The 56052-nt window shown below is 60.2% G+C and carries 58 protein-coding genes and 2 pseudogenes (2 of these 60 running past the window's edge); 34 read left to right on the top strand and 26 right to left on the bottom strand.

Going from position 1 to position 56052, the window contains the following annotated elements; all coding sequences use genetic code 11:
• The 4 genes from CAF92_RS13670 to dadA form a co-directional block, all read right to left on the bottom strand.
• Positions 1-34, bottom strand: partial view of a cytochrome c5 family protein gene (locus tag CAF92_RS13670; protein WP_085601149.1) — the 5' end (the start) only. The gene continues 371 nt to the left of window position 1, outside the view; the window shows 34 of its 405 coding nt (coding positions 1-34); it begins with the start codon at positions 32-34; its stop codon lies beyond the left edge, outside the window.
• Between the two features lie 154 nt (positions 35-188).
• Positions 189-737, bottom strand: a complete 549-nt coding sequence (locus tag CAF92_RS13665) for a cupin domain-containing protein (RefSeq protein WP_013974777.1) — start codon at positions 735-737, stop codon at positions 189-191.
• Between the two features lie 109 nt (positions 738-846).
• A complete protein-coding gene (alr, locus tag CAF92_RS13660; protein WP_046613682.1) occupies positions 847-1920 on the bottom strand; it encodes an alanine racemase in 1074 nt (357 codons plus the stop codon).
• Between the two features lie 146 nt (positions 1921-2066).
• Positions 2067-3371 (bottom strand): D-amino acid dehydrogenase, encoded by a 1305-nt coding sequence (gene dadA / locus CAF92_RS13655; RefSeq protein ID WP_046613683.1) that lies wholly within the window; start codon positions 3369-3371, stop codon positions 2067-2069.
• A gap of 156 nt (positions 3372-3527) precedes the next feature.
• Between dadA and dadR the strand changes: the two genes are divergently transcribed.
• The gene (dadR, locus tag CAF92_RS13650; RefSeq protein WP_003258963.1) at positions 3528-4016 is read left to right on the top strand and encodes a transcriptional regulator DadR; all 489 of its coding nucleotides are present in this window, start codon (positions 3528-3530) and stop codon (positions 4014-4016) included.
• A gap of 1 nt (position 4017) precedes the next feature.
• On the opposite strand, the gene CAF92_RS13645 is transcribed toward dadR, so the two are convergent.
• Positions 4018-4371, bottom strand: coding sequence for a YkgJ family cysteine cluster protein (locus CAF92_RS13645; RefSeq protein ID WP_013974780.1), 354 nt, complete (start codon positions 4369-4371; stop codon positions 4018-4020).
• Positions 4372-4570: 199 nt separating this feature from the next.
• Here CAF92_RS13645 and CAF92_RS13640 point away from each other — a divergent pair, with 199 nt between their 5' ends.
• Positions 4571-5863, top strand: a complete 1293-nt coding sequence (locus CAF92_RS13640; RefSeq protein ID WP_085601131.1) for an FAD-binding oxidoreductase — start codon at positions 4571-4573, stop codon at positions 5861-5863.
• A 144-nt stretch (positions 5864-6007) separates the two neighbouring features.
• Here CAF92_RS13640 and CAF92_RS13635 read toward each other — a convergent pair whose 3' ends face one another.
• Positions 6008-6238: a DUF1127 domain-containing protein gene (locus CAF92_RS13635; RefSeq protein WP_039612328.1), complete on the bottom strand. Its 231-nt coding sequence runs from the start codon at positions 6236-6238 to the stop codon at positions 6008-6010.
• Positions 6239-6416: 178 nt separating this feature from the next.
• Here CAF92_RS13635 and CAF92_RS13630 point away from each other — a divergent pair, with 178 nt between their 5' ends.
• Both CAF92_RS13630 and CAF92_RS13625 read left to right on the top strand, forming a co-directional pair.
• Entirely contained in the window at positions 6417-7847 is a 1431-nt protein-coding gene (locus CAF92_RS13630) for a PLP-dependent aminotransferase family protein (protein ID WP_178081790.1), read from the top strand.
• A gap of 60 nt (positions 7848-7907) precedes the next feature.
• Positions 7908-9464, top strand: a complete 1557-nt coding sequence (locus tag CAF92_RS13625) for a phospholipase D family protein (RefSeq protein ID WP_085601129.1) — start codon at positions 7908-7910, stop codon at positions 9462-9464.
• Between the two features lie 131 nt (positions 9465-9595).
• On the opposite strand, the gene CAF92_RS13620 is transcribed toward CAF92_RS13625, so the two are convergent.
• Positions 9596-10735 (bottom strand): MFS transporter, encoded by a 1140-nt coding sequence (locus tag CAF92_RS13620; RefSeq protein ID WP_085601128.1) that lies wholly within the window; start codon positions 10733-10735, stop codon positions 9596-9598.
• A gap of 201 nt (positions 10736-10936) precedes the next feature.
• The gene (locus CAF92_RS13615; RefSeq protein ID WP_046613689.1) at positions 10937-12430 is read right to left on the bottom strand and encodes an aldehyde dehydrogenase; all 1494 of its coding nucleotides are present in this window, start codon (positions 12428-12430) and stop codon (positions 10937-10939) included.
• 196 nt (positions 12431-12626) lie between these two features.
• Between CAF92_RS13615 and CAF92_RS13610 the strand changes: the two genes are divergently transcribed.
• The gene (locus CAF92_RS13610; RefSeq protein WP_003258971.1) at positions 12627-12986 is read left to right on the top strand and encodes a cupin domain-containing protein; all 360 of its coding nucleotides are present in this window, start codon (positions 12627-12629) and stop codon (positions 12984-12986) included.
• Positions 12987-13056: 70 nt separating this feature from the next.
• On the opposite strand, the gene rpmG is transcribed toward CAF92_RS13610, so the two are convergent.
• Together rpmG and rpmB are read right to left on the bottom strand one after the other, a co-directional pair.
• The gene (gene rpmG / locus CAF92_RS13605; protein ID WP_003253507.1) at positions 13057-13212 is read right to left on the bottom strand and encodes a 50S ribosomal protein L33; all 156 of its coding nucleotides are present in this window, start codon (positions 13210-13212) and stop codon (positions 13057-13059) included.
• 10 nt (positions 13213-13222) lie between these two features.
• Complete coding sequence (gene rpmB, locus CAF92_RS13600) at positions 13223-13459, bottom strand: 50S ribosomal protein L28 (RefSeq protein ID WP_003258972.1); 237 nt, start codon at positions 13457-13459, stop codon at positions 13223-13225.
• Between the two features lie 361 nt (positions 13460-13820).
• Between rpmB and CAF92_RS13595 the strand changes: the two genes are divergently transcribed.
• Positions 13821-15428 (top strand): ABC transporter substrate-binding protein, encoded by a 1608-nt coding sequence (locus CAF92_RS13595; protein ID WP_085601127.1) that lies wholly within the window; start codon positions 13821-13823, stop codon positions 15426-15428.
• A 104-nt stretch (positions 15429-15532) separates the two neighbouring features.
• Here CAF92_RS13595 and CAF92_RS13590 read toward each other — a convergent pair.
• Positions 15533-15700, bottom strand: a pseudogene (locus CAF92_RS13590) (JAB domain-containing protein); the annotation flags it as partial.
• 43 nt (positions 15701-15743) lie between these two features.
• Here CAF92_RS13590 and CAF92_RS13585 point away from each other — a divergent pair.
• From CAF92_RS13585 to CAF92_RS13560, 5 genes are all read left to right on the top strand, one after another.
• Positions 15744-16940, top strand: a complete 1197-nt coding sequence (locus CAF92_RS13585; protein WP_085601126.1) for a tyrosine-type recombinase/integrase — start codon at positions 15744-15746, stop codon at positions 16938-16940.
• Complete coding sequence (locus tag CAF92_RS13580) at positions 16843-18540, top strand: site-specific integrase (RefSeq protein ID WP_256573747.1); 1698 nt, start codon at positions 16843-16845, stop codon at positions 18538-18540. Before CAF92_RS13585 ends, CAF92_RS13580 begins: the two co-directional genes overlap by 98 nt.
• Complete coding sequence (locus tag CAF92_RS13575) at positions 18537-20939, top strand: hypothetical protein (protein ID WP_085601124.1); 2403 nt, start codon at positions 18537-18539, stop codon at positions 20937-20939. Before CAF92_RS13580 ends, CAF92_RS13575 begins: the two co-directional genes overlap by 4 nt.
• A complete protein-coding gene (locus tag CAF92_RS13570; protein WP_085601123.1) occupies positions 20936-21328 on the top strand; it encodes a hypothetical protein in 393 nt (130 codons plus the stop codon). Before CAF92_RS13575 ends, CAF92_RS13570 begins: the two co-directional genes overlap by 4 nt.
• 478 nt (positions 21329-21806) lie before the next feature.
• Positions 21807-22121, top strand: a complete 315-nt coding sequence (locus tag CAF92_RS13560) for a helix-turn-helix domain-containing protein (protein ID WP_085601121.1) — start codon at positions 21807-21809, stop codon at positions 22119-22121.
• 561 nt (positions 22122-22682) lie between these two features.
• Here the strand turns inward: CAF92_RS13560 and CAF92_RS13555 are convergent.
• Positions 22683-23054, bottom strand: coding sequence for an amidase family protein (locus tag CAF92_RS13555; RefSeq protein ID WP_256573746.1), 372 nt, complete (start codon positions 23052-23054; stop codon positions 22683-22685).
• Between the two features lie 746 nt (positions 23055-23800).
• On the opposite strand from CAF92_RS13555, the gene CAF92_RS13550 reads away from it, so the two are divergent.
• From CAF92_RS13550 to CAF92_RS13540, 3 genes are read left to right on the top strand one after another with little or no spacing between them, the layout of a single operon-like run.
• Entirely contained in the window at positions 23801-25012 is a 1212-nt protein-coding gene (locus tag CAF92_RS13550; RefSeq protein WP_085601119.1) for a PfkB family carbohydrate kinase, read from the top strand.
• The gene (locus CAF92_RS13545) at positions 25009-25614 is read left to right on the top strand and encodes a 7-cyano-7-deazaguanine synthase (RefSeq protein WP_085601118.1); all 606 of its coding nucleotides are present in this window, start codon (positions 25009-25011) and stop codon (positions 25612-25614) included. The genes CAF92_RS13550 and CAF92_RS13545 overlap by 4 nt, the downstream gene beginning before the upstream one ends.
• Complete coding sequence (locus CAF92_RS13540) at positions 25592-26272, top strand: nitroreductase family protein (RefSeq protein WP_158090602.1); 681 nt, start codon at positions 25592-25594, stop codon at positions 26270-26272. Before CAF92_RS13545 ends, CAF92_RS13540 begins: the two co-directional genes overlap by 23 nt.
• On the opposite strand, the gene CAF92_RS13535 is transcribed toward CAF92_RS13540, so the two are convergent.
• Entirely contained in the window at positions 26207-27040 is an 834-nt protein-coding gene (locus CAF92_RS13535) for an 8-oxoguanine DNA glycosylase (RefSeq protein ID WP_085601116.1), read from the bottom strand. The two genes, CAF92_RS13540 and CAF92_RS13535, sit on opposite strands and share 66 nt — an antisense overlap.
• Positions 27040-27678, bottom strand: a complete 639-nt coding sequence (locus CAF92_RS13530) for a DNA adenine methylase (RefSeq protein ID WP_256573745.1) — start codon at positions 27676-27678, stop codon at positions 27040-27042. Before CAF92_RS13530 ends, CAF92_RS13535 begins: the two co-directional genes overlap by 1 nt.
• A gap of 799 nt (positions 27679-28477) precedes the next feature.
• On the opposite strand from CAF92_RS13530, the gene CAF92_RS13525 reads away from it, so the two are divergent.
• The 3 genes from CAF92_RS13525 to CAF92_RS13515 all read left to right on the top strand — a co-directional run bounded on the left by CAF92_RS13525 (position 28478) and on the right by CAF92_RS13515 (position 30203).
• The gene (locus CAF92_RS13525; protein ID WP_085601114.1) at positions 28478-28696 is read left to right on the top strand and encodes a hypothetical protein; all 219 of its coding nucleotides are present in this window, start codon (positions 28478-28480) and stop codon (positions 28694-28696) included.
• A 110-nt stretch (positions 28697-28806) separates the two neighbouring features.
• The gene (locus tag CAF92_RS13520; protein WP_143516122.1) at positions 28807-29466 is read left to right on the top strand and encodes a hypothetical protein; all 660 of its coding nucleotides are present in this window, start codon (positions 28807-28809) and stop codon (positions 29464-29466) included.
• Between the two features lie 185 nt (positions 29467-29651).
• Positions 29652-30203, top strand: coding sequence for a helix-turn-helix transcriptional regulator (locus CAF92_RS13515; protein ID WP_085601112.1), 552 nt, complete (start codon positions 29652-29654; stop codon positions 30201-30203).
• 59 nt (positions 30204-30262) lie between these two features.
• On the opposite strand, the gene CAF92_RS13510 is transcribed toward CAF92_RS13515, so the two are convergent.
• Both CAF92_RS13510 and CAF92_RS27455 read right to left on the bottom strand, forming a co-directional pair.
• On the bottom strand, positions 30263-30874 hold the full coding sequence (locus CAF92_RS13510) for a hypothetical protein (RefSeq protein ID WP_085601111.1): 612 nt from the start codon (positions 30872-30874) through the stop codon (positions 30263-30265).
• Between the two features lie 64 nt (positions 30875-30938).
• The gene (locus CAF92_RS27455; RefSeq protein ID WP_178081788.1) at positions 30939-31076 is read right to left on the bottom strand and encodes a hypothetical protein; all 138 of its coding nucleotides are present in this window, start codon (positions 31074-31076) and stop codon (positions 30939-30941) included.
• A gap of 49 nt (positions 31077-31125) precedes the next feature.
• Between CAF92_RS27455 and CAF92_RS13505 the strand changes: the two genes are divergently transcribed.
• The gene (locus CAF92_RS13505; protein ID WP_218191747.1) at positions 31126-31218 is read left to right on the top strand and encodes an Lrp/AsnC ligand binding domain-containing protein; all 93 of its coding nucleotides are present in this window, start codon (positions 31126-31128) and stop codon (positions 31216-31218) included.
• Between the two features lie 3 nt (positions 31219-31221).
• Here CAF92_RS13505 and CAF92_RS13500 read toward each other — a convergent pair whose 3' ends face one another.
• The 3 genes from CAF92_RS13500 to CAF92_RS13490 all read right to left on the bottom strand — a co-directional run bounded on the left by CAF92_RS13500 (position 31222) and on the right by CAF92_RS13490 (position 34536).
• Positions 31222-32070 carry a DUF3800 domain-containing protein gene (locus CAF92_RS13500; RefSeq protein ID WP_085601110.1) on the bottom strand — a complete coding sequence of 283 codons (849 nt, stop codon included), beginning with the start codon at positions 32068-32070 and terminating at the stop codon, positions 31222-31224.
• An 875-nt stretch (positions 32071-32945) separates the two neighbouring features.
• Positions 32946-33740, bottom strand: a complete 795-nt coding sequence (locus CAF92_RS13495; RefSeq protein WP_085601109.1) for a hypothetical protein — start codon at positions 33738-33740, stop codon at positions 32946-32948.
• A 106-nt stretch (positions 33741-33846) separates the two neighbouring features.
• The gene (locus CAF92_RS13490; RefSeq protein WP_371916242.1) at positions 33847-34536 is read right to left on the bottom strand and encodes a JAB domain-containing protein; all 690 of its coding nucleotides are present in this window, start codon (positions 34534-34536) and stop codon (positions 33847-33849) included.
• A 128-nt stretch (positions 34537-34664) separates the two neighbouring features.
• Here CAF92_RS13490 and coaBC point away from each other — a divergent pair, with 128 nt between their 5' ends.
• The 4 genes and pseudogenes from coaBC to argB all read left to right on the top strand — a co-directional run bounded on the left by coaBC (position 34665) and on the right by argB (position 38785).
• Positions 34665-35876, top strand: a complete 1212-nt coding sequence (gene coaBC, locus CAF92_RS13485; protein WP_085601108.1) for a bifunctional phosphopantothenoylcysteine decarboxylase/phosphopantothenate--cysteine ligase CoaBC — start codon at positions 34665-34667, stop codon at positions 35874-35876.
• Between the two features lie 5 nt (positions 35877-35881).
• The gene (gene dut, locus CAF92_RS13480) at positions 35882-36337 is read left to right on the top strand and encodes a dUTP diphosphatase (protein WP_015272329.1); all 456 of its coding nucleotides are present in this window, start codon (positions 35882-35884) and stop codon (positions 36335-36337) included.
• Positions 36338-36481: 144 nt separating this feature from the next.
• Positions 36482-37849: pseudogene (locus tag CAF92_RS13475) on the top strand (phosphomannomutase/phosphoglucomutase); the annotation flags it as partial.
• 30 nt (positions 37850-37879) lie between these two features.
• On the top strand, positions 37880-38785 hold the full coding sequence (gene argB / locus CAF92_RS13470) for an acetylglutamate kinase (RefSeq protein ID WP_003258198.1): 906 nt from the start codon (positions 37880-37882) through the stop codon (positions 38783-38785).
• A 174-nt stretch (positions 38786-38959) separates the two neighbouring features.
• Here the strand turns inward: argB and pyrE are convergent, their stop codons facing one another.
• Entirely contained in the window at positions 38960-39601 is a 642-nt protein-coding gene (pyrE, locus tag CAF92_RS13465; RefSeq protein WP_003253405.1) for an orotate phosphoribosyltransferase, read from the bottom strand.
• Between the two features lie 80 nt (positions 39602-39681).
• Here pyrE and CAF92_RS13460 point away from each other — a divergent pair, with 80 nt between their 5' ends.
• Positions 39682-40461, top strand: coding sequence for an exodeoxyribonuclease III (locus CAF92_RS13460; RefSeq protein ID WP_003253401.1), 780 nt, complete (start codon positions 39682-39684; stop codon positions 40459-40461).
• 116 nt (positions 40462-40577) lie between these two features.
• Here CAF92_RS13460 and CAF92_RS13455 read toward each other — a convergent pair whose 3' ends face one another.
• Together CAF92_RS13455 and rph are read right to left on the bottom strand one after the other, a co-directional pair.
• Positions 40578-40946: a DUF4870 domain-containing protein gene (locus tag CAF92_RS13455; protein ID WP_085601107.1), complete on the bottom strand. Its 369-nt coding sequence runs from the start codon at positions 40944-40946 to the stop codon at positions 40578-40580.
• A 22-nt stretch (positions 40947-40968) separates the two neighbouring features.
• A complete protein-coding gene (gene rph, locus CAF92_RS13450) occupies positions 40969-41691 on the bottom strand; it encodes a ribonuclease PH (protein WP_046613695.1) in 723 nt (240 codons plus the stop codon).
• 228 nt (positions 41692-41919) lie between these two features.
• Here rph and CAF92_RS13445 point away from each other — a divergent pair, with 228 nt between their 5' ends.
• On the top strand, positions 41920-42783 hold the full coding sequence (locus CAF92_RS13445; protein ID WP_085601106.1) for a YicC/YloC family endoribonuclease: 864 nt from the start codon (positions 41920-41922) through the stop codon (positions 42781-42783).
• A 13-nt stretch (positions 42784-42796) separates the two neighbouring features.
• Positions 42797-43417 (top strand): guanylate kinase, encoded by a 621-nt coding sequence (gene gmk, locus CAF92_RS13440; RefSeq protein WP_085601105.1) that lies wholly within the window; start codon positions 42797-42799, stop codon positions 43415-43417.
• 123 nt (positions 43418-43540) lie between these two features.
• Here the strand turns inward: gmk and CAF92_RS13435 are convergent, their stop codons facing one another.
• The 3 genes from CAF92_RS13435 to CAF92_RS13425 all read right to left on the bottom strand — a co-directional run bounded on the left by CAF92_RS13435 (position 43541) and on the right by CAF92_RS13425 (position 47356).
• On the bottom strand, positions 43541-45082 hold the full coding sequence (locus CAF92_RS13435; RefSeq protein ID WP_013974795.1) for an APC family permease: 1542 nt from the start codon (positions 45080-45082) through the stop codon (positions 43541-43543).
• Between the two features lie 113 nt (positions 45083-45195).
• On the bottom strand, positions 45196-45969 hold the full coding sequence (locus CAF92_RS13430) for a gamma-glutamyl-gamma-aminobutyrate hydrolase family protein (RefSeq protein ID WP_046613698.1): 774 nt from the start codon (positions 45967-45969) through the stop codon (positions 45196-45198).
• A 4-nt stretch (positions 45970-45973) separates the two neighbouring features.
• Positions 45974-47356, bottom strand: coding sequence for a glutamine synthetase family protein (locus CAF92_RS13425; protein ID WP_046613699.1), 1383 nt, complete (start codon positions 47354-47356; stop codon positions 45974-45976).
• A gap of 207 nt (positions 47357-47563) precedes the next feature.
• On the opposite strand from CAF92_RS13425, the gene CAF92_RS13420 reads away from it, so the two are divergent.
• The 5 genes from CAF92_RS13420 (at position 47564) to CAF92_RS13400 (ending at position 52325) form a co-directional block, all read left to right on the top strand.
• Positions 47564-48436 (top strand): LysR family transcriptional regulator, encoded by an 873-nt coding sequence (locus tag CAF92_RS13420; RefSeq protein ID WP_013974798.1) that lies wholly within the window; start codon positions 47564-47566, stop codon positions 48434-48436.
• Between the two features lie 262 nt (positions 48437-48698).
• Positions 48699-48962: a DNA-directed RNA polymerase subunit omega gene (rpoZ, locus tag CAF92_RS13415; RefSeq protein ID WP_003253383.1), complete on the top strand. Its 264-nt coding sequence runs from the start codon at positions 48699-48701 to the stop codon at positions 48960-48962.
• A 59-nt stretch (positions 48963-49021) separates the two neighbouring features.
• The gene (spoT, locus tag CAF92_RS13410) at positions 49022-51130 is read left to right on the top strand and encodes a bifunctional GTP diphosphokinase/guanosine-3',5'-bis pyrophosphate 3'-pyrophosphohydrolase (protein ID WP_013974799.1); all 2109 of its coding nucleotides are present in this window, start codon (positions 49022-49024) and stop codon (positions 51128-51130) included.
• A 23-nt stretch (positions 51131-51153) separates the two neighbouring features.
• Positions 51154-51534 (top strand): RidA family protein, encoded by a 381-nt coding sequence (locus CAF92_RS13405; protein ID WP_009684531.1) that lies wholly within the window; start codon positions 51154-51156, stop codon positions 51532-51534.
• Between the two features lie 59 nt (positions 51535-51593).
• Entirely contained in the window at positions 51594-52325 is a 732-nt protein-coding gene (locus CAF92_RS13400; protein WP_085601104.1) for a hypothetical protein, read from the top strand.
• A 130-nt stretch (positions 52326-52455) separates the two neighbouring features.
• Here the strand turns inward: CAF92_RS13400 and CAF92_RS13395 are convergent, their stop codons facing one another.
• Positions 52456-53313 (bottom strand): SDR family oxidoreductase, encoded by an 858-nt coding sequence (locus CAF92_RS13395; protein ID WP_085601103.1) that lies wholly within the window; start codon positions 53311-53313, stop codon positions 52456-52458.
• Positions 53314-53503: 190 nt separating this feature from the next.
• Here CAF92_RS13395 and exbB point away from each other — a divergent pair, with 190 nt between their 5' ends.
• The 4 genes from exbB to CAF92_RS13375 all read left to right on the top strand — a co-directional run.
• A complete protein-coding gene (gene exbB / locus CAF92_RS13390; protein ID WP_085601102.1) occupies positions 53504-54463 on the top strand; it encodes a tonB-system energizer ExbB in 960 nt (319 codons plus the stop codon).
• Positions 54464-54466: 3 nt separating this feature from the next.
• Positions 54467-54895: a TonB system transport protein ExbD gene (exbD, locus tag CAF92_RS13385; RefSeq protein ID WP_013974803.1), complete on the top strand. Its 429-nt coding sequence runs from the start codon at positions 54467-54469 to the stop codon at positions 54893-54895.
• Positions 54892-55623, top strand: coding sequence for an energy transducer TonB (locus CAF92_RS13380; protein ID WP_046613703.1), 732 nt, complete (start codon positions 54892-54894; stop codon positions 55621-55623). Before exbD ends, CAF92_RS13380 begins: the two co-directional genes overlap by 4 nt.
• 94 nt (positions 55624-55717) lie before the next feature.
• On the top strand, positions 55718-56052 hold the 5' portion of the coding sequence (locus tag CAF92_RS13375; RefSeq protein ID WP_051096444.1) for a hydrogen peroxide-inducible genes activator. Its footprint extends 592 nt past the window's final position; 335 of the gene's 927 nt are visible here — the first part of the coding sequence; the start codon lies at positions 55718-55720; the stop codon falls past the right edge of the window.

Genomic DNA, 56052 nt, shown 5'->3' with positions numbered 1-56052 from the left:
AGAGGGCGAATACGGCTGCTGGTACGGCCAGCATCTTCTTGATTTGGTTCACGCGAACACCCTCATGGTGGCTAATCACGCTCGCGGCCACGGATCGGCGAGCGTTGAAAAGTATAGCGGGAACCCAGAGGCCGTGAAACGACCCCACACAGGAAAGGGGTATTGCCGAATCAATGCACTGCGCTGGATCAAAAGTTTGAAGGCGTCGCCGCACTGATCAGCCGCGCCGGCCGGTCGAACGGGTTGCGAAAGCGGTGCGGGCGGGTGCTTTCGAAGTAGTAGCTGTCACCCTCTTCAAGGATGAAGATCTCGTTGCCGACCACCAGCTCAAGGCGGCCTTCAAGCAGGATGCCGGTTTCTTCGCCGTCGTGGGTAAGCATTTCGGCCCCCGTATCGGCACCCGGTGGATACACCTCGGTGAGAAAGGCGATGGCACGGTTGGGGTGCGACTTGCCGACCAGCTTCATGGTCACCGCACCGTCGGAGATGTCGATCAGCTCATGGGCCTTGTAAACGATCTGCGTGGGGCTTTCAGGTTCCAGTTCGACCGAAAAGAACTCGACCATGGACATGGGAATGCCGCTCAGCACCTTGCGCAGCGAGCTGATCGACGGGCTCACGCTGTTCTTCTCGATCATCGAGATGGTGCTGTTGGTCACGCCGGCACGCTTGGCGAGTTCACGCTGGGACAGGCCCTTGAGCTTGCGGATGGCTTGCAGTCGTTCGCCGACGTCCAAAGCTGGAGCCTCCTGAAACGGTGGAAAGGGGGGTGGATGTGAACGATATCATGGCAATGCCGTTCAGTATTTACAACACACCGCCCCTCAACCTGTCCGCTTCAGCGTGTCATTCGCCGACGTAGTCCCGAGGTACCCGCTTCAGGTTGCAGAAAATCTGGTACGGAATGGTACCCGCGTGCGCCGCCACTTCACTGGCCAGCACATGCTTGCCCCACAGTTCGACCGGACTGCCTACGGTGGCTTCCGGCACATCGGTCAGGTCGATACTGAGCATGTCCATCGACACTCGGCCGATCAGTTGGGCGCGCTTGCCGGCGACCAGTACCGGGGTACCGTTGGGCGCCTGGCGTGGGTAGCCATCGGCATAGCCCATGGCAACGACGCCAACGCGGGTTGGCCTTGGGCTGACGAACTTGGCGCCATAGCCCACCGGCTCGCCGGCAGGCAGCTCGCGCACGCTGATCACCCGCGATTGCAGGGTCATCACCGGTTGCAAGCGCTCGGCCTCGGCCTGGGCCACTTCGAACGGAGTGGCGCCGTACAGCATCAGGCCCGGGCGCACCCAGTCGCTGGGGGCCTGCGGCCAGCCCAGCACACCGGGGGAGTTGCGCAGGCTGCACTCGGCGGCCAGGCCCTGGCGAGCGGCCTCGAACACGGCAATCTGCTGGGCGGTAGCGTCGGCCTCCAGTTCGTCGGCGCGAGCGAAGTGGCTCATCAGCACGATGCGCGCGACCTTGCCGCTGGCCAGCAGGCGCTGGTAGGCCTCGTGGTAATCCTTGGGGTGCAGGCCGACGCGGTGCATGCCGCTGTCGAGCTTGAGCCAGACGGTGAGCGGCTTGTGCAGCTGGGTCTTTTCGATCGCTTCCAGTTGCCACAGCGAGTGCACCACGCACCACAGGTCGTGCTCGGCGATCAGGGCCAGTTCGCTGGCTTCGAAGAAGCCTTCCAGCAGCAGTACCGGGGCCTTGATACCGGCGGCGCGCAGCTCCAACGCTTCTTCGATGCAGGCCACGGCAAAGCCGTCGGCTTCGGCCTCCAGGGCCAGGGCGCAGCGCACGGCGCCGTGACCGTAGGCGTCGGCCTTGATCACGGCGAGGGCTTTGGCACCGGTCAGTTCACGGGCCAGACGGTAGTTGTGGCGCAGGGCCTGGAGGTCGATCAGAGCGCGGGCGGGACGCATGGCGGCTGCCTTATGGTGGTTCACAGGTTGAAAACGGTGTTGGGTTCTTCGCGGCTAAAGCCGCCCCCACAGGGGACCGCACAATGCCCAAGCACATGCGATCCCTGTGAGAGCGGCTTTAGCCGCGAAGAGGCCGGTGCAGGCTATTACTGCTGGTGAGCCGGCGCAGTCTGCCCGTGCTTGGCAACTTCCGGGCTGTTGCCATAACGGGAAATGTCCAGGCCTTCGGCACTGATCTGCGGCTTCTTGCGCGCAATCAGGTCGGCCAGCAGGCGACCGGAGCCGCACGCCATGGTCCAGCCCAAAGTACCGTGACCGGTGTTCAGGAACAGGTTGCGGAACGCCGTGGCACCAACGATCGGCGTGCCATCCGGGGTAGCCGGGCGCAGGCCGGTCCAGAAGCTGGCCTGGCTCAGGTCACCGCCGCGAGGATAAAGGTCGTTGACGATCATCTCCAGCGTTTCGCGCCGACGCGGGTTCAGCGACAGGTCAAAACCGGCGATTTCAGCCATGCCGCCGACGCGGATGCGGTTGTCGAAACGGGTGATGGCGACCTTGTAGGTCTCGTCGAGAATGGTCGAGGTCGGGGCCATGTCGCCGTTGGTGATCGGCACGGTCAGCGAGTACCCCTTCAGCGGGTACACCGGGGCCTTGATGCCCAGCGGCTTGAGCATCTGCGGCGAGTAGCTGCCCAGCGCCAGCACGTAACGGTCGGCGGTTTCCAGCTTGCCATCGATCCACACGCCATTGATGCGGTCACCCGCAAAGTCCAAGCGCTGGATGTCCTGACCGAAACGGAACTCCACACCCAGCTTCACGGCCATTTCGGCAAGCTTGGTGGTGAACAGCTGGCAGTCGCCAGTCTGGTCGTTGGGCAGGCGCAGGGCGCCGGCCAGGATGTCCTTGACGCCAGCCAGGGCCGGCTCGACGCGGACAATGCCGTCGCGGTCGAGCAGCTCGTAAGGCACGCCGGACTGTTCCAGCACGGCAATGTCCTTGGCTGCGGCATCTACCTGGGCTTGAGTACGGAACAGCTGGGTAGTCCCCAGGCTGCGGTTTTCGTAGGCAATACCGGTTTCGGCGCGCAGCTCGTCGAGGCAGTCACGGCTGTACTCGGACAGTCGCACCATGCGCTCCTTGTTCACCGCGTAACGGCTGGCGGTGCAGTTGCGCAGCATCTGTGCCATCCACAGGTACTGGTCGACGTCGCCGGTGAGCTTGATGGCCAGAGGCGCGTGGCGCTCCAGCAACCATTTGATGGCCTTCAGCGGCACGCCTGGGGCGGCCCAGGGCGAGGCATAGCCGGGCGAGATCTGGCCTGCGTTGGCAAAGCTGGTTTCCATGGCCACCGCCGGCTGGCGATCGACCACCGTCACTTCGAAACCTTGCCGGGCCAGATAGTAGGCACTGGCGGTTCCGATCACACCGCTACCAAGTACCAGAACTCGCATCGTTTTATCCCTCGCACGCGGCGCGCCGCAGACTTTTATTGAAATGGCATGAATGCGCGCAGTATAGGAATTTGAACGCAGTGCAATTCACTATATAAAAGCCTATTATTGGCGAGAATTCTCGGCAAAATCGCCTTTCACGGAGGGGCATCCCCTATGAGAACCCAGCACCAGAGCAAGCGTGAACTGGACAAGATCGACCGTAACATCCTGCGTATCCTGCAGAATGACGGGCGTATTTCCTTCACCGAACTGGGCGAGAAAGTTGGGCTTTCCACCACCCCTTGCACCGAGCGGGTCCGCCGCCTGGAGCGCGAGGGCATCATCATGGGCTACAACGCCCGCCTGAACCCGCAGCACCTCAAGGGCAGCCTGCTGGTGTTCGTGGAAATCAGCCTGGACTACAAATCGGGCGACACCTTCGAGGAGTTCCGCCGCGCTGTGCTGAAGCTGCCCCACGTGCTGGAATGCCACCTGGTTTCAGGCGACTTCGATTACCTGGTAAAGGCGCGTATTTCCGAGATGGCCTCGTATCGCAAGCTGCTCGGCGACATCCTGCTGAAGCTGCCGCACGTGCGCGAATCGAAGAGCTACATCGTGATGGAAGAGGTGAAGGAGAGCCTTTGCCTGCCGATCCCGGACTGAGTCAGACCAGCACCTGGCGGGTGGTGGCAATGAACTGGTGGACCAGCTGCTCGGCAGCGGGTTCGATCATCTGTTCAGGGCCACGGCCACGCGGGCAGGCCAGCCGCGGGGTGGTGCCGAACAGGCGGCAGATCATCGGGCGTTCTTCATACACCGTGCAGCCGTTGGGGCCCAGGTGCACACAGTCCAGGCGCTCCAGGGCGGCGTCCTGCTCGGCCTGAGACTTGCGCGGCAGGCGGGCCATTTCTTCCGCCGAAGTTGTGACCGGGCCGCAGCAGTCGTGGCAGCCGGGCTCGCACTCGAAGGAAGGGATGAGTTCGCGCAGGAAGTGGATCTTGTGGCGGTTGCAGGACATGGCAAGGTACAAGTTTGAGAGCTGAGGTTGGATTATAGGGCCAATCGCCGGCAAGCCGGCTCCCACAGGTACACCGCCGGTCTCAAGTGCCACGCGGACCCTGTGGGAGCTGGCTTGCCGGCGATGAGGCCGGTTGCCCCTCCCCAAAGCCCCGGCTTATCCTCCTCCCCCTCAGCCCACCAGCCTCAGGACCTGCCCAATGATCCACAGCGCGCAGCATGCCGCCTCCTATTACGCCGCCAGCAGCGCGCCACACCCCGACCACTCCTTCCTGCAAGGCGAGCACAGCGCCGACGTGTGCATCGTAGGCGGCGGTTACTCCGGCCTGAACACCGCCATCGAACTGGCCGAGCGCGGCTTCTCGGTCATCCTGCTGGAGGCGCGCAAGCTCGCTTGGGGCGCCAGCGGGCGCAATGGTGGGCAACTGATCCGTGGCGTCGGCCACGGCCTGGAACAGTTCCTCCCGGTCATCGGCGAGGAAGGCGTGCGCAGCCTTAAACTGATGGGCCTGGAAGCCGTGCAGATCGTCCGCGAGCGGGTCGAAAGGCATGCCATCGCCTGCGACCTCACCTGGGGTTACTGCGACCTGGCCAACAAACCCGCCGAACTGCTGGGCTTTGCGGAGGATGCCGAAGAACTGCGCGGCCTCGGCTACGCACATGAACTGCGCCTGGTCGGCAAGGACGATATCCACAGCGTGGTCGGCGCCGACTGCTATGTCGGCGGGCTGGTCGACATGGGCTCCGGGCACCTGCACCCGCTCAACCTGGCTCTGGGTGAGGCTGCCGTGGCCAGCCGCCTGGGCGTGAAGCTGTTCGAGCAGTCCGAGGTCACACGCATCGACTACGGCCCGGAAGTACAGGTGCACACCGCCCAGGGCCGGGTACGTGCCAAGACCCTGGTGCTGTGCTGCAACGCCTACCACAACGACCTCAACCGCGAACTGGGCGGCAAAGTGCTGCCAGCCGGCAGCTACATCATCGCCACCGAGCCGCTGGGCGAGGAGCGTGCCCATTCACTGCTGCCGCAGAACATGGCGGTGTGTGACCAGCGCGTGGCACTGGACTATTACCGCCTGTCCGCCGACCAGCGCCTGTTGTTCGGCGGTGCCTGCCACTATTCAGGCCGCGACCCGAAGGACATCGCTGCCTACATGCGGCCAAAGATGCTCAAGGTTTTCCCGCAACTGGCCGACGTGCGCATCGACTACCAGTGGGGCGGCATGATCGGCATCGGTGCCAACCGCCTGCCGCAGGTTGGCCGCCTGGCCAGCCAGCCGAATGTGTATTACGCCCAGGCATACTCTGGCCATGGGCTCAACGCCACCCACCTGGCTGCGCGTCTGCTCGGCGAAGCCATCAGCGGCCAGGAAAGCGGGCGGTTCGACCTGTTTGCCAAGGTGCCGCACATCACCTTCCCCGGCGGCAAGCACCTGCGCTCGCCGCTGCTGGCGCTGGGGATGCTGTGGCATCGCCTGAAAGAGCTGATCTGAAAGCTGCGCACTGCCCCTTGTGGGAGCGGCCTTGCGTCGCGAAAGGGCTGCGAAGCAGCCCCGGCAATTCATGCAGCGATGCAAATATCCTGGGGCCGCTGTGCGGCCCTTTCGCGACACAAGGCCACTCCCACAACGATCGCATCAATCTTTCCAGAAGGGCTTACGCCCCTCGGTCCGGGCCTGCTCCCAGCTCAGCCCGATATCGCGCAACTCGTCATCGGTCAACTGCAGCAGCGCCCTGCGGGTGTGCCAGCGATGCAGCATCAGCCCCCAACGCCCCAAACCTTCCGGCGCGTTGAACACCTTTGCTTGCTGCCCGGCTTCCAGTTCCTTGGCCAACAGTTGCAAGCGCACATCGCTCATGCCACCCATCACCGCATCCTCTCGTTCAGTTGATACCGTGAAGAAAGCATGCGCTTCGGCATTACCCGCAATACAGATCCAATACAGCCTTATTATTCCCATACAGAATTGGCCGCAGGCCTACTGAATGCTGTATTTTCGGCGCAACTGTACTGGTCGCCACGCTATTGCAGCGAAGGAGTATGCCGTGACCCTTTATCTGAACCTTGCCGAACTGCTCGGTGCGCGCATTGAACAGGGCCTCTACCGCCCCGGCCAGCGCCTGCCGTCAGTGCGCGCCCTGAGCGTGGAGCACGGGGTCAGCCTGAGCACCGTGCAGCAGGCCTACCGCATGCTGGAAGACAGCGGCATGGTCTCGCCCAGGCCCAAGTCCGGCTACTTCGTCAACGACCACCGTCACCTGCCGGCCCTGCCCGCCGTCAGCCGCCCGGCCCAGCGCCCGGTGGACATCTCGCAATGGGAGCAGGTGCTGGAACTGGTGCGCAGCACCCCACGCCAAGGAGTGATCCAGCTAGGCCGCGGTATGCCCGACATCGACAGCCCCACCCTCAAGCCACTGCTGCGCAGCCTCGCCCAGCTGAGCAGGCGGCAGGACATGCCCGGCCTGTACTACGACAACATCCACGGCAACCTGGCCCTGCGCGAACAGGTGGCCCGGCTGATGCTCGACTCCGGCTGCCGCCTGGGCCCGGGCGACCTGGTGATAACCACCGGCTGCCATGAGGCGCTGTCATGCAGCATCCGCGCGGTATGCGAGCCGGGCGATATCGTCGCTGTCGACTCCCCCAGCTTCCACGGCGCCATGCAGACCCTCAAGGGCCTGGGCATGAAAGCCCTGGAAATCCCAACCGACCCGGTCACCGGCATCAGCCTCGAGGCGCTGGAACTGGCCCTGGAGCAGTGGCCGATCAAGCTCATCCAGATCACCCCCAGCTGCAACAACCCGCTCGGCTACATCATGCCCGAGGCCCGCAAGAAGGCCCTGCTGAGCCTGGCCCAGCGCTACGACGTGGCGATACTCGAAGATGATGTATACGGCGACCTGGCCTACACCTACCCGCGCCCACGTACTCTCAAGTCGTTTGACGACGACGGCCGCGTGCTGCTTTGCAGTTCGTTCTCCAAGACCCTCGCCCCCGGCCTGCGAATAGGCTGGGTCGCGCCCGGTCGTTACCTGGAGCGGGTGCTGCACATGAAGTACATCAGTACCGGCAGCACGGCCAGCCAGCCGCAGTTAGCCATTGCCGACTTCATCGCCGGCGGGCACTACCAACCCCACGTGCGGCGCATGCGCAGCCAGTACCAGCGTGGCCGCGACCTGATTAGCGACTGGGTGACTCGCTACTTCCCGGCGGGCACCCGGGTCAGCCGGCCGCAAGGTGGCTTCATGCTGTGGGTGGAATTACCTGAACATTTCGATACGCTGCGCCTGAACCGCGCTTTACTGGAGCAGGACGTGCAGGTTGCCGTGGGCAGCATCTTCTCGGCGTCGGGCAAGTTCCGCCACTGCCTGCGCATGAACTTCGCCGCGCGGCCGACGCCGCAGATCGAAGCCGCCGTGCGCAAGGTGGGTGAAACCGCCCTTCGTCTACTGGATGAAGAAACCGCCGGCGCGTAACTTTGCGCTGCCCGCCACGGTCCAACCTATCAAGCCTTTGCTGCACAGGACGATCTACCCTTGAGACTCCAGCGAGCTCTGCCTCTGCTGCTGGTGCTACTGCTCGGCCTTGCCGGCTGTGCCAACGTCGGCACGCCCCGCGAAACCAGCCAGGCGCTACCCGCCAACGACTCGGCCTTCGGCCGCTCGGTACTGCGCCAGGCCGCGCCCTATGGTGGCCGCTCGGGCTTTCGCCTGCTGCCCAACAGCAACGAGGCGTTCCGCGCCCGCGCCGAACTGATCCGCAACGCCCAGGCGAGCATCGATCTACAGTACTACATCGTCCACGATGGCCTCAGCACCCGCGCCCTGGTGCATGAACTGCTGCGCGCCGCCGACCGGGGCGTGCGCGTGCGCATTCTGCTCGACGACACCACCAGCGACGGCCTGGACGTCATCATGGGCACTCTCGATGCCCACCCGAACATTCAGATACGTGTGTTCAACCCGCTGCACCTGGGCCGCAGCACCGGCGTGACGCGTGCGGTTGGCCGCCTCTTCAACCTGTCGCGTCAGCATCGGCGCATGCACAACAAGCTGTTCCTGGTGGACAACAGCATGGCCATCGTCGGCGGGCGCAACCTGGGCGATGAGTATTTCGATGCCGAACCCAACCTCAACTTCACCGACATCGACTTGCTGGGCGTCGGCCCGGTGGCCGAACAGCTTGGTCACAGCTTCGACCAATACTGGAACAGCGCCCTGAGCCGGCCGATTACCGACTTCCTCTGGCGCGACCCGGACGCCAGCGACCTGCGCGCCAGCCGCCACCGCCTGGAAGTCTCGCTGGCCGAAGCCAGGACCCAGCGCAAAGCCCTGTATGACCGCTTGATGGCCTACCAGTCGCAGCCACGCCTGGATGTGTGGCGCAACGAGCTGATCTGGGCCCATGCCCAGGCGCTGTGGGATGCGCCAAGTAAAGTGCTGGCCGATGACGAACCGGACCCGCAACTACTGCTGACTCAGCAATTGGCCCCTGACTTGAGCAAGGTGCAACACGAACTGATCCTGGTATCTGCGTACTTCGTACCCGGCGAGTCCGGCCTGCTGTACCTGACCCACAGCGCCGACGCGGGCATCTCGGTCAAGCTGTTGACCAACTCGCTTGAGGCTACCGACGTGCCGGCAGTGCATGGCGGCTATGCGCCGTATCGGCGGGCGCTGCTGGAGCATGGCGTGCAACTGTACGAGCTGCGTCGCCAACCCGGCGACCCCAGCGCCCGGCACAGCTTGAGCTTCCACGGCAGCTCGGACTCGAGCCTGCACAGCAAGGCGATCGTGTTCGACCGGCGCAAGACCTTCATCGGCTCGTTCAACTTCGATCCGCGTTCGGTGTTGTGGAATACCGAGGTCGGGGTGCTGGTGGACAGTCCGGAGTTGGCCGAGTACACCCGCGCGCTGGCGGTACAGGGCATGGCCCCGGCCTTGAGCTACCAGCCGATGCTGGTGGGTAACCAGATGGTATGGGTGACAGAGGAAAATGGCAGGCGGCGCATGCTCACGTCCGAACCGGGTGGGATGTGGCGACGGTTCAATGCCTGGATCAGCAAGGCGGTTGGCCTGGAGAAGATGTTGTAGCGGCGATTGCTGGGGGCGCTCTGCGCCCCTTTCGCGACACAAGGCCGCTCCCACAAAGGTGCAGCGTACGCCGAACAAATGTGGGAGCGGCCTTGCGTCGCGATGGGCCGCAAAGCGGCCCCAAAAATGCCTCAGGCAGAAGCAGGCTCGAAGGCCCCGCGCCGCCGGGTCAACACCACCAACCCCGCAGCCCCCGCAGCCATGAGCAACGGCAACGCATGCCCGCTGATCCACTGGCTGCCTGCCCCGGCCAACAACGGCCCGAGCAGGCAGCCAATACCCCATAGCTGCGCCACATGGGCATTGGCCCGCACCAGTTCATCATCGCGGTAGCGCTCGCCAATCAGCACCAGCGACAAGGTGAACAAGCCCCCGGCACTGGCGCCGAACAGTACCCACAACGGCCAGATCGCCGGTGTATGCAGCAGCAGCGGAATCGCCAGGCTGGATACCAGCAGGGTCACCGCACAGCCGGTGAACAGGGTACGCCGCGACATGTGATCGGCCAGCGCGCCGATGGGCAGCTGCAGCACCGCATCGCCCACCACCACGGTACTGACCATGAACAGGGCGATTTCGGTGCTGAAGCCCTGCTGCAGGCAATACACCGGCAACAAGGTCAGGATCATTGCCTCGAACGAGGCAAACAGGGCAATGGCCCAGGCGATCACCGGCAAACGCCGGCAGAAGGCGAACAGGTCGCCGAAGGTGACGCTGCAAGCCTCTGTGCTGGGCGCACCGCCACGGCCAAGGAGAATCAGCGGCGCGACCAGCAGCAGGCCGGTCGCGGCCCAGAAGCCGAAGTCGTCATCCGAGCCGAGAAAGCCCAGCACCAGCGGCCCGGCCAACTGGCTGAGGGCGTAGCTGCTGCCATACAGCGCCACCAGGCGGCCACGCCATTGCTCGACCACCAGTTGGTTGATCCAGCTTTCGCCGAGGATGAACACCACAGTCAGCGACATGCCGATCAGCAGGCGCAACAGCAGCCACAGCGGGTAGCTAGGCAGCAGTGCGACCAGGCCGATCGACAGCGCCCCGCCCCACAGGCACAGGCGCATGGCCGAGGGCACGCCGACCCAGCCGGCCAGGCGACTGGCCAGGCTGGCACCCAGCAGTACACCCAGCGCCGGCATCGCGGCCATCACGCCGATGGCGAAGCTGCCGTAGCCCCAGGCTTCCAGGCGCAGGGATACCAGCGGCATGCTCACGCCGAGTGCCAGCCCGACGCTCAGCACCGATGCCAGTACGGCGAAGTAGGTACCCCAACGCATTGCAGCCTCCCAGGCAGAATTCTTGAACAGCAAAAACGACGAAGCCGGGGCAGCGTGAGCCGACCCGGCTATTGTTGGGGCTGCTGTGCAGCCCATCGCCGGCAAGCCAGCTCCCACAGGTACAGCACTGGCCTCAAGGGCTGCGAATAACTTGTGGGAGCTGGCTTGCCGGCGATTGGGCCGCAAAGCGGCCCCTTACGATTACAGCTTGATCCAGGTCGCCTTCAGCTCGGTGTACTTCTCCAGTGCATGCAGCGACTTGTCACGGCCGTTGCCCGACTGCTTGAAGCCACCGAACGGCGCGGTCATGTCGCCGCCGTCGTACTGGTTGACCCAGACGCTGCCAGCGCGCACGGCACGGGCGGTCTTGTGGGCCTTGGAGATGTCCGAGGTCCAGATGCCAGCGGCCAGGCCATACGGCGTGTCGTTGGCAATGGCGACGGCTTCTTCTGCGGTATCGAAGGCGATCACCGACAACACCGGGCCAAAGATTTCTTCCTGGGCGATCTTCATGGCGTTGGTCACGCCGTCGAAGATGGTCGGCTCGACATAGGTGCCACCAGTTTCTTCCAGGGTACGCTTGCCGCCAGCCACCAGCTTGGCACCGTCCTTGTGGCCAGCCTCGATGTACGACAGCACTGTGTTCATCTGCTGGGTGTCGACCAGGGCACCGACAGTGGTCTGTGGGTCCAGCGGGTTGCCTGGCTTCCAGCCTTTCAGGGCCTCGACCACCATTGGCAGGAACTTGTCCTTGATCGAACGCTCGACCAGCAGGCGCGAGCCGGCGGTGCACACTTCGCCCTGGTTGAAGGCGATGGCGCTGGCGGCAGCTTCGGCGGCAGCTTGCAGGTCCGGAGCGTCGGCGAAGACGATGTTCGGGCTCTTGCCGCCGGCCTCCAGCCAGATGCGCTTCATGTTCGATTCGCCCGCATAAACCATCAGCTGCTTGGCGATCTTGGTCGAACCGGTGAATACCAGGGTGTCGACGTCCATGTGCAGGGCCAGGGCCTTGCCCACGGTGTGGCCGTAGCCTGGCAGCACGTTCAGCACGCCAGCCGGGATACCGGCTTCGATGGCCAGCTGGGCAATGCGAATGGCAGTCAGCGGCGATTTTTCAGACGGCTTGAGCACTACCGAGTTACCGGTGGCCAGTGCCGGGCCGAGCTTCCAGCAGGCCATCAGCAGCGGGAAGTTCCACGGTACGATGGCACCGACCACACCCACCGCTTCGCGGGTAACCAGGCCGAGCTGGTCATGCGGAGTCGGGGCGACTTCGTCGTAAACCTTGTCGATGGCTTCGGCAGTCCAATGGATGGCATTGGCCGCGCCAGGTACGTCGATGCTGGAGGAGTCGCCGATCGGCTTGCCCATGTCCAGGGTTTCCAGCAGCGCCAGCTCTTCGACGTTCTTGCGTAGCAGGTCGGCGAAGCGGATCAGCTTGGCCTTGCGCTTGGCCGGAGCCAGCTGCGACCACACGCCGGAGTTGAAGGTGGCACGGGCGTTTTCCACAGCGCGGTTGGCATCGGCCAAATCGCAGCTGGCAACCTTGGCCAGGAAGCGTCCGTCGACCGGGCTCAGGCACTCGAAGGTTTCACCGGATGCGGCATCGGTGTATTCGCCGTTGATGAAGGCACGGCCTTCGATCTTCAGTTGCTGGGCACGTTGTTCCCAGTCCGCACGAGTCAGGGTGGTCATACGAAACTCCTCCTCTTGTTTAGGTGCAACGCCGCACTGAGGACTCACAGGCGTTGTCAGAATTCTGGCCGGGCGACGAGCGCACACTGGCAAGCGATACCCTAAACCAGCCCGGGTAAACTATCAATATATTTGACACAGAAGGCTCAAAAGCCTACTGATGTGCATTTTATTAAACAACAACAGGAGCCGCACCATGAGCATCGACAGCATCATCGACTTCGCGCAGGTCATCACCGAGGCCGAACGCTACCGCCCGGCAGCTGAAAAAATCCTCAAGGGCGAGCCAGACCAGGCGGTCTACAACCATTATTCCAGCCCCTGCGGGCAGTTTGCTGCAGGCGTGTGGGAAGGCGAGGTGGGGCAGTGGACGGTGAACTACACCGAGCATGAGTACTGCGAGATCGTTCAAGGCGTTTCGGTGCTGCGTGACCAGGATGGTGGGGCCAAGACTTTGCGTGCCGGTGACCGGTTTGTCATCCCGGCGGGGTTCAAGGGCACCTGGGAGGTGCTGGAGCCTTGCCGCAAGATCTATGTGATGTTCGAGCAGAAATGATCTGAGGCCCGAACAGGCAAAAAAAAACCCGCATCCTTTCGGAGGCGGGTTTTTTCAGGTCGCCGATCAATTACTTGATCTTGGCTTCCTTGTACACCACGTGCTTGCGAACAACCGGATCGTATTTCTTGATCTCGATTTTGTCCGGAGTGGTGCGCTTGTTCTTGTCGGTGGTGTAGAAGTGGCCAGTGCCAGCACTCGAAACCAGACGGATCAATTCACGCATGACGTTCTCCTTAGAACTTTTCGCCGCGAGCGCGCAGCTCGGCCAGCACTACGTCGATACCACGCTTGTCAATGACGCGCATGCCTTTGGCAGATACGCGCAGACGCACGAAACGCTTCTCGGATTCAACCCAGAAACGGTGGTGCTGCAGGTTCGGCAGGAAACGACGACGGGTTTTGTTGTTTGCGTGGGAAATGTTGTTCCCGGTTACTGGACCCTTACCAGTAACTTGACAGACTCTCGACATGACTCAGCCCTCTAAAACCACATGCCCAACCCGGCATGGGTTGGCCGCTTAATCTCTCAGTCTTTGGCGCCTGGGCGCCGTGATTCTGGAGGTCTTACCGACCGGATACGCTGACGCGACAGGCCGAGCCCCTAGAAAAGAGCGCTGCTTTATACCAGAAAGACTTGGCCACAACAACAGAAGATACGTTTCCGGCGCCGGCCAAGCGCGCCGGGCCAGCATAGCGGCAGGCCCCGCCAGCCGTCGACCGCTCGTCGCCAGTTTTGTAAAAAAGGGTGTGGTCATTTCCCTACGAGCACACTAGGGTAGGCCTTTTCCAGACTGCACTGGCAGATGGGCCACTGACAGCCAAGGAGCCACCATGCGTGCTGCCGCCCTTTCCTTATTGTTCAACTCCTTGTTCGCCGCAGGCGCCCTGTTCGCCGCCGGCGTTGCCCAGGCCGCCCCGCTGAGCATCTGCAGCGAGGCCAGCCCCGAAGGCTTCGACGTGGTGCAGTACAACTCGCTGACCACCACCAACGCCACGGCCGATGTGCTGATGAACCGCCTGGTGGAGTTCGACGCGGCGCAAGGCAAGGTGGTGCCGAGCCTGGCGGCCAGCTGGACGGTATCGGCCGATGGCCTGATCTACGACTTCACCCTGCGCGATGACGTGAAATTCCACACAACCGCCTACTTCAAGCCAAGCCGCGCAATGAACGCCGACGATGTGCTGTTCAGCTTCCAGCGCATGCTCTACCCCGCCCATACCTGGCACAAGACCGCGCCGGGCGGCTACCCGCATGCCCAGTCGCTGCAACTGGGCAGCCTGATCAAGGCGATCGAGGCGCCGGCACCGAACACCGTGCGCTTCACCCTCAGCCACCCGGACGCCACCTTCCTGGCCACCCTGAGCATGGGCTTCGCCTCGATCTATTCAGCCGAGTACGCCGACAAGCTGCTCAAGGTCGGCACGCCGGAGAAGCTCAACAGCCAGCCGGTCGGCACCGGGCCGTTCATCTTCCAGCGTTTCCAGAAAGACGCAGTGGTGCGCTACCGCGCCAACCCCGACTACTTCGGCGGCAAGCCGGCGGTCGACCCGCTGATCTTCGCCATCACCACCGATGCCAACGTGCGCCTGCAGAAGCTCAAGCGTGGCGAGTGCCAGGTCGCGTTGTCGCCCAAGCCGCTGGACATTGCCGAAGCCGGCAAGGACGGCAACCTCAAGGTGGCCACCACGCCGGCGTTCATGACCGCCTTCGTCGCCATCAACAGCCAGCACCCACCGCTGGACAAGCCGGAAGTGCGCCAGGCCATCAACCTGGCCTTCGACAAGCAGGCCTACCTCAAGGCCGTGTTCGAAGACTCCGCGGTGGCGGCCAACGGCCCCTACCCACCCAACACCTGGAGCTACGCCAAGGACCTGCCCGGCTACCCGCTGGACCTGAAAAAAGCCAAGGCCCTGCTGACCAAGGCTGGCCTGGCCGAGGGCTTCAGCACCACGATCTGGACCCGCCCGTCGGGCAGCCTGCTCAACCCCAACCCCAGCCTCGGTGCGCAGATGCTGCAGGCCGACCTGGCCAAGATTGGCATCAAGGCCGAGATCCGCGTGATCGAGTGGGGCGAGCTGATCCGCCGCGCCAAGGCGGGCGAGCATGACTTGCTGTTCATGGGCTGGGCGGGTGACAACGGCGATCCGGACAACTTCCTCAGCCCGCAGTTTTCCTGCGCGGCGGTGCAGTCGGGGACCAACTTCGCACGCTTCTGCGACAGCCGCCTGGACCAGTTGATCAGCGCCGGGCGCACCACCAACGACCAGAGCGTGCGCAGCCGGCTGTACCAGCAGGCGCAAACCTTGATTCAGCAGCAGGCGCTGTGGGTGCCGCTGGCGCATCCGACAGCGGCGGCACTGCTGCGCCAAGGGGTGGAGGGCTATCAGGTGAGCCCGTTCGGGCGGCAGGATTTCAGCAAGGTGTCAGTGAGCAAGTAAGCCTGCACCGGCCTCTTCGCGGGACCGCGCCAACTTTCAACATGGCGCTATCCCTGTGGGAGCGGGTTTACCCGCGAAAGGGCCGGGACAGGCAGCACAATTGCCTAAGCCACAATCCAACCATGCTCGACCATCGACAGCGGCTCCCCGTCACCGATGATGATGTGATCCAGCACCCGCACATCGATCAACGCCAGCCCTCGCTTCAACGACAGGGTCAAATGCACATCGTCCTGGCTGGGCTCACTGTTGCCCGAGGGGTGGTTGTGGCACTTATGGTATATGCTCGGAAACGTTGCAGATCTGGAGCTAGCGATGCCAGACGTCCCTTTCTGCGAAATCCGAATGATCCGCACTGCCTCCAGCAGCCTCAGGCCATACCTGCTGGTGCAGGGGGTTCCAGTGATCCTAGCAAACCTCTGGGCGGAGGATTTGCTCCACAGATCGCGTCCTAATACCGTCGAAAATTACTTACGTGACATCGCTATCGCGTACGAGTGGGCTCTCAGCCGAGGTTCTTCACTGGAAGCGAAGCTTGAGCGCCTAGCGGTGTTCAGCTCAGCGGAACTGACATCGCTGGCCGAACGCCTCTGCTCCACCAAACGCGGTGCGGGTGCGAGCCAATCGACATGCACCCGACGACTCGAAGCTGTCAAATCATTCATAGATTTCTCCTTCGAGCACTACGTTGAGCTCAATCGACTAGGTCTACTTGAGCAAAGCCAAGCGGAAAAAAACAAAGCCAAGAATCTGCGAAATCTTCAAAAAAAAATCACCAAGATTGCATATCAATCAGAACCGCCGGTACCTGCAACGCCACTTGACTCCGGGGGGCAAGCCTTATTCAAAGGGGTGCTCAGTCCTGGTGACTCTAGGAACCCATTCCACAGTAAGCAGATACAGGCACGCAATTACTGTCTGTTCTTGGTAATGCTTGAAACACTTGCCAGGCGTGGCGAAGTTGTTCTCGTAGAACTCGACGACGTTGACCTTGGCCCCTCACCTACAATACGCATCAAGCGCCCCAGCGATATCAATAGGGAGCGGAGACAGGACGGGGCTAGTCTCAAGACGCGCGGTCGGATAGTCCCCATAACCGCATCGGTAGCCGCGGTTCTGAACGAATACATTTCCGATCATCGCCCTAAACTGATCAAACCAAAAAGACCTTGTACAGCCCTATTCGTGAGTTCCCGTGACGGAAGACGGCTATCTGCGCGAACCGTAAACACCATTCTTCGTACCGCTGCAGCCAGCCTCGGCTTGCCAAACTTTTCAACACGAATTCATCCGCACGGATTGAGGGCGACAGGGGCAAATATAGCTCGCAAAAAGTTTGAAAAAAGTGGCGCCCACAGCATCAATGTAAAAGATGCTCTGGCGTATCTGGGCGGATGGAGCCCCAGCAGCGAAAGTGTTCAGCGCTACTCTCGGCAGGCCATATCTGATCGGCTCGGCGAAATCATCAGAAACTCTGACAGCTCAACTTTTCGAGGCAATGAAGATGATTAAAATTTCGCCTACCGAACTCATAACCCAAATCGAATGTCGCTTCGGCATCGAGGCCGATGTCTTTCCTACCACAGTCATATCCACCTTCGGCCAGGCCATAACAATTCACAACAATGATGCGTGGGTTGAAAAAATAACGGTAGAGATTGTCGGGTGTGCTCCGATGAATATTTCGTGGAGCAAGCCTCTACATTCTAACTTGTTAGTTGAGTGGCTACTCAGAGGGTGGTTCATCGACAGACTCCAAACCCACATCGACCTTAGGCCTCTGATCGTCGTCCAGCGGCTTCTGGCCCAGCATAAATTTCTGGGAAATGACGCGGACACTATTGGCTATAGGTTATCGACATTTGCTGTACGTGAATGCACTCGTTTAAAAGCATCAAGCTGGTACGAGGACCTAGTTGCTCTTCGAGTATTTTATCGATGGTGCTTGGATGAAGAAGTCCCAGGTTTCAACGAACATGACAGCCTTGAACTATCACAGCTCACAGTAAAGACGTTTGATAACAGGCATTTGGTCACGATGCGAGATGATGACTTTGGCCCTTTCACTCGCGTACAACTCGCGAACATTGAGATGAAGCTTGTCAGCAATCCGCTCGTTACTCATGTCCAGCGCACACTTTTTTTGCTCTGTCGCGACTGGGCTCTTCGCCCTATACAGTTAGCCCTAATGCAGATTACTGACTTCGGGGTTGATGAGGGCGGCCCCTTTGTAAAGGTGCCGAGCGTTAAAGGAATTAGACGCTCAAGGCTCAGGAGGCATCCGAGCAACCTGGTAAAACGTTACATCGCTAAAGACACTGCAAAGGCAGTAGAACTTCAGTGCACTTTAGCTGAGACCCAATGCAATGCCGCATCGAAGGACATCAACGCGATATGTGCCAGGCATGGAATAAGCACTCCAGTGCTTCCTACACCGTTGTTTCCCTCGGCGTACATAACCGAAAACCGCCTTTTACGCTTGCTCACCAACCCCAAGCTGACACCATTCACATTACATCTCGACAACCATAGAATAAGTTATGCGCTAACATCTCTCACTTGGATACTCCAGTTACCAGATCCTCATCGGGCCATACAAAAAACAGAACCGTTCATGCGGATCACAGCGTACCGACTGCGCAGGACCAAGGCTACTTCAATGGTTCTTTCCGGTGCATCCCCTGAAGAAGTCGCTGAAGCTCTAGATCATTCAAACCTGAATTCTATAAAGCACTACTTCCATTACAACCTTGAGCTGCAAGAGTTCATAAATACGACGCACATGGCAAGCCCGGAGATCAATGCAGCCGTGCAGATGTGGTGCGGCAAATTCATGGAAGAAATCCCTGACAGATCCGCGCTAAGGCCAATAAGTGGCTTAGGATCATGCAATTCTGAAGAGCCATGCCCTTACCACCCGACGGTCACTTGCTATGCATGCCCTAAATTCAGACCTAGCCGTCATGCTAATCATGAAGGGGCTTTAGCAGACATCACTAAATTCCAGCAGATGCTCGGGAGCAATTCCACTGGTGCTATGGCCCAACAGGTCGAAGCAGCAATTCACGGCGCTAAGTCAGTAATCATTGCTGTGAAGGAGTTAGAAGATTGAGCATATCAATGGCGGTCTTAGAAGATAGATATAAACATGCGGAGCACCAATTTAATGATCTGAAAGCAAACGGATTAGTAGGAGGGAATTTCGAGGGCAAGGTATGGCAGTATAGGGGGAGTAATATCCCCTTCACATCATTCGACCCTAACAACAAGCGAAATCAAGATCAGCCCCCTCTCCCGCTAGTGATTGGCAAGCTTGCGCGCTGCTTTATAGTTAAAGAAATTCTGGCACAACCATCAGCCGAGCTTATCATCGGAAGAATGGCATCGATTAGGCATCTATCAGCAGTAATGGAAAGCCAGAGCATTGAATGGAGTGGCGTAACACGCACAGTCTTCGACCACACCGTAGACTCGATTAGGCACGGACGTTCGGACTCTACTACTTACCATAGAGCGAATGCCCTCAAGGCGTTTGTTGATTTCCTCAACCAACTTAGCGCGATGCTCGATGGAATGCCGTTGCGATTCATCGATAGGTTTATCAATTGGAAAACCGGAATCCCCAACCCGACTCATAGTGCGCTTGAACTCACATCGCGAGAGTTCCAACAAAGAGAAGAGAACCTACACACCACCGATTTACACAAAGGGATTGCACAAGCTAGATGGTTGATCAAACAGAACCCACATCTTGAGCCAACTGCGGGCTTCGATAGAATTAGACTTGAGGCGATCTGCTTCGGTATGGCGCTCGGCTTAAGAGTTGGTGAAATAGCAAATCTTCCAAATAATTGCCTTTTCCAGGACCCTAATACTCATACGACGTTTGTGCGAGTACCTGTTGAAAAAAACTTCATACCCAACGCCGTACCTGTCGCAGAACTATGGAGCGCACCACTCACGGAAGCGTACGAGTACTTGTTGGCTGTCACTCAGGATGCTAGAGAGCGTGCTCTTGACATTGAAACCAATGGTTTCTCATTTATAGATAAAGCACTCGCAGCCTATCGCGCTAACCATCCGTTAGATCCCGGAGCGGTAGATCAACTGTCATCGTTGGATCTGCCCGTAGAACATCACTATTTCGTTGAGGAGATATGTAAGTGCTTTCCAATATCCCCCAAAGAACTCTACAGCGGCGGGCGATTTTACAGTTGCAGCGTTGAGCTCCCCAGAATAACGGCCGCTCGAATTGCAGTTTGGATAGATGAGCGAATGCAAAAATGGGATTGGTCAAACTTTCTTAATGAGTACAAAAAGAACTGCTATAGCGTATCTGTCCTTGACATTGCAAAACACACAAACTCCTCTGAAGCATCAGTAAAAAAGAGCAAGTGGTTTGTTGATCTCCTGCGCACGTTTCTCAAAGGAATGGTTCACGACGGGCTTTTCAAGCCTGGCAACAAACCTTCAATTCTTCAACTCATCGACATCCGAAATGAGTGGGCAAGTATCAGAGAAATCATGCTGTCTCAAAGAGGAACCGGGGCGGGAGTCCCATCTCTGGTCATAGATACCAGGCTGTTCAAACACATCTTAGAAGACAAATACCGATTCCACCTGAGACGCCATTTTGACGAACAATTTGCGATGCCCGCCGATGGAGATGATTCACCTTATCATGCGAAGCACACTGCCAAAGGTTATCCTAGCAAGCTGAGTGACAACTTAATTGTGATTTGGGAAAACCAGTTTGATTCCATAGCTGAGCTAGGGATCATCCCTCGCCCGCTAGTTAGAGCCGATCTCTACAACTATCTCTCTTCGAATTCCTCAAAGAAAACAATCTTTCAACGCCTTGACCTGCGAGGGCAAGACGGTGAAATTTTTTCTATCACCCCTCATCAAATCCGTCGCTGGGTTACCACTGCAATTCTTCGTGCCGGCCCCTCTGAAACAGCTGTGGACCTATGGATGGGGCGAACCCCACGCCAAAGCCGTCAATATGACTATCGTACTGCTAAAGAGAGAGCAGAATATGTGAGGTCTTTATACCTGGCCGTTGACCCTCCCCAAGATTTTTTGGGCAAGCGAGTCATCCGATGGCGGGAGGAGTCAATCGCTGACGACCAGATCGAAGAGATGATCATTGAGAAGCTCAGCATTCTCAACCTGACGCCTTGGGGCGGGTGTACACGTGAGCTCTATATCAGTCCGTGCGACAGGGGGCTCATGTGCATCAGAGGCTTCGGTACGGATTCTGGATGTAAATCCTTTCATCTGAACCCTGATGATATGGAAGCAAAGGCCGCTATCGAGAGCTTACTCAGCGAATACGAGAAAATTTTGAAGGCAATTTTCGACAACCAAAATGATATCACGTCTAGTATTGAGGCTGAACTCGATAGTACTCATACTTTCGATCAGCACGTTCTGTTTGTGATGGATATGGTTACGAGCTGCAAAGCGGCCTTAGAAGCTTACTCAAAACCTAGGAAGGCTTCATCATGAAGCAGGAAAAAAAGTGGAAGGACCACGTGCGGTCCATTCTCGCAGAATATGAAGCCGGACGGATTCAGGGACCGCTCACCCAGAATGGCCTTGCCCTGCAAGCGGGTGTTAGTCGTCAAACACTCTGGAGAGATGATGAGATTCGCTCTTTATATGCGGCCATCCAGACCCATCTCAAGGGTGTAAAAAAGGCTGGACGTAAAGACAGCACTGCCAGAATTTTCGCCCTCGAAATGCAGCTGGACAAAGCACGAGCGGAGAATAATCGACTGATTCAGACGATCGTCAAAGCCGCTCAACTGATGACAGAGGATGCGATTGATCCAAGACGATACTTCGAAGATGTCACGACCCGAGAGCCCTCTACTTTCGACGGTAAAGCTCTTTGAAAAAACACTGGCCCGGGCAATCGGTAATATTAGGCTGGTAGTATCGCTTGCCGCTTTGAGCCGTGTAGCATCTGAACAAGCTATCCTCGCTCTCATGAATGGCCTCTAAATGCTCCATTAACCACTCGCCGCTACCGTTCATCCACCCCGGTGTCACAATCTGTAGCGAAACCTCGGCCGATCCCTCCTGAACCATTCGTGCGAAGCGCTCAAGTCCTCGAACGTCCTCCAAGAAAAAGACCTCCACGCACGTGTCCTCCCCTAGCACCCTCGTCACCGTTACGTGAAACCACGGGGACAACAGCCTTTTTTCTACAAAATGCCAAGCCTGTTGGTCCTCGGCCAGCCATGCGTACGATCGATCCATCTCTGCCCAGCGATTGGTGATGAACATCCCGAGCCCTCCAAATGAACAGTATGCATTGTAGTCATATACTGTTCACGGGTGCCTCATCTTTCCTTTTTGGGAAGATGCAGAGTGGAACTGAAAAGCGCCTTCGGTCGAGTATTGCAGTGGATGAGGGTCAAGCAAAAGCTGACCCAGGAAGACTTCGCGACGGTCAGCAGTCGCACCTACATCAGCACTTTAGAAAGGGGCAGGTATGTCCCGACCATCGAAAAAATCGATTCCATTGCACCAGTTCTGGGCGTACACCCTGTCACGCTGCTCATAGGGAGCTATGCCCTAAAGGAAAATCGTCCAGTTACAGAGCTGCTCGCTCAGATTGCTTCGGAAGCTGAACGGATGGAGCTTGCTAGCCTGCTTTCACAGTCAGCGAAAGCTCCCCGATAGGACATACTGTCAAGGTCGCCTTGAGCTCCTAGGCAAGCAGATGCGCCTCCGGCAAGAAGGCCTCGACCGGAGGCACCACATTTGGTACTCAGGTAATTCACACCTCAGCGGTGATAGATAAGCCTGACGTTATGTACCACTTGCTTGGCATACCCATATCAAGAGAGCCAAGGAAAGAATAGGTATGGAGAAGGCAATTGGCAGCAAAAGGACGCGAAGCGGGCGTGATGCGGCCAAAATGGATAAACAGAGCGCAAGAGGATTGAGCATATGCCGGTACCCAACATGAAATGTTAATTGAGTTCCCGGCTGATTCACTACCTAACAGAGATCGTCTGAAAAGAATGAAGATCCGGCCTTCCGCACCTTTGTAAGGTTTGGCGGCCCTAGCGCCTTGGAAAATAGATACTAGAACCAAATTCTCTTAGGATCAATATGGAACGTTTGTCTGAGCTGCTCTCGGCCTTCGGGCCCTCATCCTTCCTAAAGGCCAAGAACGCCCACTCTCTCGTCAGCAAGTACTCGGTAGTTAGCAATCAGCGCACGCGACTGCCCGCTTCCTTAGCCCATTGATTTCAAACTATATGCTCTCAAACCAGCTTCTCCGGGGACGATCGCTGGCCGGCGGCTCCACCATGGCTTTACTTTCTCAAGCTGCGCTGCAAGGGCCATCAAATGCTCTTCACCATAGCGACCGATGAATTGGGTACCGATTGGAATCCCGGCTTCTTCCGACCAGGTCAGGGGGACGGTTATCGCAGGCTGGCCGGTAACATTGGCCAGACCAGTGAAGGCTAGGTAATTCGCCACCCCTTCCTCGCCTAAGCGGAACTGAGCTACATCTCGAACTGTCATCGCAAATTCGCCGATGGGCGCAGTCATCCCTCCAGCAGCTCTCATGACAAGGCTAATTGCCGTGAAATAGCTGGACAATTGAGCGTATCAATAGTTGTTCTCGATGAGTGTTATGAACTTGCACGTCAACAGCTTAACGACCTCAAATCGAGTGGACTAGTACCCGGAAATTTTGAGGGTAAACCACTCGGCGAGACCAAGCCCCGCCATTTAGTTTTGACAGACTTAACCGATCACCGTCAATGGCCAACTCCCTACAAAACTCGTTCGTTTTGAGTCTTGTCAAAGATCAACATTGCCAATTGCGAACAATTCTTCTTTTGGGCTTTATCTTTGAATAAACTTGTAATAGTTTCGCCGACGCAAAACTAGGAAAGTTATTTAAAAAAAGCCACCGGAGCAATGGGCAAAAAGATAGATGGCCATTTGCCGCGCAAGTGTGATATCTATGTAGTCTCGTCTGACAAGCAAAGGGAAATGCAAATGTCTGGTTCTGGTGTTAGCTACCTGGGGTCATCAACCCCGGCCACTACCTGTGCCGCGCTCCAATTCGACACACAGCTCGCCTCCCCTAAGGCAGCGGTTGTCGCTCAGCTGAAGCAGCACGACATCCTCACAGTCGATTTTGCACAGCCTGGCAATCAGCAGTTGTCGTCGCCCTGTGGCAAGGTGCTGAAGCCGGTAGCATTGTCGATCCTAACCTCATCCAGCTGCGCAGTTGCATGAGCCAAGGCGAGATGTACGAGGCCCGCGTCCTGCACGTCGGCGGCGGACAAGTTCGCGTTCGGGTCTATCACATCTAATTCGAGAGCAAGGAGAGCTCCATGATCACCATCGTAGGTGGCGTCTACCGAGAGCGATGCATGCGTCCGGCCTGGGACGATATCTATGGCTCGGCAGGCCGCGCCGCGGCAGCCATTGCTCGTTTTCATGGACAGGCGCAATTACATGCCCGTGTAGACGGCTACCTTGAGGCTGTCGTGGAGGCTCTTGCGTCCGCTGAGGGCTTCCAGTTCACAGCCCACCCCGCCCCTTCAAGCACTACTTTTGAGTACATCCACGGTCTCTCCACACCTGATATTCGTGGGACCGTACAAAACCAGTCGGACCTTCAGGTCAGCGCTGACAAAATGCTCCGGTTCGGCATGATTGATGGCACTGCGGTGGTTGATGCCGAATATGCGGTTTTTGATCCACAAAACGCAGATGGAGCAGAGTCTTTTTCCGCCAATGGTTCCCGCGCCGAGCACCTGGCCTTGGTGCTGAACCGCCACGAGGCCAACCTGTTGGCCCCTGGTTACGCGAGTTTGAAGGTCGAAGAACTTGCAGAGGCGCTGGCCAAGCAAGAAAACGCTGCGGTGGTCGTCATCAAGATGGGCCCCCTGGGTGCATTGGTTTATGACCGCGGCACTTTGTCCAGAGTACCCGCCTATCGTACCGAAAAAGTCTGGAAAATCGGCTCTGGGGACACCTTCGCCGCCCACTTCGCACTGGGCTGGATGGACAACGGTTTGTCGGCCCATGAGGCAGCTGAAATCGCCTCCATAGCAACCGCCTTCTACTGCCAGAATCAAGGTTTCCCCGATCCGACCTTGCTCGCCAACTTCAAGCCGCAGCCGTTACAGCCATCGGCTCGCTACCGGGATGGATACGTCCCGAAGGTCTACTTGGCAGGCCCATTCTTCACACTGGCAGAATTGTGGATGGTCGGCCAAGCCCGCCGAGACTTGCTAGCCATGGGGCTGAATGTGTTCTCTCCCTATCACGACGTAGGCCTTGGTAGTGCTGACGACGTGGTCCAGAAGGATCTTGAAGGGATACACCAGTGCGATGCACTGTTCGCCATTGGTGACGGCCTCGACTCGGGAACGATTTATGAGATCGGTTATGCACGAGCTTTGAACAAGCCCGTGGTGTTCTATGCCGAGAACGAGTCCGAGCAGGACAAGAAAATGATGGAAGGCTCAGACTGTGTCATTACCGATGACTACGTCACTGCAATCTATCAAACCGTTTGGGAAGCGGTGGAGCTATGAAGACAGGGTTACTGCTCTCCGGTGGCATGGACTCCGTGGCGCTTGCCTGGTGGAAACGCCCGGACATCGCATTCACTCTGGACTACGGGCAACTGGCTGCGCGTGCCGAGATCGAGGCTTCGAGCACGGTCTGTCAGCAGCTGGAGATCCCTCATCATGTCATTCAGATCGACTGCAGTTCACTAGGATCGGGAGATATGGCAGGCAGCGCCGCTGACAGTCTGGCTCCAGCATCAGACTGGTGGCCTTACAGGAACCAGATGCTGGTAACGCTCGCGGCGATGAAAGCGATCAGCCATGGCGTAACCCACCTGTGGCTAGGGACCGTAAAGTCGGATGGTTTCCACCGCGATGGCTCACGTGAGTTCATGTCGGCCATCAGCCACCTGCTTTCCATTCAGGAGGGCGGCATGGTGGTAGAGGCACCCGCTATCGAGCTTTCAACAGCAGAGCTGGTTCGCACGTCGGGGATCCCTGCTAGCCTTTTGGCCTGGGCCCACAGCTGCCACAAATCGCATGTCGCATGTGGTGATTGCCGCGGCTGTAACAAGTACATGGAAGTGTTTCGCGAGGTTGGGTATGACCTGGATCGACTTGGGTGACCCCCTACCCCGGTCTACGGCTGAACGTTACAGCCTTGTCGACTGGAATCTCGGGGAGTTTTACGCTCTGCCGGCGCCGGCTGCAGCGCTGAACTGCTCCTTCGGAGAGGTGCTGGATGCGCGTACCTCCCAGCGTACGTTCGGCGTGATCGATGATGAGCAGCTGGGTACTTTTCTCTGGCATGCCTGCAGACGAAGAGGCTCAGCGGCGTCGAATCTGGGCTTTGACCTGGAACACCGCACAGCCCCTTCCGCCGGCGCAATCCACCCCATTCACGTCGTCGTGAAGCGGCCTGGTGATGTGCGCTGGTGGTTATACCAACCCAGCACACATCAGCTGGTGGAGCTCAAGCAGGCGCACACTAGGCTCGCAGGCCTACTTGAACTGAGCCTGGAGGTCCTCACAGGTACGGATGCCACGCGCTTACTGTTCGTGGCAGAGCATGGAAAAACACTGAGCAAATACCAGAACGGATGCAGCTTGGTATGGCGAGATGCAGGGGCAATCCTCGGCATTATGGCGCTCACCGCAACGGCCCAGGGGCTGAACTTTTGTCCTCTGGGCATCACTGGCGACCCCTGGGCCAGCGCCTTAGCTGATCAGGGAAAGCTGGCCGGAGTTGGCCTTGCTCTTCTTGGTACGGCTACGGGAGCTTAATGATGAAGCATGGTGTCCCATGCCCATGATGCTGTGCACCGTGCTGGGCGAGGCCATCATCTCCAACCACATAAGAGCATCAAGCTCGGAGGCACGGACGCCCAACCCTTTGCTGAAGCGGATGAACTGCTCTTCAAGCTCCAGGTAGTGGCGCTCAACGGTCAGGTGGCTGTCAAAAAACTTGCCCAGCAGTCCGGCGCGGAGGATGTGTATGTCGAGAATGGCCACATCATCCGCATCCAACCAGTTTCTTGCGACCCAAGAAGCTGTTTTGTAGCCAATCCCGGGAACGTCCAACAGCCAGTCACGTAGTGCTCTGCCTGATCCCAGTGGGGCGCGCTCTGCAGATAGCTTTTGCAAAGCAGCACTCAGGTAACGGGCCTTCTGCTTGGCAAAGCGGTATCGCACCTGCCGATCGTCGATCGTCAGTGGTTCCTTGAGCCACTCAAGCAGGATTTCTTCGGACGGGGGTTCGTCGTCAAAGGCGCCGCGTTCCTTGACGTGTCGGAATGCCGCCAGCCCAACGCTTGCCGGGATACCATGCCCACCCAACAGGCAAGCGCCCACTTCCTCTTTCAGGGTTGAGCCAAGCTTGTAATTGATTCGATCGCCAGTCAGCCGCCGAGCATAAACCTGATATGCCCAATAGGCCGGCGAAGGGAAGGCCTCTACAGCGCCCCACGGCACACCAGGGATGACCTCAGCGTCAGCCGTAGGTAACTCAACATTGAAGACCACTTGGTCCAAGAAAATAGCGCCTAACTGCATCAGGCGGCCTCCTCGGCATTGCCGTAGTGTTCCTGCATCCATTGCAGTAGCTCATGCCGCTCAATAGGGTCCAGGCTCTCGATGCGGCTGCGGAGTCTGGTTTGGCGGCGCTGAATAGTTTGGCGGTCCCGGAAGGTCTCGCCCATGTAGCGACTGTCGTGCAAACGGCTAGGGGGATCGAAGTTCAACCACACCGTTTCTTCACGCACCTCAACATGGGTCTTGGCCGGAAAACTCACCTTGCGCCATCCGACAAGCTCACTGTTGTAGAGATCACAGTCATAGCCCGAAAGCATCACTTTGCAAGGTAGTTTGGCCAAGCACCGCAGCAATCTTAGGTGATCGGCCTCCGAGTAATCGCAGCGATACACCTTCGCTCGACGACGTGTTCCCGGGACATAGGGCGGATCGACATACACCAGTTCCTGGCCTTCGAATGCGTAGTTTTCCAAAAAACTCACTGCATCTATCTGGTGGAGTTCACACATGCCTGGGTGAGCTGCCCGCCATAGCTCAATGACTTGCGCGTCCAAATCGAGCCCGATGTTCCGCTGCGCTGCTTTTTTGTGGCGCATGACGGCCCCCCCACCAAGGTGGGATTCGATGTAGGTCTGATGCGGTGGCATCAGGTTGATCAAGCGCTGATAGCACTTGCCTTTTCCGCCTGGATATCTCATGCATCTCAGCATCGTCAGAAATGACGATGATGTCAAGTAGAGACCGCCCAGTGGACAATCGCGTGGACAATCGCATTCCACTCGACCATTCGCTTAAAGCATCTGGCTTAACGGGTCCCCCCTTCTGATGTTAGGCAGGACCGAGGTCCAGTGACGTGCCCCGAGGTAACGTGCGTGAGACCACCATTCAGCAACTGTGATTGACTCGCGTGTTACTTTGGGTAGTCTTCTTGTTGAGGACTGCAACTGCGCATTCGTCGGGACTGGGTACCAGCAAGCGCCCCCCCCCGCATTTTGGCAGCAGAGAAAGCTGGTTTCTCTGAAGTAGTGACGACGGGCTAGCCTGTCGGATTCTGAACCCAAGGTCTCCGGACTAGGAGCTAAAGGATCGCTGCGACTACTCCTCAAGACTGACGAAAAGGAACCTCCCGGGTGCCTTCTCAACTCTTGGCTTCGTATGCAGCTGTGTCAGAGCATTCAGAAATCCGCCTGCCGTCCTGGTCGACGCTCGTGAGACAGCCGATCGGCACTACATCGCGCTGTACGATGCCTGGTACATGGTCCAGATGAACCTGCACCAAGATCTGCGGCCTGGTTTGACCATTCCAGATCTCGATTAGGCCCCCTCAAGATCGCTTGTCCAGCCCCGGTGTGCTGCCTGGGGCGGCTTTTTTCGCCTGCTCGCTAGTAGACTCGCGGCCGCCTCAGCCCAAGGCGAAGCTGTTGGGATCCTTTGCCCCCCGCATGGAACGCGTTCCCATTGAACAAGCTAAAACCCCTGTTGATGCACTTGCTGATCATCATTCTGGTCGGCATCGGCTCTGCCGTCGTCTTCTCCGCGGTCGGCGAGAGACACTACCGTAACGGCGAGTTCGGTTTCGGCTGCTCGGTGCTGACTCAGGTGGACTTCTTGCGCCGCAGATGGGCCCACCAAAACCCTGCACAACTGTTGCCCTGGTTGAATTTAGTGCCGCCGTGAATAGCCCGCCACGTCTATTCAGAGCGGCATATAATTGCGCCGCACCCTGGGCTGAATGGGTGGCCACGAAGATCGCCCAAAGCCCGCCAACACACACTGAGGACCCATACGTGTCGAATAAACTGGAAGTTTCGGAAGATCAAAAAGAGATGATCAATTCGTGGGAGCAGAAGCTCTCCACCCTGTTCGGCGGTGAGGTTCCTGACCGTGCCGAGTGGCACACCCCGGGCGAGATCGCTGAGGTCTTCGCTGCAATGCAAGGCAAGGACGCCCACGTCTTCCTCCCTGGTGGTGGCGGTGACGAGATCTTGAGCTCCCGCGTTACTGAAGATGGCTTGCTGGAGTGGTCTGGCAGCACTAGTTCCCTGGACAACTATGCGACCGTGGTAAATCCGGTTCGCCTGACTTTCTGGAACCCGGGCGACCAGACGCATGAGGCTAACTTCGTGCTCGAGGTCGGCTCGCTTCCTGCGGGCTGCCCTACTGGCTACACCAACGATGCCGGCGTCGAGGAGTGCGTGGAGCTGTCGAAAGGTCGCTATGCCCCGCGCTCTGCTTGGGATAACAGCGAATACCAGGGCAAAGACCTGCCAGATTCCGCCCGCCTTGTGATCCGTGCCACCAAGCCGGCGCGCTATGCGATGTTCGGCAAGGGCTCGATCTACAACCAGTTCAAAGATCGCAGTTTCGACGCCTACAGCGCGTTCCACAATGACGCAGCGGCCTTCGAGAAAGTCGTTGCTGATATGGCGTCGATTGAAGTCGCCTGATCTTCTGGTAAAGAAAAGCCCGGTCAATGCCGGGCTTTTTTGTGGCTGCAAGGTGGGTTTCTCTCCGAGGCGTCAGATTCGAGAATATCCACACAGGACGAGAGAAACGCTAAAGCGATTGCGGCAATCCCCTTAGGTGGTACACTATCCCCATAGGAACAACTCACTCCCAATAGGAATATCACTTGAATTTCACGCCGCCGCCGCAACGCTCTGCAAACTACTCCACCGTCTGCCTTCTCGCCCTCAAGGACGTGCGCCTTGAGCGTGGAGTCCATCAATCCCATATCGCGCAGTTTGTCGGTAAAACTCCGAGCGCCTGGGCCAAGATCGAGTCAGGCCAATCCCCACTACTGATGGATACCCTATTTGGTGCATGCCTCGCCATGAACATCACACCGAGCCACTTCTTGGCTGTCGTTGAGCGCCTCTGCCAGGCCTTCAACTACCACAACTGGTATTTCTATGCTGCCGACCTGCAGGGCGAGGACGAACTGCTCCCGTTGGTTCAGGAATACTTCGCCAGCTCAGGGTTCGAGAATCTCAAGCACCGGCCAAATGATCGCCTTACCGTGCAGGCTTTCTCCAACACCATCAGCTCGATCGCACCGCCTACGATCGTCCAGTATTGCTGCTTCCCAAACACGAAAGCGTGGATTGATGACGGAGCACCCATGATCCCGATGACAAACTTGGCCACCACCGCAACTGCCGGCGTCCATACTCCGTCGATCTGACCGGCGACTCCCATGCAAGCCCGCCGCTCGGTGGGCTTTTTTTTGCCTGCAGGCTGGGCTTACAGGCTGTTGGGCTCGATGCCGATCTCCCGGAGAGACTTGGCCAGCGATGGGTCGATAACGGCCTCTCCCGTGGTCGACGCGGCCTGGTTGATGCCCACGGTCCGGTACTTGATCAGGTGACCGGAGACCATTTGCTTGAGGATCTGCTTAGCCTTGTCGCCTCCGGTCACGGTGTACGGGCTCATCAGCTGCGATGTGGATTTCATCGCCTGTTCCTGGGCGTTCTTGACGATTTCTGCCTGCTCGCCCTGGAGCGTGACGATCGGGGCCATCGGGATCGACGGAGCCAGGCTCACCGGCGTTTCCTGCGGAGTGATCGTCCACGCCTCGTTCTGGTCGATGCGCAGCTGGATGGTACCGACCGGGATCTTGAAGCGGCCACCGGACATGATGCCGACGTAAATCTCGCTGCCTTCCTTGCGGATTACCGGGTAGAGGTGCAGCGGCTGGGTGACGATCCAGCTGGGCCGGCCGGAGTCGCCCGTGGTGACCATCATTGTGGTCTTGTCGGTGAATTCGTCGGTTGTGGCCGTGGCCTTCCAGGTCTGCTGCTCAGAGGCGCATCCTGCGAGGGTAAGAGCTACGGCAAGGGCGGCGATCTTTTTCATTCGGGATCTCTGGTCGCTGGGTGGCTGTTGTATCAGGATGCCACCATACCCCTGCAGGCCTGCCTCAGCCACGGTACCGCCCCGGTTTGTGCCAGGCCGTCAGCACGTAGTTCATGGCGAAGGTGTCCACCAGCGACCAGAGAAGGCGATCAGGTGGCTGGCGGAACGCCGCAACGACTAACAGGCACGCGTCGAAGCACATTTGACATCATGCGCCTGGCTGTGAAAGACACCCTTACTATGAGCAGCTAATGCGGGAGAAGCTATACAAGATCCCGGGTATCCGGCATTCCGAGTCCAACTTCGTGCTGCGGCAGCTCAAGGCAGAGAGCGTGCCGCTGTAGGGCTTACTCTGCGCCCTCGCCGACCAGCTCGCCCTCGGCGTCCGGAATTGCTTCTCCGGCCTGTTCAGCCGGGATTTCGGCGGTCTTCTGGTGCTCCAGGCCGCAACTGTCCAGCAGAACGTCCGCGAGGCGGGCCGAGAAATACGTGTCGAACGGCTCCAGCTCCTGGTACTCATCCGGCGCTACCACCAACGACGTCAGGCGCCCGATAAGGCCGCAGATCCAGTCTGCCGCCTGAATGGTCTGGAATAGGTGACTTTCGGCCTGGATCGGCGGCTCGATCAGCGTCCGGCACTTCTCAGAGGCGTCCTCGAACATGGCCAGGGTGCAAACCTCGACGTTTTTCTCCCGCCATTCGTTGCCAGCGCGCTGCTCATCGAGCATCAGCATGAACGTGGAGTCAGTCTGGGCGCAGAAACGGTCGATTTTGCGCACCGACTGCAAAAGCTGCCGCTTGAATGTCTCGGTTGAGTCGTGAGCATCTGGGTCAGTGACTTTGTGCACGCCCGTGTAGAAGACGTAGCCGCCGATTTTCTTGATGTACTTCAGGAGGCGAAACGTGGAATTGCGCAGTTCGCGGTACTGGACGACGTTGCGCAGGGCGTAGAGCTGGGATCCCTTCTTTTCCCACTGGTACGCCGGCAGCCCACGTGGGTTGCTGTTCTTGAGGTCATGCGCCAGAAGCTGGCATTTCAGCTTGTAGAAGAAAATAGCGAACTCGCGGATTTCAGTGGCCGGGATCATCAAGCCAGCGAACCCGAAAGCGGGGTGTGTTTTGTACTGCGGGTGGTTGCGAGAGACGTATTGGCCAACGTGCCCGAATTCGTCCAGGTACGCGACGTAATGCGTCATATCTACCGGATTCCTTGCCCCAGAAACACGAAAACCCGCAGCTTTCGCTAGGCGGGTCTCGGAAGGTAGGCACGGGGGTTAACCCATGCGTTGAGTGAAATATATTTCCCTCTAAACACTATGTCAACGAAATTTTTGCGGTTTAGCACCCCAGGCCACAAAGGCCGCAAGAGAAACATCTGGGCAAAAATCCACTTCGATTATCCCCCTGGAGGTCGATACGGGTGTAAGCGGTACGGCCCAGACCATCCGATCATTTGGAAAAGCACCGAGAGCTCTACTAGCTGGAGTTCCATGCGCAATTAGGGCTCGGCGAGCAGACCTTCGCATCCACACATGCAGGTCGCATCGAGCCTCATCACCTAGCGGACCAACGTCACCTCGATCCCAGCCTGCCAAAGGATTTCGACACCTGCTCCAGCATTACACGGGTCTACTCGCCGTAGCAACATTGAAGATGGCATGCGCACTGTAGGCTTCGGCGTCATGGATATGTCGGCGAGTGGCGGTACGCATATCGTCTCCACCGCAGTGGTCGCCCATAGGCGTACCTAACGTCTTGCGAGCCATGCGATTGAGCGTTTCGGCTATTGGCATAGTGCCACCCAAAAACCACACGTGCATCATTTGGGCTCAGTCGGTAAAGGATGAAGCAGGTAGAGGAAGCGAGCAGAGGTCAGCGGCGTGGCTCCAGGCCCCTTTGAAAAGAGAACCCGAAGCACGGTTGTAAACCACTTTTTTTACCTGTTAACCACTGTGGTTTACAGTGCAAAAAAGTGGTTTACAACCCTGGTTCTACGGAGGGGTTTCTCTCCCCAAACCCCATCCCTGAAGGGGCTTTAACTAGCGGGTGTCATTCGACCTTCATCGAAGATTCATGCCGGTTGGCTTGCACCAGCCTTAGCTTTCTTCTGCTTCTTCCCGGGGCTTGTTTTGCACTCGCTAATGGCTTTTTGAAGCTCTTTAGACCTCCGTCGGCCCGATCCACTCGTGCCTGTGCTGAATCGTGGTAGAGGCCCTGCACTCCCGATCAGGTTCTCAAGCTCTAACGAAACGCGGACAAGCGTTTTGAAAGAGGCCCGAACTGCACTATGGAACCTCTCTGAATTGGCATTCATTTCTAAGATCGCTTTATTCACAGCGTTGATCGATTCTTCGGTCCACTGAGGATCAGTATCGGAATCAACGTCCATCTCACAGCCGGGCTGGAGCTTGTAGCCCGGCATCTGTTCTGACTTATGGTGCACAAGCTTGTTTCTTGCCTTATTGAGGGCGTGCAGCTCATTCAGCACTGGCTCCTCCGACAGTGATCGGCCGCAAATCATCTGCGGGACGATTCGCCACTTACCATCGAGATTGGCCTTATCCAAGGCGGCCGTCACCTTGTCACCGAGGTTGATCGCAGCCAGTTCGTACACACCGGACTCCAAAGCCATTGCCGTGAAGACAATGCTTTTGATACCGAGCTGAAGCATGCGGTCGTCCTGCACTACTCGTTTGGCACAGTAACCGTTTTCTGGAGGCTCAGGTACCCGATTCTCAAAATCCTTCAAATAGAGGCTGTAAGCTTCTTCAGCCATCTCCGCAAAAACGTATGTCAAGCTACCAGCAAGAGCCCAGCTTTTCTGCACCAGGAAGGTTTTTTCGAAAGTGGCAACGAGATCGTTCACAGAGCGAATCCTTGATAGATGAGCATTTGTGCATTTTGAAACTAATGGAAAACAGCAGCGAACGAGGCGGAACCGAAGGTTCAGTGCGTCTGAGAGACTGCTGGGATCAGGCGGAATCTGAGCGATACACGAGCCACGATTTCCCATTTCCTGCACATGGGGCGGGAGTCGTAGGACATGCAACAATCGTGATGAAACTTCCAATAGAACGCAAGCAGCCTATAAGCGCTCTATCTTGCGGCTTAGAGAAATATGCAACATTTAACTTGATACCATAACCGCGAAGGATCAAGGCCGCTGCGTTATGCAGCAATGCCCGCCGCACTACTTCCCGCGGGTAGACACTGGCCCGATCTATCGTGCCTCGGAAGAGGATTTCAAACGCCAACGGCCTGTGCTTGGTATCGAGAAACAGGCATCCAAACACCTCGCTGACCTCATGTCGCAGCATCGCTTTCAGATAGCGCCTCACCGTCGCCGGGCTGTCCATCGCGGATTCACGCTCAATTGACGTTGCAAGATGCCTGCGCCCGATCTCCAGCAGCGCCTGCAGCTGGCTGTACCTCACCGGGCCCAACCCAAGCTCACCGACGAAGGCCTCACGGTCGGCCTCCAGCAACTGGCGCAAGCCTCCGAACTTCACGAGCAGACCTCGCGCCAACTCCACGACATTGCGCCCACGCACACCTGAGCCGAGAAACACAGCAAGCAATTCCGTATCCGTCAGGCTTGCGGCCCCACGCTGCAGCAACTTCTCTCTCGGCCGCTCTTCAGCCGGCCACTCCCTGATATTCATCCCGTCCCTCTGCCCTTGCTGCGGCCCATTTCGGCCCTGTGTTAATCTATTTCGCCTCGTACATGCGACGTTCTGCCGCAGGCATCTTCAAACGTCGCCGCCCGCTCTCACTGGAAAAAGGCAAGCCTATGCAGCGGCTGTATCGCAAGCGCATCGTTCTCGGCGTGGGTGGCGGCATTGCCGCCTACAAAAGCGCCGAACTGATTCGCCGACTCCTGGAGCACGGCGCGCAGGTGCGCGTCGTCATGACCCGTGGTGGTGCAGAGTTCATCACCCCGCTGACCCTGCAGGCGCTGTCGGGCCACCCGGTGCACATGGACCTGCTCGACCCTGCCGCCGAAGCGGCCATGGGCCACATCGAACTGGCCAAGTGGGCCGACCTGGTGCTGATCGCCCCGGCCACCGCCGACCTCATGGCGCGCATGGCCCAAGGCATGGCCGACGACCTGCTGACCACCTTGGTACTGGCTACCGATGCCACCGTCGCCGTGGCCCCGGCCATGAACCAGGCCATGTGGCGCGACCCGGCCACCCAGGCCAACCTCGAACTGCTCAAGAACCGGGGCATCCAGGTGTTCGGCCCGGCATCCGGCAGCCAGGCCTGTGGCGACGTTGGCCTGGGCCGCATGCTCGAAGCCACCGACCTGGCCTGGTGTGCCGCGGAAAGCTTCAAGCGCCAGGCACTGACCGGCAAGCACGTGCTGATCACTGCCGGCCCGACCCAGGAAAACATCGACCCGGTGCGCTACATCACCAATCATAGCTCCGGCAAGATGGGCTTCGCCCTGGCCGAAGCGGCCGCCGAGGCCGGGGCTCGGGTCACCCTCGTCACCGGCCCGGTGCACTTGCCGACCCCCGACCGGGTCAGCCGGATCGACGTGGTCAGCGCGCGGGACATGCTCGCGGCCTGTGAAGCGGCCATGCCGTGCGACCTGTTCATCGCCTCTGCGGCGGTTGCGGACTACCGCCCGGAAGTCGTTGCCACGCAAAAACTCAAGAAAGATCCTACGACCGGCGACGGCATGCTGCTGCAGATGGTGCGCAATCCCGATATCCTTGCCACCATCGCTGGCCGCGCCGACCGCCCGTTCAGCGTCGGCTTCGCCGCCGAGACCGAACACTTGCTCGATTACGCCACGCGCAAGCTCAAGGACAAGAACCTCGACCTGATCGTCGCCAATGATGTGGCCAACCCCAGCATCGGCTTCAACAGCGAGGAAAACGCCTTGACCGTGATCGACCGCCAGCAGCACCAGACCCTCTTCGCGCAGACCAGCAAGGGCAAGATTGCCCGGCAACTGGTCGCCTTCATCGCCGAACGGCTCAATCAGGTTCAATAAGTTACATGCACGCTCTTCAAGCCAAGATCCTCGACCCACGCCTGGGCACCGAATTCCCACTGCCGCAGTACGCCACCCCTGGCTCCGCCGGCCTGGACCTGCGCGCCCTGCTCAAGGAAGACACAGTCCTCGAGCCAGGCCAGACCCTGCTGATCCCCACCGGCCTGTCGATCTACATCGGCGACCCGGGCCTGGCGGCGGTGATCCTGCCGCGCTCGGGCCTGGGCCATAAGCACGGCATCGTGCTGGGCAACCTGGTCGGGCTGATCGACTCGGACTACCAGGGCGAGTTGATGGTGTCGTGCTGGAACCGCGGCAACACCCCGTTCACCATCGCCGTTGGCGAGCGCATTGCCCAGCTGGTGCTGGTACCGGTGGTACAGGCCCATTTCGACATCGTCGAAGCGTTCGATGAAAGCCAGCGCGGCGCTGGCGGCTTCGGCCATTCCGGCAGCCACTGAGCCGAGAAATGACCGTTCAGGCCAAGGATGGCGAACTCTCTGGCGAAACCACCGTCCAAGCGTTCAGTTTGCGCCTGCCCAGAAAGCCTTTGACTAATGGAGCTTCCAGAGATGAACGACATGGCCCACCTGGCACCCGCCGCACTGCCAGACAGCATTTTCCGCGCGTATGACATTCGCGGCGTGGTCGGCAAGACCCTTCACGCCGAAACCGCCTACTGGATCGGCCGCGCCATCGGCGCGCAGAGCCTGGCACAGGGCGAACCTCAGGTTTCGGTCGGCCGCGATGGCCGCCTGTCCGGCCCGATGCTGGTCGAACAGCTGATCAAGGGCCTGGTCGATGCCGGTTGCCATGTCAGCGACGTCGGCCTGGTGCCCACCCCGGCGCTGTACTACGCAGCCAACGTGCTGGCCGGCAAGTCTGGTGTGATGCTGACCGGCAGCCACAACCCGTCGGACTACAACGGCTTCAAGATCGTCATTGCCGGCGATACCCTGGCCAACGAACAGATCCAGGCCCTGCTGACCCGTTTGAAAACCAACGACCTGACCCGCGCCGAAGGCCGCGTGGAAAAGGTCGAGATTCTTGACCGCTACTTCCAGCAGATCGTCGAGGACGTAAAGCTGGCCAGGAAGCTCAAGGTGGTCGTGGACTGCGGCAACGGTGCCGCCGGGGTGGTCGCGCCGCAATTGATCGAAGCCCTGGGCTGCGAAGTGATCCCGCTGTTCTGCGAGGTCGACGGCAATTTCCCCAACCACCACCCGGACCCGGGCAAGCCGGAAAACCTCGAAGACCTGATCGCCAAGGTCAAGGAAACCGGCGCCGACATCGGCCTGGCCTTCGACGGCGACGGCGACCGCGTCGGCGTGGTGACCAACACCGGCAGCATCGTCTACCCCGACCGCCTGCTGATGCTGTTTGCCCAGGACGTGCTGTCGCGCAATCCGGGCGCCGAGATCATCTTCGACGTCAAATGCACCCGTCGCCTGACCCCGCTGATCGAGCAGCACGGCGGCCGCGCACTGATGTGGAAGACCGGCCATTCGCTGATCAAGAAGAAGATGAAGCAGACCGGCTCGTTGCTGGCCGGCGAGATGAGCGGTCACATCTTCATCAAGGAACGCTGGTACGGTTTCGACGACGGCATCTACAGCGCCGTGCGCCTGCTGGAGATCCTCAGCAAGGCCGGGCAGAGCGCCGAAAACCTGTTCGCCGCGTTCCCGAACGATATTTCCACGCCGGAAATCAATATTGATGTGACCGACGAGGGTAAATTCAGCATCATTGATGCACTGCAACGCGACGCCGACTGGGGCGAAGCCAACCTGACCACCATCGACGGTGTGCGGGTGGACTACGCCCACGGCTGGGGCCTGGTTCGCGCCTCCAACACCACCCCGGTGCTGGTGCTGCGCTTCGAGGCCGACAGCGACGCCGAATTGCAACGTATCAAGGATGTTTTCCGTACCCAGTTGCTGCGGGTTGAGCCTGAGCTGCAACTGCCGTTCTGACCGACTATCTGTTCCTTACAGGAGCCCTGCATGACCCTCGATCGCGATGCCGCTTCCCATGTAGCCGAAGTTTTGTCCGAAGCACTGCCTTACATCCGCCGCTTTGTCGGCAAGACCTTGGTGATCAAGTACGGCGGCAACGCGATGGAGAGCGAGGAGCTCAAGACCGGCTTCGCCCGTGACATCGTGCTGATGAAGGCTGTGGGCATCAACCCGGTGGTGGTCCACGGTGGTGGCCCGCAGATCGGCGACCTGCTCAAGCGCCTGTCGATCGAAAGCCACTTCATCGACGGCATGCGCGTCACCGACTCGGCGACCATGGACGTGGTGGAGATGGTGCTGGGCGGCCAGGTCAACAAGGACATCGTCAACCTGATCAACCGCCACGGCGGCAGCGCCATCGGCCTGACCGGCAAGGACGCGGAGCTGATCCGCGCCCGCAAGCTGACGGTCAGCCGCCAGACGCCCGAGATGACCACCCCGGAAATCATCGACATCGGCCACGTTGGCGAAGTGGTCAGCGTGAACACCGACCTGCTGAACATGCTGGTGAAGGGTGACTTCATCCCGGTGATCGCGCCGATCGGCGTAGGTGCCAACGGTGAGTCGTACAACATCAACGCCGACTTGGTGGCAGGCAAGGTAGCCGAGGCGCTGAAGGCCGAAAAGCTGATGCTGCTGACCAACATCGCCGGCCTGATGGACAAGCAGGGCGAGGTACTGACCGGCTTGACCACCGAGCAGGTCAACGAACTGATCGCCGACGGCACCATCTACGGCGGCATGCTGCCGAAGATCAAGTGCGCGCTGGATGCGGTGCAGGGCGGTGTGAACAGCTCGCACATCATCGATGGCCGCGTGCCGAATGCGGTGCTGCTGGAGATCTTCACCGACAGCGGCGTGGGTACCCTGATTACCAACCGCAAGCAGCGCTGATCGTCAACCTGTCCCGGCCTCTTCGCGGGTAAAACCGCTCCCACAGGTACAGCACCGCCTTTGAGGGCTGTGGAGATCCTGTGGGAGCGAGCTTACCCGCGAAGAGGCCGGGACAGGCGAAACAAAAAAGGCGACCCTCATGCGAAGGTCGCCTTTTTCATTTCCGGGCCTGGATCAGATACCGTACTGCGCCCGGTAAGCCTCGACAGCTGGCAGATGCTGCTTCAGCTGTGGGTCATCGGCCAGGAACTCCAGAACCTGGGTCAGAGAAACGATGCTGACCACCGGAATACCGAAGTCACGCTCCACTTCCTGGATCGCCGACAGCTCGCCATTGCCACGCTCTTCGCGGTTCAGCGCGATCAGCACACCAGCGGCCTTGGCCTGCTGGGCATTGATGATCTGCATGACCTCACGAATGGCGGTACCGGCAGTGATCACGTCGTCGATGATCAGCACGTCACCGGCCAGCGGTGCGCCGACCAGGCTGCCACCTTCACCGTGGTCCTTGGCTTCCTTGCGGTTGAAGCACCATGGCACATCGAGCTGATGCTGATCGGCAAGGGCCACGGCAGTAGTCGCTGCCAGCGGGATACCCTTGTAGGCCGGGCCGAACAACACGTCGAAGGGGATCTTGCTGTCGACGATGGCTGCGGCATAGCAACGGCCCAGTTCGGCCAGGGCGGAACCGGTGTTGAACAGGCCGGCATTGAAGAAATACGGGCTGGTACGCCCCGATTTCAGAGTGAATTCACCGAAACGCAGTACCCCGCGATCGATGGCAAAACGGATGAAGTCGCGCTGATACGGCTGCATGGATAGTCCCGGACACCACGGATTTAGCTAAATGGGTTGAGCTCGGGTATCATACACGCACGAGATTTTTGGGGCCATTTATGCGGATCATCAGTGTGAACGTAAATGGCATTCAGGCTGCGGCCGAGCGTGGTTTGCTCAGCTGGCTGCAAGCCCAGAATGCCGACGTCATCTGCCTTCAGGATACCCGCGCCTCGGCCTTTGAACTCGATGACCCAGCTTTCCAGCTCGATGGCTATTTCCTTTATGCCTGCGACGCGGAGGTGCCTGCCCAAGGTGGTGTGGCCCTGTATTCGCGCATGCAGCCCAAGGCAGTCATCACCGGCCTGGGCTTCGAGACAGCCGACCGCTACGGGCGCTACCTGCAAGCAGATTTCGACAAAGTCAGTATTGCCAGCCTGCTGCTGCCTTCGGGTATGAACGGCGACGAAGACTTGAACCAGAAGTTCAAGTTGATGGACGACTTCGCCAAGTACCTGGACAAACAGCGTCGCAAACGTCGCGAATACATCTACTGCGGCTCGTTCTACGTGGCGCAGCAGAAGCTCGACATCAAGAACTGGCGTGACAGCCAGCAGTCGCCGGGCTTCCTGGCGCCGGAGCGTGCCTGGATGGACGCGATCACTGGCGAGATGGGTTACGTCGATGCCTTGCGCGAAGTCAGCCGTGAGGGCGACCAGTACAGCTGGTGGCCGGACAACGAGCAGGCCGAGATGCTCAACCTGGGCTACCGGTTCGACTACCAGATCCTCACCCCGGGCCTGCGTCGCTTCGTGCGCAACGCCCGCCTGCCGCGTCAGCCGCGCTTCTCCCAGCATGCGCCGCTGATTGTCGACTATGACTGGACGTTGACCATCTAAAAGCCGATTGGGGCCGCTTTGCGGCCCATCGCGACACAAGGCCGCTCCTACAGGATTACGCATTCCCCTGTAGGAGCGGCCTTGTGTCGCGATAGGGCTGCAAAGCAGCCCCAGCATTATTTGATCGGCCGCCAGATCATCGGGTAGCGATACGGCTTGCCTTCATTGGCCCGCACCGCGGCAATGATGATCAGCACCAGCACCGCCACCATCAGCATGGCGAACAGCATCAGCCCGATGAACACGAACATCAGCAGGAAGCAGATAAACCCGGCAATGGTCACGCTGATCTGAAAATTCAGCGCCTCTTTACCCTGGGCGTCGATGAAAGGGTCTTGCTCGCGCTTGAGGTGCCACAGTACCAGCGGACCCAGCAAGTGCCCGAGCGGCACCACCAGGCCCAGCAGCGCGGAGAGGTGGCAGAACATCGCCCACTGCCGGACTTCGGCATTGGGCGGGGTGATCGACAGGTTCGATTCGCTCATGCCCCGCACCTCCATGGCTGGGTCAGTCGGCCAGTGCCGCCTGCTGCAGTTCGAAGATCTCGTTCATGCCCTTCTGTGCCAGGGCGAGCATGGCGTTGAAGTCTTCAGGCTGGAACGGCGCACCTTCGGCAGTACCCTGCACTTCGATGAAGCCACCGGCGCTGGTCATGACCACGTTCAGGTCGGTTTCAGCTGCGGAGTCTTCCAGGTAGTCCAGGTCGAGCACCGCTTCGCCCTGGTACATGCCCACCGACACTGCGGCGATCATGTGCTTGAGCGGGTTGCCAGCCTTCAGGCCACCGCGCTTCTTGATCACCGCCAGTGCGTCACACAGGGCGACCATGGCACCGGTGATGGACGCGGTACGGGTGCCACCATCGGCCTGGATCACGTCGCAGTCGACGTACAGGGTGATGTCACCAAGCTTGCTCATGTCCAGCGCGGCGCGCAGCGAACGGCCGATCAGGCGCTGGATTTCCAGGGTACGGCCACCCTGCTTGCCACGGCTGGCTTCGCGCTGGTTACGCTCGCCGGTGGAACGCGGCAGCATGCCATATTCGGCGGTCAGCCAGCCTTGGCCCTGGCCTTTGAGGAAGCGCGGCACACCGTTTTCCACGCTGACCGTGCAGATGACCTTGGTGTCACCGAACTCGACCAGTACCGACCCTTCGGCGTGCTTGGTGTAGTTGCGGGTGATGCGGATCGAGCGGAGCTGATCGGCGGCGCGACCACTTGGACGTTTCATCTGGGATACCTGTACTGGGACTTTGAATCTGCCGAGCATTATAGAGCCCACGGCCCGGGGAAGACATGCCTATTGTCGCGCCCGCCACAGCCCGTCGCCTTTTCCTACCGGCCAATCCCCCCGTCGGTAACATGGGTGGATTGGGCGCCAAGGCCCCACTGCGCTACAATCCTGCGCCTTGCAGCCGAGAGGCTCCCACCGTTCATTCATATACGCGAGGTACTCCCCATGGTGCACAGCATGACCGCTTTTGCTCGTGTCGAGCGCGCCGGCAGCCAAGGCACCCTGGTCTGGGAGCTGCGTTCGGTCAACCACCGTTACCTGGAGCCGCACCTGCGCCTGCCCGAGGCCCTGCGCGACCTCGAAGGCGCTGTGCGCGAAGGCCTGCGCCAGGGCCTGTCGCGGGGCAAGGTGGAATGCACCTTGCGCCTCAACGAAGACAGCAACGGCAAACCGCTGAAGGTGGACCGCGAGCGCGCCGCGCAGCTGGTTGCCGCCGCCGAGGAAGTGGCCGGCCTGATCAAGCAGCCGGCACCACTGAACCCGCTGGAGGTGCTGTCGTGGCCAGGCGTGCTGGTGGCCGACGCCAGCGACCCGCAGGCACTGAATACCGAAGCCATGGCGCTGTTCGATCAAGCGCTGGCCGAGCTCAAGGCCGGGCGCCAGCGTGAAGGCCAGGAACTGGCCCGACTGATCAACGAACGCCTGGACAACATGGCCAGCGAAGTCACCACCCTGCGCGCCCTGGTGCCGCAGATGCTGGCAGCTCAGCGGCAGAAGATCCTCGACCGCTTCGGCGACATGCAGGCCGAACTCGACCCACAGCGCCTGGAGCAGGAGATGGTATTGCTGGCCCAGAAGAGCGACGTGGCCGAGGAACTCGACCGCCTCAGCACCCACGTCACCGAAGTGCGCCGGGTGCTCAAGGGTGGCGGTGCTGCCGGCCGGCGCCTGGATTTCCTGATGCAGGAACTCAACCGCGAGGCCAACACCCTCGGCTCCAAGGCCTTCGACCCACGCAGCACGCAAGCGGCGGTCAACCTGAAGGTATTGATCGAACAGATGCGTGAACAAGTACAGAACATCGAGTAAGGCCACCCCGACCATGAACCACAGCAGCGGCACCCTCTATATCGTTTCGGCCCCTTCGGGCGCCGGCAAGACCAGCCTGGTCACCGCCCTGATCAAGGCCGACAGGCGCGTAAGCGTCTCGGTCTCGCACACCACCCGCGCCATGCGCCCGGGCGAGCAGCACGGCGTGAACTACCACTTCGTCAGCCATGACGACTTCAAGGGGCTGATCGCCAAGGGTGACTTCCTCGAACACGCCGAAGTGTTCGGCAACTTCTACGGGACTTCGCGCAGCGCGCTGCAAGAGGTACTCGACCAGGGCAATGACCTGATCCTGGAAATCGACTGGCAAGGCGCCCAGCAGGTACGCAAGCTGATGCCCGAGGCTTTGTCGGTGTTCATCCTGCCGCCAAGCCAGCAGGCCCTGCGCGAACGCCTGGATGGCCGCGGGCAGGACAGCGAAGAGATCATCGCCGGGCGCATGAAGGAAGCGGTCAGCGAGATGGTGCACTACGACGAGTATGACTACGTGATCATCAACGATGATTTCGACGTGGCGCTGGAAGACTTGAAGGCAGTGTTCCGCTCGAACCGCCTGCAGCTGAAGAAGCAGCAACAGCGTCATGCGGCATTGCTGAAGCAAATGATCGGCTGAAGATTGCCGGGGCCTCTTCGAGGCCCTTTCGCGACACAAGGCCGCTCCTACATCGGAAGGCGTACGCCGTGCTGTTGTAGGAGCGGCCTTGTGTCCCGAAAGGGGCGCGAAGCGCCCCCAGCCTTATTCCTGCAGTGGCAAGGTAGCCTGCTGACGCAGAGTAGCCCCCAGGAAGTACGCCGGCGCGCGCAGGCGCGACAGCATCATCAGCACGATCCCCAGCACCGAGATGATCGCGGCGATCACGAACACCAGCCCCAGCCCGCCCACATGCGAGCCGCTGCCGAAGTCCGGCGAGGCGCTGTCGATGGCTGTACGCACGAAGATCACCGACAAGATCACCCCACCCACCAGCGGGCACAGGCCGCGCATCAGGAAGTGGCGCAAGCTGTCGAACAGGCTGTGGCGGAAGTACCAGACACAGGCGAAGGCCGTCAGCGAATAGTAGAAGCAGATCATCATGCCCAGTGCAGTGATGGTATCCGCCAACACATTCTCGCTCAGGGTGCGCATGGTCACGTAGAACAGGCCCGCAGCCACGCCAGCGCAGATAGTGGCGTAACGCGGGGTCTGCGAACGAGGACAGACGCTGGCAAACTTCTGCGGCACCGCACCGTAGTAACCCATGGCCAGCAGAGTGCGCGCCGGCGACACGAAGGTAGACTGCAGCGATGCTGCGGTACTGGCCAGCACCGCGATGGACATCAGGATCGCCAGCGGCCCCATGACCGGGCCCGCCAGGTGGGCGAAGACGTTTTCCTGAATGCGGGGGTTGTTCAGACCCAGGCCTTGTTCGCTGATACCAGCAAACTGCAGGGTGGCAATGGCGGTGAACAGGTACAGGCCGAGGATAAGCAGCACGGTCCAGGTGGCCGCCTTGCCCGGTACCTCGTCACTGCCGACCGACTCCTCGCTGACAGTCAGGCAGACGTCCCAGCCCCAGAAGATGAAGATCGACAGCGACAGCCCGGCGGCAAAGGCCGAGAACGATTCGACGCCGAACGGGTTGAACCAGGCGAAATCGAATTCCAGCGGTGGCGGCGCGGTGGTTTCGCCGAAAGCGGCAAAGGCAAAGCCGATCAGCACCAGCAACTGCAGGGCAACCAGGCCGTATTGCACGGTCATGGTGGTGGTCATACCGCGACAGCAGATCCACACCGCCAGGGCGATGAACACGCAACAGGTGGTTATGTTGATGAGCAGGTTGTCGGCCAAGGCCGCCAGCTCGTGCTTGCCGGTGATCTGGCCAAGGAACAGGTAGAAGAAGTCGACCGCCACCCCTGCCAGGTTCGACAACACGATGGTGGTGGCGACCACCAGGCCCCAGCCGCCGATCCAGCCGATCATCGGGCCGAAGGCACGCGCCGACCAGGTAAACGAAGTACCGCTATCCGGCTCCGCCGAGTTCAGTTCGCGGTAGCCCAAGGCCACCAGCAGCATCGGCAGAAAGCCGACGATGAACACCGCCGGCAGGTGTGCGCCCACTTCACGCACGGTCGGGCCAAGGGCGCCGGTAAGGGTGTAGACCGGGGCGATGGTGGAAATGCCCAGCACCACGCTGGCCAGCAAGCCCAGCCGGCCGGTGGCCAGGCCCTTGCTGCGCTGGGTGTTGCCCGCGTCGGCCGCCACGTCGGGTGGGCGGCCGGCTTCTGTGTAATTGCTCATGAGTATTTGCCGTAAATTTTGGAATTGTTTTCACAGGCCTTGCGTACAAGGCCCGCTTTCACTCATTGAAAGCTTGCTGCCGGGAACAAGTCATCCGAGACCTTCGGGTGACGTCAGAATGCCTCCTGCCGTGCGCCCTCCCGTGTAGCGTAAGCAATGCAGGCCTCGCGAAACGCCTGGAACAGGCGCAGCGAGACCGGGTTTTCGGTAAATCGCCACTCCGGGTGCCACTGCACGCCGAGCACAAAACCTGGCGCCGCAGGCATGGACACCGCTTCGATCAGGCCATCCGGGGCCCGTGCCTCGACACGCAGGCCTGGGGCCAGGCGGTCGATGCCCTGGCTGTGCAGCGAGTTGACCTCGAACTGCGCCGCCAGGCCCAGGCGCTCGAACAACCCGCCAGGCTCTATGCCGACAAGGTGACGAGGGCCGTATTGCACCTCCAGGGGTGCGTCCTCAGGTTCACGGTGGTCAAGGTAGCCAGGCAGTTCCTGCACGCGCTGGTGCAGGCTGCCGCCCAGGGCTACGTTCAATTCCTGGTAGCCGCGGCAGATACAGAACACCGGCACACCGGCGGCAATGGCCGCCTGCAACAGCGGCAGGGTCAGGCGATCGCGTGCCAGATCATGCCGGGTACCCGCCGCGCTGGGGGCGCCATTGTAATGATGCGGTTCGATATTTGAAGGTGAGCCGGTAAAAACAATGCCGTGCAGACGGGCCAGCAGCGCCTGCGTGTCGCTGCCCCCGTCACGGGCCGGCAAGATCAGTGGCAAGCCGGCAAAGCCGGCCGCCTCGACATACTTGTCGCCTACCGTGTGCGACGAGTTCTTCCCCACCTGCTGACGGCAGGCGCTGACACCGATCAAGGGGACCGCATTTGCGCTCATGGGCTTACACCGTGTGCAGGTACCAGTTGTACTCGAGGTCGGAAATCGACACTTCGAACTCGGCCAGTTCGCTTTCCTTGCAGGCCACGAAGATATCGATGTAGTCCGGGCTGATGTATTGGTTGAGGACTTCGCTGTCGTCCAGCGCGCGCAGGGCATCGCGCAGGTTGTTCGGCAGGCTCTGCTCCAGCTGTTCGTAGGAGTTGCCTTCGATCGGTGCCTGCGGCTCGACCTGGTTGGTCAGGCCGTGGTGAACACCGGCGAGGATCGCCGCGAGCATCAGGTAGGGGTTGGCGTCGGCACCGGCCACGCGGTGCTCCAGGCGCACGTTTTCGCTACTGTCGGTGGGCACGCGCACCGCCACGGTGCGGTTGTCCAGGCCCCAGCTTGGCGCATTGGGCACGTAGAACTGCGCGCCGAAGCGGCGGTAGGAATTGATGTTCGGGCAGAGGAAGGCCATCGACGCCGGCATGGTCTCCAGCACACCACCGATGGCATGGCGCAGCGCGTCGCTTTGCAGCGGGTCGTCACTGGCGAAGATGTTCTTGCCGGTTTTCTTGTCCAGCAACGAAATGTGCACGTGCAGGCCATTGCCTGCCTGGCCCGGGTAGGGCTTGGCCATGAACGTGGTGTCCATTTCATGGTCGTAGGCAACGTTCTTGATCAGGCGCTTGAGCAGGATCGCGTAGTCGCAGGCCTTCAGTGGGTCGGCCACATGATGCAGGTTGACCTCGAACTGTGCCGGGGCGCTTTCCTTGACGATGGCGTCGGCGGGCAGACCCTGTTCCTTGGCCGCTTCGAGCATGTCCTGCAGGCAGTCGGCATATTCATCGAGGTCGTCGATCAGGTACACCTGGGTCGATTGCGGGCGCTTGCCGGAAATTGGCGAGCGCGGCGGCTGCGGGCGACCGTTGAGATTGTCCTGGTCGATCAGGTAGAACTCCAGCTCGAACGCGGCGCAGATATCCAGACCCAGGTCATCGAACTTGCTCACCACCTGGCGCAGTACTTCGCGCGGGTCGGCGAAGAACGGCTGGCCATCCAGTTCGTGCATGGTCATCAGCAACTGGGCTGTGGGGCGCTTCTGCCACGGCTCGTCCGACAGCGTGCCGGGGATCGGGAAGCAGATGCGGTCGGCATCGCCGATGTCCAGGCCAAGGCCGGTGCTCTCGACGGTGGACCCGTTGATGTCCAGGGCGAACAGCGATGCCGGCAGGTTGATGCCCTTCTCGTACACCTTGTGCAGGCTGGCCCGCTCGATGCGCTTGCCACGTACCACGCCATTCATGTCGGAGATCAGCAGGTCGACGTACTGCGTGTCCGGATGGGCCTGGAGGAAGTCATTCATCTCGCTGGAAGAACTGGCGCACGGGGTTACCGACGTCATGGCTGTACATCCTTTGATTTGCTGCGGCGATGTGGGGGATACGGCTGGCGCCTCACGGGCGACGATGGTTGCAGCTGTTGTTCTTTTCACTTTCCCATCGTGGGGATTGGTTACCCGACCGGGCGCATTGATTCCCGGGGGCCGTTTCACTATAAAATGGCCAAAACGCAACAGACATTGGCAATTCGGCAAGCAGAGCGTGCACCAATGCAATATCAGATTACCCATGCCGACCTCTCCCTGGTCCTGGCCCTGGAACGTGGCCGCTCGCTGGCCAAGGCTGCCGAGTTGCTCAAGGTCGATGTGTCGACGGTGTTCCGCTCGATCCGCCGGCTGGAATCGGCGCTGGGCACCGCCTTGTTCGTCAAGAGCCGCAAGGGCTACTTGCCGACCGACACCGCCCAGGCCCTGGCCGAGCAGGCCGAGCGCGCCGAGCAGGCGCTGGAGGCGGCGCGCATCGCCATGACCAGTGGCGAGCAGGTGGTCAGCGGCACCGTGCGCCTGACCTGTACCGAGGCGGTGATGCACAGCCTGCTGCTGCCGGCGTTGGCCGAGTTCATGCCGAACTACCCGGCCTTGTCGCTGGAGATGGGCACCTCCAATACCTTCGCCAACCTCAGCCGGCGCGATGCTGACATTGCCCTGCGCCTGACCAACACGCCGCCGGAGCACCTGGTGGGCCGCAACCTGGGGTCCACCTCTTACGTGGTCTGCGGCCAGCCGCAGTGGCGTGAGCGCCTGGCCGAGTCACCTGCCAGCGTACCGTGGATCGCCCCCGACGACTCGATGCAGGACCACCCCACGGTGGTCTGGCGCAACCAGCAGCACCCGGGCTTGAGCCCGCGTTACCAGTGCAGCGGCATGTCGACCATCGCCCAGCTGGTCACGGCCGGGCTCGGCGTGGCAGCGTTGCCAGACTACATGGTGCACGCGCTGCCCGGGGTGGATGCGCTGAGCGGACCGCTGCCGGGTTGCGACACCCAGCTGTGGCTGCTGACCCGGCCGGACTGCCGGGCGTTACGCTCGGTGCAGACCCTGTTCGAGGAGCTGACCCCGCGGTTGCGTGACGCGATGCTCTGAGGTTATCGTCGGGCTCAGGTATCGAGGGTGTCTGTTCCGGCCCTTTCGCGGCTGACGCCGCTCCCACTGGGTGCGGTGATGAGCCTGAGGACAATGCGGCCCCTGTGGGAGCGGCTTCAGCCGCGAAGAAGGCAACACAGGGCTTGAAGGTGACCACCCGACAAAACAGCGCTTCCCTATTGGCTGGTGATTTTTTAAACTATCGAGTCCGCCTGCCCATTATTGGGCTGCACGCCCACCGCAATTGCTACTGAGGAAGACCATGGCCCGCGTAACTGTTGAAGACTGCCTGGAACACGTGGATAACCGCTTTGAGCTGGTCATGCTCTCGACCAAGCGCGCTCGCCAGCTGGCGACCGGCGGCAAAGAGCCACGCGTTGCGTGGGAAAACGACAAGCCGACCGTTGTTGCCCTGCGTGAAATCGCCGAAGGCATCGTCACCAACGAGTTCATCGCCGCTGAAGAGATCGTCACCGAGGATCCGGTGTTCGCCGCGTTCGAGGACGAGAACAACGAGGCTGTCTGATTGATGCCAGGTCGACGTCGCACGGCGCAAGGCCCTCTTCCTCGGCAGGAGGTGAACCCATGCCGGGTATAGAAGCCTTGGCCGAACGGCTGTCGACCTACCTTGGCCCCGAACAGGTCAACCTGGTCCGGCGCGCCTATTTCTACGCCGAACAGGCCCACGATGGGCAGCGCCGCCGCAGTGGCGAACCCTACGTGACCCACCCGCTGGCCGTGGCCAGCATCCTCGCTGACATGCACATGGACCATCAGAGCCTGATGGCGGCCATGCTGCACGACGTGATCGAAGATACCGGCATCGCCAAGGAAGCCCTCAGCCAGCAGTTTGGCGAGACCGTGGCCGAACTGGTCGATGGGGTCAGCAAGCTGACCCAGATGAACTTCGAGACGAAGGCCGAGGCGCAGGCCGAAAACTTCCAGAAGATGGCCATGGCCATGGCCCGCGATATCCGCGTGATCTTGGTCAAGCTGGCCGACCGCCTGCACAACATGCGCACCTTGGAAGTGCTGTCCGGCGAAAAACGCCGGCGCATCGCCAAGGAAACCCTCGAGATCTACGCCCCCATTGCCAACCGCCTGGGCATGCACACCGTGCGCGTGGAATTCGAGGACCTCGGCTTCAAGGCCATGCACCCGATGCGTTCGTCGCTGATCCACCGCGCGGTGAAAAGCGCTCGCGGCAACCGCAAGGAGATCGTCGCCAAGATCGAGCATTCGCTGGCCAACTGCCTGGCCGCCGACGGCATCGAGGGCGAGGTCAGCGGCCGGCAAAAACACCTCTATGGCATCTACAAGAAGATGCGCGGCAAGCGCCGCGCCTTCAACGAAATCATGGACGTGTACGCGTTCCGCATCGTCGTCGACAAAGTCGACACCTGTTACCGCGTGCTCGGCGCGGTGCACAACCTGTACAAGCCGCTGCCCGGTCGCTTCAAGGATTACATCGCGATCCCCAAGGCCAACGGCTACCAGTCGTTGCACACCACACTGTTCGGCATGCACGGCGTGCCCATCGAAATCCAGATCCGCACCCGCGAGATGGAAGAGATGGCCAACAACGGCATCGCCGCGCACTGGCTGTACAAATCCAACGACGACGAGCAGCCCAAGGGCAGCCACGCCCGTGCCCGTCAGTGGGTCAAGGGCATCCTCGAACTGCAGCAACGTGCCGGCAACTCGCTGGAATTCATCGAAAGCGTGAAGATCGACCTGTTCCCGGACGAGGTCTACGTGTTCACGCCCAAAGGCCGCATCATGGAGCTGCCCAAAGGCTCCACGGCGGTCGACTTCGCCTACGCGGTGCACACCGACGTCGGCAACAGCTGCATCGCCTGCCGCATCAACCGCCGCCTGGCGCCGCTGTCCGAACCGCTGCAAAGCGGCTCGACGGTGGAAATCGTAAGCGCCCCGGGCGCGCGGCCGAACCCGGCCTGGCTCAACTTCGTGGTTACCGGCAAGGCGCGCACGCACATCCGCCACGCGCTCAAGCAACAGCGCCGCTCCGAGTCCATCAGCCTGGGCGAACGCCTGCTGAACAAGGTGCTCACCGGCTTCGACAGCAGCCTGGAGATGATCCCCCAGGAGCGTATACAGGCGATTCTCGCCGAGTACCGCCTGGAGCTTATCGAAGACCTGCTCGAAGACATCGGCCTGGGCAACCGCATGGCCTACGTGGTAGCGCGCCGCCTGCTGTCGGCCGAAGGCGAGCAGCTCCCGGCACCGGAAGGCCCGCTGGCGATCCGTGGCACCGAAGGCTTGGTGCTGAGCTACGCCAAGTGCTGCACGCCGATCCCGGGCGACCCGATCGTCGGCCACCTGTCGGCAGGCAAGGGTATGGTCGTGCACCTGGAAAACTGCCGCAACATCAGTGAAATCCGCCACAACCCGGAGAAGTGCGTACAGCTCTCCTGGGCCAAGGACATCACCGGTGAATTCAATGTCGAGTTGCGCGTCGAACTGGAACACCAGCGCGGCCTGATTGCCCTGCTGGCCAGCAGTGTCAACGCCGCCGACGGCAACATCGAGAAGATCAGCATGGACGAACGCGACGGCCGTATCAGCGTGGTCCAACTGGTGGTCAGCGTGCACGACCGCGTGCACCTGGCGCGTGTGATCAAGAAGCTGCGTACCCTGACCGGTGTGGTCCGCATCACCCGCATGCGTACGTAGTCCGCCAACCGCAAGGAGTCATCATGAGCAAGACCGTCATCAACAGCGACAAGGCCCCTGCCGCCATCGGCACCTACTCGCAGGCGATCAAGGCCGGCAACACCGTGTACATGTCGGGCCAGATCCCGCTGGACCCGAAGACCATGGAACTGGTCGAAGGCTTCGAAGCCCAGACCGTACAGGTGTTCGAGAACCTCAAGGCCGTGGCTGAAGCCGCTGGCGGTTCGTTCAAGGACATCGTCAAGCTGAACATCTTCCTCACCGACCTGAGCCACTTCGCCAAGGTCAACGAGGTGATGGGCCGCTACTTCGAGCAGCCTTACCCGGCCCGCGCCGCCATCGGCGTTGCCGCGCTGCCGAAAGGTGCCCAGGTCGAAATGGACGCCATCCTGGTCATCGAGTGATGCCTCCGGTGACGGGTGCCCTGCCCGTCACCTTTCCTTCTCTGCAAGGTTACCCCGTCATGCGTCAAGCACTGCCCATCGTGCTGGCAGCCCTGCTTCTGGGCGGCTGCGCCAGCCACAAACCTGAAGACCTGAACGGCACCTGGATCAACCAGAAAGCCATCGATGAGGTGGTCGAAAGCGGCCGCGTTACTCAAACCCTGAACAAACACGGCATTGAACTCGAATGGAAACTGGACGTTGCAAACCAGAAAGCGAGCTTCAGTAACGGCTTCGAAGGCGTGGATGGTCAGCTGATCCTCAATGAGGACCAGTGGCAGGTTAGTACCGAAGGTGAAGAACCTGCCCGATTGACGCTGCGTGGCGACGAATTGAAAGTGGCAAACCGCACCTTTGGTGAACAGACTTTCGTGCGCGTCAAATCTCCACCTGCAGCAAATGCACCACTAGGCGGTAGCTTCGAGAAAGCACTGTACCAGGCCTACCTGGGCGGCAACTGGAAGATCGTCGAAGGGCAGGGAAAAGGTGCCAGCGTGCGCTTCGGCGACACCGGCAATGTCACCGGCCTGCCAGGGCCAGATCGTTTCGCCCTGTGCCTGGCGGGCGACTGCGCGACCATGGGTGGCAGCAATGACAGCCTGTGGCTGGAGCGGAACCAACGTGGCGCGCCGTTCATCCTCAAGCGCGATGGCGACAAGCTGGAGATCTTCCAGGCGGTGAACAGCGCGCAACCGGATGAAATGCCAGTGTTGGCAGCCGGTAAACGCCAGTGGCTGCTGGAACAGGACTGAAACCTGCTGAGATCGTGGTCGAACACACTGGTCTCTTCGCGGGTAAACCCGCTCCCACAGGTACACCGCCAGGCTTGAAACCAACGGTGCACCTGTGGGAGCAGGTTTGCCCGCGAAGAGCACAGTAGACTCAGCACCCGCCTTTCAGGATCGCCGCATAGCCTTCCTTGTAACTCGGATACATCGGCGCCCAACCCAACGCCCGCGCTCGGGCATTGCTGCAGCGCTTGCTACCGGTACGCCGCACTCGCTGCTCATCCGACCACTCGGTTACACCCATGTACGCCCGCAGCCAGGCCACCACATCGGCCAGCGGCGCCGGGTCGTCGTCGACACCGATGTAACAGTCCTCAAGCACCTTGCCGTCGGCATCTGCCTGCAACAGAAACGCCAACAGGCTTGCAGCATCCTCGGCATGGATGCGGTTGCCATACAGCGGTGGCTCCTCGGCCACGCGGTAGCCCTGGCGCACCTGACTGAGCAGCCACTCGCGTCCGGGACCATAGATGCCGGTCAGGCGCACCACGCTGGCCGGGATGCCGCTGGCCAGTGCCAACCGCTCTGCCTTCAGCATCAATCGCCCGGAATATCCTTCAGGCTCGGTGGCCGCGCCTTCCTCGATCCACTCGCCTTCCTTCTGTGCATACACGCTGCTGCTGGACACGAACAGCAGGCGCCGTGGGCGTTGGCCGCGCTCGGCCAGCCAGTCCAGCACATGGCGCAAACCGTCGACATAGGCTGCCTGGTAACCCGCCTCGTCGTGCTGGCTAGCCGCCACGCAGTACACCAGGTAGTCCGGCGCGCGCTGCGGCCAGGCGTCAGGAATCGATGGTTCGGACAAGTCCGCCGCCACCGGCACGACTCCCGCAGGCAACTGCCCGACCGAGCGACGCAGGCCGCTCACCTGCCAGCCGCGCGCAAGCATCTGCCGGGCAAGGCGCCCGCCTACATCACCACATCCCACCACCATCACGGAATGGTCTGACATCTCTAAACTCCCTAGACCAATTGATCAGGCCGACCACGCTACACGATGGATGGCTAGACCATAGGCGAAAAAAGCAACAAGATTACTTTTGTTAACAAGAATTACTTGCAATAATGGCCGCCAAATTGTTCTCGGCCTACCTCGAGGCCTTGGAGAACGCTCACTTCATTCTTCATCAGGTCCGGCCAGCATGACACGTACTCAACCTTCCGCTTCGCCAACCCCGTCGCGCGCCTGGCGCGCCATCGCCGCGCTGACGCTCAGCCTGGTGCTGGCCCCGGTGGCCATGGCCGATGAGCCAACCGCCAATGCTGCCACGCCTGCTGCCGCTACTGCACCAGCTGCACCGGCCGTTGCCCCAGCCGCAGCACCGGCTGCCGACGCAGTTGCTGCCCCGGCCGCAGCAGACCCGAGCGTCGAAGCCCTGGTTGAAGACACCTCGCTGGGCATGGCCCACGACCTGTCCCCATGGGGCATGTACAAGAACGCCGACGTGGTGGTGAAGGCGGTGATGATCGGCCTGGCCATCGCCTCCATCATCACCTGGACCATCTGGATTGCCAAAGGCTTCGAGCTGATGGGCGCCAAGCGTCGCCTGCGTGGTGAAATTGCCCTGCTGAAGAAATCCGCCAGCCTCAAGGAAGCCAGCGACGTTTCCAACAAGGAAGGCACCCTGGCTCACACCCTGGTCCACGACGCGCTCGAAGAGATGCGCCTGTCGGCCAATGCCCGCGAAAAAGAAGGCATCAAGGAGCGCGTCAGCTTCCGCCTGGAGCGCCTGGTACACGCTAGCGGCCGCACCATGAGCAGCGGCACCGGCGTACTCGCCACCATCGGCTCCACTGCACCATTCGTCGGCTTGTTCGGTACCGTATGGGGCATCATGAACAGCTTCATCGGCATCGCCAAGACCCAGACCACCAACCTGGCCGTGGTTGCCCCAGGTATCGCCGAGGCCCTGCTGGCCACCGCCCTGGGCCTGGTCGCCGCAATCCCGGCCGTGGTCATCTACAACGTCTTCGCCCGCTCTATCGCCGGCTACAAGGCCCAGGTGTCCGACGCCTCCGCCCAGGTACTGCTGCTGGTCAGCCGTGACCTGGACCACCAAGGCAGCGAGCGTGTTGCCCCGCACATGGTGAAAGTGGGGTAAGCCATGGGCCTGCATCTCAACGAAGGTGGCGACGACCTCGCCGAAAACCACGAAATCAACGTTACGCCGTTCATCGACGTGATGCTGGTGCTGCTGATCATCTTCATGGTCGCAGCCCCGTTGGCCACGGTCGACATCAAGGTCGACCTGCCGGCCTCGACTGCCAAGCCGGCGCCGAGGCCCGAAAAACCGGTGTTCGTCAGCGTCAAGGCCGACCAGAAGCTGTACGTCGGCGACGATCAGGTCCCTGCCCCCGACCAGCTTGGCCCGATGCTCGATGCCAAGACCAAGGGCGACAAGGAAACAACCATCTTCTTCCAGGCTGACAAAGGCGTGGATTACGGTGACCTGATGGAAGTGATGAACAACATGCGCGCGGCCGGCTACCTGAAGGTCGGTCTGGTAGGTCTCGAGACGGCAGCCAAGAAATGACAAGAACGCGCTCTAACATGGCGCGCTACGGTGGCAGCCTGGCGATCGTGCTGGGCGTGCACGTGATCGCCGTGCTGCTGACGCTCAACTGGTCGGTGCCCCAAGCCATCGAACTGCCACCGGCAGCCATGATGGTCGAGCTGGCGCCGTTGCCGGAGCCTGCGCCACCACCGCCCCCTAAAGCGGCGCCGCAGCCACCGGCACCGGTCGAGGAACCGCCGCTGCCGAAGCTGGCCGAGGCACCAAAGCCCAAGATCGCCATTCCCAAGCCGCCCAAGCCGAAGGCCAAGCCACAACCGCCCAAGCCCGAGAAAAAGCCTGAGCCGCCGAAGGAAGCACCGCCGACCGAACAAACGGTAGACGCACCGCCCAGCAACACGCCGCCGCAGAAGTCCGCGGCACCGGCGCCGAGCATTGCGTCCAACAGCAACGCCCTGCCGACCTGGCAGAGCGACCTGCTGCGTCACCTGGCCAAGTACAAGCGTTACCCGGAAGACGCGCGCCGTCGCGGCCTGCAGGGCATCAACCGCCTGCGCTTCGTGGTCGACGCCGAAGGCAAGGTGGTGTCGTACTCCATGGCCGGTGGGTCGGGGAGTGCCGCCCTGGACCGGGCGACCCTGGAAATGATCCGTCGGGCCGGCACGGTACCCAAGCCGCCACCCGAGTTGCTGAACAATGGCACGATCGAAGTCGTGGCACCGTTCGTCTACTCGCTGGACCGCCGCTGAGACTTTTGTTTCTGTCACAAATCGGCAAGTCTGATAACGTGCGTCTATCGATTGCAGCCGCTATGCTGGGCTCGCAACTTCATGGACGCACGTTATGACCCTCACAGAATTACGCTACATCGTCACACTCGCCCAGGAACAGCACTTCGGCCATGCCGCCGAACGCTGTCACGTGAGCCAGCCGACCCTGTCGGTCGGTGTGAAGAAGCTCGAGGATGAGCTTGGCGTGCTGATCTTCGAGCGCAGCAAGAGCGCGGTCCGCCTGACCCCGGTCGGCGAAAGCATCGTCGCCCAGGCGCAAAAGGTACTGGAGCAGGCCCAAGGTATTCGCGAGCTGGCCCAGGCCGGCAAGAACCAGCTGACTGCCCCGCTCAAGGTCGGTGCCATCTACACCGTCGGCCCGTACCTGTTCCCGCACCTGATCCCGCA

This window comes from Pseudomonas sp. B10(2017), from assembly GCF_002113295.1.
Taxonomy (GTDB): Bacteria; Pseudomonadota; Gammaproteobacteria; order Pseudomonadales; family Pseudomonadaceae; genus Aquipseudomonas; species Aquipseudomonas pudica.
Note: the sequence above shows the minus strand (reverse complement) of the source record. Positions and strands in the feature narration are given on the sequence as shown.

Excerpts from the sequence above, each read along its gene's own strand:
- alr (WP_046613682.1), bottom strand. The coding sequence starts at position 1,920 with ATGCGTCCCGCCCGCGCTCTGATCGACCTCCAGGCCCTGCGCCACAAC.
- dadA (WP_046613683.1), bottom strand. The coding sequence starts at position 3,371 with ATGCGAGTTCTGGTACTTGGTAGCGGTGTGATCGGAACCGCCAGTGCC.
- dadR (WP_003258963.1), top strand. The coding sequence starts at position 3,528 with ATGAGAACCCAGCACCAGAGCAAGCGTGAACTGGACAAGATCGACCGT.
- CAF92_RS13645 (WP_013974780.1), bottom strand. The coding sequence starts at position 4,371 with ATGTCCTGCAACCGCCACAAGATCCACTTCCTGCGCGAACTCATCCCT.
- CAF92_RS13640 (WP_085601131.1), top strand. The coding sequence starts at position 4,571 with ATGATCCACAGCGCGCAGCATGCCGCCTCCTATTACGCCGCCAGCAGC.
- CAF92_RS13635 (WP_039612328.1), bottom strand. The coding sequence starts at position 6,238 with ATGGGTGGCATGAGCGATGTGCGCTTGCAACTGTTGGCCAAGGAACTG.
- CAF92_RS13620 (WP_085601128.1), bottom strand. The coding sequence starts at position 10,735 with ATGCGTTGGGGTACCTACTTCGCCGTACTGGCATCGGTGCTGAGCGTC.
- CAF92_RS13615 (WP_046613689.1), bottom strand. The coding sequence starts at position 12,430 with ATGACCACCCTGACTCGTGCGGACTGGGAACAACGTGCCCAGCAACTG.
- CAF92_RS13610 (WP_003258971.1), top strand. The coding sequence starts at position 12,627 with ATGAGCATCGACAGCATCATCGACTTCGCGCAGGTCATCACCGAGGCC.
- rpmG (WP_003253507.1), bottom strand. The coding sequence starts at position 13,212 with ATGCGTGAATTGATCCGTCTGGTTTCGAGTGCTGGCACTGGCCACTTC.
- rpmB (WP_003258972.1), bottom strand. The coding sequence starts at position 13,459 with ATGTCGAGAGTCTGTCAAGTTACTGGTAAGGGTCCAGTAACCGGGAAC.
- CAF92_RS13595 (WP_085601127.1), top strand. The coding sequence starts at position 13,821 with ATGCGTGCTGCCGCCCTTTCCTTATTGTTCAACTCCTTGTTCGCCGCA.
- CAF92_RS13585 (WP_085601126.1), top strand. The coding sequence starts at position 15,744 with ATGCCAGACGTCCCTTTCTGCGAAATCCGAATGATCCGCACTGCCTCC.
- CAF92_RS13570 (WP_085601123.1), top strand. The coding sequence starts at position 20,936 with ATGAAGCAGGAAAAAAAGTGGAAGGACCACGTGCGGTCCATTCTCGCA.
- CAF92_RS13550 (WP_085601119.1), top strand. The coding sequence starts at position 23,801 with ATGATCACCATCGTAGGTGGCGTCTACCGAGAGCGATGCATGCGTCCG.
- CAF92_RS13545 (WP_085601118.1), top strand. The coding sequence starts at position 25,009 with ATGAAGACAGGGTTACTGCTCTCCGGTGGCATGGACTCCGTGGCGCTT.
- CAF92_RS13540 (WP_158090602.1), top strand. The coding sequence starts at position 25,592 with ATGACCTGGATCGACTTGGGTGACCCCCTACCCCGGTCTACGGCTGAA.
- CAF92_RS13535 (WP_085601116.1), bottom strand. The coding sequence starts at position 27,040 with ATGCAGTTAGGCGCTATTTTCTTGGACCAAGTGGTCTTCAATGTTGAG.
- CAF92_RS13510 (WP_085601111.1), bottom strand. The coding sequence starts at position 30,874 with ATGAAAAAGATCGCCGCCCTTGCCGTAGCTCTTACCCTCGCAGGATGC.
- CAF92_RS27455 (WP_178081788.1), bottom strand. The coding sequence starts at position 31,076 with ATGTGCTTCGACGCGTGCCTGTTAGTCGTTGCGGCGTTCCGCCAGCCA.
- CAF92_RS13505 (WP_218191747.1), top strand. The coding sequence starts at position 31,126 with ATGCGGGAGAAGCTATACAAGATCCCGGGTATCCGGCATTCCGAGTCC.
- CAF92_RS13500 (WP_085601110.1), bottom strand. The coding sequence starts at position 32,070 with ATGACGCATTACGTCGCGTACCTGGACGAATTCGGGCACGTTGGCCAA.
- CAF92_RS13490 (WP_371916242.1), bottom strand. The coding sequence starts at position 34,536 with ATGAATATCAGGGAGTGGCCGGCTGAAGAGCGGCCGAGAGAGAAGTTG.
- coaBC (WP_085601108.1), top strand. The coding sequence starts at position 34,665 with ATGCAGCGGCTGTATCGCAAGCGCATCGTTCTCGGCGTGGGTGGCGGC.
- dut (WP_015272329.1), top strand. The coding sequence starts at position 35,882 with ATGCACGCTCTTCAAGCCAAGATCCTCGACCCACGCCTGGGCACCGAA.
- argB (WP_003258198.1), top strand. The coding sequence starts at position 37,880 with ATGACCCTCGATCGCGATGCCGCTTCCCATGTAGCCGAAGTTTTGTCC.
- pyrE (WP_003253405.1), bottom strand. The coding sequence starts at position 39,601 with ATGCAGCCGTATCAGCGCGACTTCATCCGTTTTGCCATCGATCGCGGG.
- CAF92_RS13460 (WP_003253401.1), top strand. The coding sequence starts at position 39,682 with ATGCGGATCATCAGTGTGAACGTAAATGGCATTCAGGCTGCGGCCGAG.
- CAF92_RS13455 (WP_085601107.1), bottom strand. The coding sequence starts at position 40,946 with ATGAGCGAATCGAACCTGTCGATCACCCCGCCCAATGCCGAAGTCCGG.
- rph (WP_046613695.1), bottom strand. The coding sequence starts at position 41,691 with ATGAAACGTCCAAGTGGTCGCGCCGCCGATCAGCTCCGCTCGATCCGC.
- CAF92_RS13445 (WP_085601106.1), top strand. The coding sequence starts at position 41,920 with ATGGTGCACAGCATGACCGCTTTTGCTCGTGTCGAGCGCGCCGGCAGC.
- gmk (WP_085601105.1), top strand. The coding sequence starts at position 42,797 with ATGAACCACAGCAGCGGCACCCTCTATATCGTTTCGGCCCCTTCGGGC.
- CAF92_RS13435 (WP_013974795.1), bottom strand. The coding sequence starts at position 45,082 with ATGAGCAATTACACAGAAGCCGGCCGCCCACCCGACGTGGCGGCCGAC.
- CAF92_RS13430 (WP_046613698.1), bottom strand. The coding sequence starts at position 45,969 with ATGAGCGCAAATGCGGTCCCCTTGATCGGTGTCAGCGCCTGCCGTCAG.
- CAF92_RS13425 (WP_046613699.1), bottom strand. The coding sequence starts at position 47,356 with ATGACGTCGGTAACCCCGTGCGCCAGTTCTTCCAGCGAGATGAATGAC.
- CAF92_RS13420 (WP_013974798.1), top strand. The coding sequence starts at position 47,564 with ATGCAATATCAGATTACCCATGCCGACCTCTCCCTGGTCCTGGCCCTG.
- rpoZ (WP_003253383.1), top strand. The coding sequence starts at position 48,699 with ATGGCCCGCGTAACTGTTGAAGACTGCCTGGAACACGTGGATAACCGC.
- spoT (WP_013974799.1), top strand. The coding sequence starts at position 49,022 with ATGCCGGGTATAGAAGCCTTGGCCGAACGGCTGTCGACCTACCTTGGC.
- CAF92_RS13405 (WP_009684531.1), top strand. The coding sequence starts at position 51,154 with ATGAGCAAGACCGTCATCAACAGCGACAAGGCCCCTGCCGCCATCGGC.
- CAF92_RS13400 (WP_085601104.1), top strand. The coding sequence starts at position 51,594 with ATGCGTCAAGCACTGCCCATCGTGCTGGCAGCCCTGCTTCTGGGCGGC.
- CAF92_RS13395 (WP_085601103.1), bottom strand. The coding sequence starts at position 53,313 with ATGTCAGACCATTCCGTGATGGTGGTGGGATGTGGTGATGTAGGCGGG.
- exbB (WP_085601102.1), top strand. The coding sequence starts at position 53,504 with ATGACACGTACTCAACCTTCCGCTTCGCCAACCCCGTCGCGCGCCTGG.
- exbD (WP_013974803.1), top strand. The coding sequence starts at position 54,467 with ATGGGCCTGCATCTCAACGAAGGTGGCGACGACCTCGCCGAAAACCAC.
- CAF92_RS13380 (WP_046613703.1), top strand. The coding sequence starts at position 54,892 with ATGACAAGAACGCGCTCTAACATGGCGCGCTACGGTGGCAGCCTGGCG.